Raw genomic sequence first — 57,671 nt, forward strand, 5'->3', positions numbered from 1 at the left:
TCCGTCACCGGCCCGAGGATTCCCAGGATGTAGCCGTCCAGGAACGTGCCACCGGCCAGCACGACGAACAGCCGGATCATGAACCGTCTCTTGAAAGGGTCCACGACTGACTGGGGTGAGATTTGCGTCTCTAGCATGCTTCTCCTTCAGCGTCAGCGACTCTGCAACCGCCAGGGTGTGATGTATCTAACCATAGGTTGTCATACATCTCGCAAATTATTAAGAGGTTCGCGGAAGTTGCATCGATGAATTGTCAATGGCTGCGCCCCGAGGGTGCGCGCATTCGACCTCCCGCTCACCCATGCGTCCCCTGGCGGCAGTCCGGGGCTCGGAGTGTGATTGTATGTGGTGGAGGCGCTCTTTCCCGCTATCCTCGCACGGTCTCGCGCGCAAGCGGGCGCCCTTGGCGCCCACCTCTTGATGGGGAAAGTCGCACTATTGTTTGTTGTCCTACAGCTGGCCGAAGAGTAGGACCACTTGGTTTCAATGAAGCTTTCGGCGACTGGCCAGTCGCCATTGCAAGGCGCTGGCTCCAAATGCGGGGGGAACCTGCACGAGCGCAGCGCATGTAGGACCATGAAGGGGGAGCGCAGCGCCTGTCCGCTGTCAGTCGACAACGGACAGGCGCGATGGTCCGTTCCGGCTTACGCCGAGGGGGCCGAGGGGCCACCGAGCCGAATAGTTGACATAATCTCCGTTATCGGCTAGGCAAGAATTCCTGTCTTTCAGCGTATTTGGTGCCTGACATCTGCGTACTGCGCGGGCGGCGTCCCGTGTGCCGACCAGCGGTCGACGAATCCTCCCCACGTCGCTTTCAGTCCGTCCCGCTGCGACGGTTGTCGGAGGCGCAGGCAATACTTGTGTGCACCATCAGTCACACAGGTAACAGGAGAACAGTCGCATGCGCCATCGCCCTCGGGCCGCCCTGCTCGCGTTGGGTGCGGTCACCGTGTTCGGCCTGACCGGGTGCTCGGCGATCGCCGACGCGGACCCGGGCACCGGTTCACTCGGCGGCGCGCCGGCCGCCCCGGCACCGGTCTTCGATCCGGGACCGGCGCTGGCGAAGCTCGACACCCTCGCGGTCAAGGGCCGCGCCCCGAAGACCGGATACACCCGGGAGCAGTTCGGGCCGTCCTGGTCCGACGACAACGGTGTCGAGGGCGGCCACAACGGGTGCGACACCCGCAACGACATCCTGCGCCGCGACCTGGTGGACCTGACCTACAAGACCAGCACCCGCGACTGTGTGGTCGCGACCGGCACCCTGCACGACACCTACACCGGCACCACCATCGCGTTCGTCCGCGGGCAGGACACCTCCACCGCGGTCCAGATCGACCACGTGGTCGCCCTGTCGGACGCGTGGCAGAAGGGTGCCCAGCAACTCAGCCCGGAGCAACGCCGCGACCTGGCCAACGACCCCCGCAACCTGCAGGCCGTCGACGGACCCACCAACTCGAAGAAGTCCGATTCCGACGCCGCATCCTGGTTGCCGCCGAACAAGACCTACCGATGCACCTACATCTCCCGGCAGATCGACGTCAAAGCCCTCTACCGGCTGTGGGTGACCCAGGCGGAGAAGGACGCGATGAGCCAGGTCCTGCACTTCTGCTGAGCATTACACGCTGTCCGGATCCGGGCACTGCACTCGGTCGTCACCACAGTGTCAGTGGGGACCCGGCGGCCTCGGCGGCCCGGATCCGGGATTCGATGCGTTCCGGGATCTCCCGGTTGGCCAGACCGACGCGGACGGCCGCCGCGATGGCGCGGGTGCGCCCGGCCGCACCGCGGACATCCGAAAGCGGGCTGGCAAGGTTGCGGCGCCGCAGGTCGTACTCGCTGCGATTGGAGCGATTGGTGCCCAGGAGCAGGTGGTGCGGGTTGACGCAACCGGCGAAGTCACACTGATGGCACAGCACCGCATCGTCGGCGCCGGACCACCCCAGCCGCGGAATGATCCCGTATTCGAGTTGGTACGCGAACAGGTGCGCGGGAACCGTGCCGCGGCGGGACGGACCGGGCAGGCTGGCCGCCCGGAAGGACCCATGACCTGTCGATGACACCCCGCCAAGCCATGCATGGGGCGCATAGGTTTTCGGATCGTCGGTAGCGTTTGGCTTCGAATCGGGCGAGGATGCCGGGGTCGGCGAGCCACGAGCGCCACAGCTTCTCGGGGACGCGGATCGGCTGCGGTGCACCGATCAGAGCCAGCTGTTCGAGTCCAGGTGTGGGAGTGGGGGAGGGCATCCCCGGCAGCGGCGGAGGATTGCCGGTGACGGTGGTCATCGCTTCTTCCCTCCGCCGTTCGTGCTGTTACCGGGGAGGATAGGGGGCGGGTCCGACATGGTTGCTCTGTCGTTTGATCGTCAGATCGTGGGCCGAGTGCGCGAGCTGTGCACGGGCCGATCCCTACCGAGAGCAGTGTGCGGCGTGGCCGGGTCTATTCGGTTCGAGTCTGGTGGAGTTCGTCGAGAACCCGGTCCACAGTGGTGGTCGGAATGCGCAGATCCGGACCTTCCGCATCTCGCAGGTAGGCGCGGACGGCGGCGAGCAGGCGGAGTTCACGCTCGAGATCTCCCGTGGTTCGATCGCTCACCCTGCCCTCCTCCTTTTCAGCACCTCGATCACCACGGGTCGAGCATTCCACAACCGACACCCGATTCCGGGTGGTCAGCGAAGCTCGGCGCGGACCTCGACAGTGACGCGGAACCATCGAGCGAAATAGTTGTCGGTGCTCAGGTCCGAGCGTGTGCGAGGTATTCGACGAACTATCCGGTCAGCCCATTCCACGTCCTGCAATCACCTGCCGGTGAATGGGGCCAGCCCACTCACGGCGAAGCAACTGGCGGAGTTGCGCAACATCGACGTACTGGCCCGGTTCGACTCATCCTCGTAGCCGCCGCGGGCGACAGGGGTCAGGTGATCGATCATCGGGGACAACTCCCAGCACGCGAAGTGTCTCTACAAGAAAGAGATTCGATGCTATCGCCAGGCGAGACTGCGGTGCTGTGGCGCTGTAGCGCTACAACGCCACACCGGCACGCGGCTATGTGAGGGCGTGACTTTTCAGGGCTGCGAGGATGTCCTGAACCCGGTCCTTCGCGTCACCGACGAGCATCTGGGTGTTGTCCCGGGAGAACAGGGGATTCTGCAGGCCCGCGTAACCGGTGGCCATGGATCGCTTGAACACGACGACGTCGGTGGACTCCCAGACACGAAGCACCGGCATGCCGGCGATCGGGCTGGACGGGTCTTCGGCGGCGGCTGGGTTCACGGTGTCGTTGGCCCCGGATGACGAGCACGTCGTCCGTCTCGGCGGCGCGGCTCGACAGGACCGGTACATCCTCGTGAGACGACCACGTCATGATGGTCCGTTCTGGCTTACTCCGTGGTGGCAGAGGGGCTACCGGGCCGAATACTGGTAAGCCTGCGTATTCGACGCCTGCTATTCGCGCCCGACCGACCGCTTCTGGATCAGCCGGTGGACGAGCCGCTGTGGACGAGGGCCACCGTCTGGGGGTGTTGGGTGCGGGATCGTCGGCGGTCGGTGACGAACTGTGCGGTGTAGATCGCCGCGACGATCGTCAGGATGGTGGTGGGCAGGATGAGTGCGGCGGTCAGGCTGATCTTGAGTAGCAGTGCGCCGGCGAGTGCGCCGAGCAGCATGGAGGTCACGGCCGCCAGGCGCCGCCGGGTGGCTTCGCTGGACGCTCCGCCCCAGAATTTCCCGGCCTCACTGAACAGTAGTGAGAGAGTGGAGGTGATGACCACGGTGGAGATGTCGGTGACGCCGACCCTGCGGGCGGCGATGGCCTGGAATCCCATCAGCAATCCGATCGCGAAGGTCGCCGAGTGCAGCAGCGTGCCGGCGATCGGGGTGCCGACCAGGAGTCCGGTAACGATGGCCATGCCGGCGGCACAGAGTCCGAATACCGGCGCGACCAGGCGGTCGGGAGCCGCAGACTTCGGGTGCCGGCGGGCGAGCAGGCCCAGCAGCCAGGAACCGGTGACGAAGCCGCCGAGGGCCATCGCCGGGCCGATGAATGAGTGCACGCCTTCTCCGGCGATCGACAGTGCGATGAGGATGACGTTGCCGGTCATGTTGGCTCCGAAGACGCCGTCCATCCCGAGGTAGGTGGCGGCGTCGAGGGCGCCGGTGCCGAAGGAGACCGCTGTCATGGTCCACAGTGCCAGGTTCGGGCGCCGCATCACGCCGGTTCCTGTTCTGCTCGTGTCAGGCCGTCGGAGCGGGGATCGGACCCGACCCGGAACGAGTCGTCCGCCGGGTCACGTCGCACCACCTGCAGGTGTCCCACAGAATCATCGAGTGTCTGAAGCATTTTCAGGTGGAAGCCGGCCTCGCTGAGATCGAACACGGCGGGGGCGGGGACGCCGCGTTCGAGCGAGATCGTCGATGCTTCGTCGGGTGCGGCCGCCCCGGCCTCCATCTGCCCGACGATCCAGCGGGGACGGGCGGTGGCCGCTTCCGGTGTCATACCGAGCGCCAGGTTGAGCGCGAGGTGGGTGTGGACCTGCGGCTGGGCGCGCCCGCCCATCGTGCCGTGCGCCCCGACCAGGTTGCCGTCGTGTCTCACGAGCACCGGCATCAGGGTGTGCGGTGGTCGGCGGCCCGGGCCGAGCTGGTTCGCGGACGCGGGTTCGAGGCTGAACGACGCCCCCCGATTGTGCAGCAGGATCCCCGTTTCCGGGTCCAGGACGCAGGAGCCGAATGCGTGGAATGCGCTCTGGATCAACGAGACCCAGTTTCCCTCGGTGTCGGCGGTGACGATGGCGACGGTGTCGCCGGAACGGCGCGCGTAGGTCCGGGACTGCGAGGCCGCCGCGGGTGCGCGTTCACCGAGCCCGAACTCGGCCAGCGCCTCGATGGCGTCGTCGCCGAGCAGTTCGGCGACCGGGACGGCCGCATCGTCGGGGTCGCCGAGGAGGCGGTCACGGTCGGCGGCGGTCCGGGTGAGGATCCGGGCCACGATCGAGGCGTCCTGCCCGATGGGGTCGGGGATGCGGCCGAGCCGGCGGGCCACGATGTCGAGGGCCGAGAGTCCCTGGAGGAAGAAGGTGCCCTGGCTGTTGCCGCCCGAGCTCAGATACTCGGCGCCGGCGAAGTATGTGGCGCAGGGGTGCTCGATCGACGGCAGGTGCTGGCGAAGGTCGTCGGTGGTGAGGTCGGAACCGAGTCTGCGCAGGGTGTCGATGACGCTGGCGCCGACGGGGCCCCGGTAGAACTCCGTGGTGCCCCGGTCGGCGATCGCGGTCAGGGTGTCGGCCAGCCGCGGCAGATCCATGGTCTGGCCCTCGCTCAGCAGGGTGCCGTCGGGGAAGAAGACGTGGCGGGCGCCGTCGTCCTGGGCGAGGAGTGCTTGTTCGCGGACCAGGTCGCGGTGCACTCCGGGGGCAACGGCGACTCCTGTGGCCGCGGCTGCGGCGGCGGGGCGGAGGGCGTCGCCGAGACTGCGGCGGCCCCACCGGTCGGCGAGGGATTCCCAGGCGCTGAGCGCGCCGGGAACGGTGACGCTCTTGGCGCCGGTGACGGGGACGAATCCGTCCGGGCCGACATAGTCCGCCGGGTCCAGCTCCCTCGCCGACCGGCCGGATCCGTTGACGACCTCGACATGACCGTCCGGTGTGCCGACCATGGCGATGGCGTCGCCGCCGATGCTGCACTGGTTGGGGTAGACGACGGTGAGCATGGCGGCGGCGGCGAGGGCCGCGTCGATGGCGTTGCCGCCGTCGGCGAACGCCTGGTGCGCCGCGGCGGTGGCGTCGGTGTGGGGGGTCGCGGCCGCACCGGCGGCGAGGGGGTCAGACATCGAGTTCTTTTCTTTCTGCTATGGGATGTCGGAGGTCCATCGGCCGACGCCGATGTTGTCGACGATCTCCTGGATGTGTCCGGTCATCGCGGCGCCCGCACCGGCGGCGTCGTGGGCGCGGATGGCCTCGTAGATGCGCCGGTGGGCGGCCACGGATCGTTCGATGCGGGTGGTGGTCTGTAGTGCCGACTGCCGCGACGGTGCCATCCATTCGTTGGTGATGTCCATCAGTCGCGAGAGCATGGGGTTGTGGGTGAGTTGGGCGATGATGACATGGAATTCCACGTCCAGCCGGATCAGCAGCTCGACCGACGGTTCCGGTTGCCGCAGTTCGCGTTCGGCCAGTTCGACCGGGCGGAGCAGGGTGACCAGTTCGCCTTCGAGGGCGCGCCCCGCCGCTCGGGCGGCGATAGGCGGTTCGATCACGGCCCGCAGGTCCATCACCTCGCGGAGCGCCCGGTGCGAGGAGTCCATCACACCGAGCATCCCGGCGTGCAGTTCCGGTCTGACTTGCGCCTCGACGATGGTGCCGCGGCCCGGTTTGCGGCTGATCAACCCCCGCAACTCGAGATCCCGTAACGCTTCGCGCACCGAGGTCCGGGAGATCCCCACGCTCTCGGCGAGTTCCCGCTCGTTCGGCAGTTTCGCGCCGGGTTCGAGCTCACCGTCGGTGATCATGCGAATCAACCGCTCGCTCAACCGCTCCGACAGTGAGCCGCTCGGCATCGCGAGGTTCTCCCAGGACGTCACGTCAGCCTCCCGCTAGTGTGATGGTCCGACCAAGCTACCAATACGGGCAGCCGCGATACCGTCGAGGCGCTCCGCCGCGCGGGGTCAGTCGTCGATCTCGACGGTCACCCAGTTCTCGAAGCTGCTGCCACCGGCCAGGCTCATCACGCCGATGGTGGCACGCCCACCCAGGCCGGCCTCGGGGCCGAAGACCTCCACGAACAGATCCGTCGCACCGGACGACACCTTGTGCACCTCGGTGAAGTCCGGGGTGGAGGTCACGAAACACAACGAGCGGATGATGCCCTTGACCCGGTCGAGTGAGCCGAGCGCAAATCGGATGCCGCCCAGGCAGTTCAACGCGGTCAGGCGCGCGGCCTGATAACCCTCGGCCACGGTGAGGTTCTCGCCCAGCCGGCCCGGGTAGCGCACGGTGCCGTCGGTGGTGTCCGGGGTGTGTCCGCTCAGATACAACACGTTGCCGACGATGTGGTGCGGCTTCATGCTCCCGTACGTGTCGGCGCCGTAGTACCCGCCGGTGCCGTAGTTCGGAATCTCCAACCCGAGTTCTCGGGCCCGGTCTTCGTAGTTCTTCGTCATCGTGCTCATTGTTGCGTCTTTCCGTGGAATGGGCGCCGCGCCGACGGCATTAGTATGATGGTCCAACCAAGTTGTGAAAAGCGTCCCACGTCACATCCCCGACGTCAACCCGCCTGGCCTCTGCGCGGCGTCTGCGCAGATCAGGCAGGTTCCGGACCCATTGAGCCTCTGACCGATGGTGCGTCGAGACGGGCACCGGAGGTGGCGCTGTCGTGGTGCGCTCGGGGCTGCCACGACCCTTCCGGCGACGGGCATCACCGTTCGATGGATGTAAGAACGAACCCTTGACATGTTCCGAAAACTCGGCCTAGCGTTCACCTCTCAGGGATCGAAACGCCGAACGATTCCTTCCAACCAAGCCCCCAGAATCTCAACACCGGGTGCCAGACGTGCATGGTCCGTGCCGTCCAGCCACTGAACCCCGGTTGCTGCTTGGAAGGAATCGCAATGCTGGCTGTAGGCCGCAATTTGACGCCACTCGAGGTCAGTTTCACCGATGATCCGCAGGTCGTGAAGGACGCCGCGACCGAGGACTACACCACCCACGTCGTTCCCCACTCCTGGCGCAGCAGCAAGAAATCGCTGTCGATGTCCTGGTACTCACTGGTCAGCGGCATGTTCTACCTGGTCACCGCCGCCACCCTCGCCGCCGTCGTCGGCACCACGAACACCCTGATCGGCATCGTGCTCGCCTGCGCGGTGTTCGGCCTGTTCGGGTCGATCATTTCCCGCTACGCCACCCGGACCGGGCTCACCGTCGCCCTGATCTCCCAACGCCTCTTCGGCGCCTCCGGCTCCATCGTCGCGCCCCTCATCCTGGCCGCGACCTCGATCTATTACGCGGTCTTCGAAAGCTCGATGATCGCGCACGCATTTCACGCCTACCTCGGGTTCCTCGACATCCGAATCTGGTACGCCATCGCGGTCACGATGAACCTGCCCCTGGTGATGGGCAGCATCCGCCGCTGGATGGACAAATACAACGCCGCCCTGTTGCCGATCTACTGGGCCGGGCTGATCCTCGTCGTCGTCCTCATCGCCCGCGGCAACGACACCACCGGATGGCTCGCCCACGCCCCGAACACCTCACTCGACCTTGCCGCACCGGGCTGGCTCTACGCGTTCTTCGTCTACCTCGGCGTCCTCGTGCTGATGATGTTCACGATGGACTTCGCCCGGTTCGGCAAACCTCAGGACGCCCGCGCCAACGGGGTCGTCGTCTTCGGGCCGGTGTTCTACCTGTTCGTCTACCTCGCCAACGGGCTGATCGGCATCTTCATCGCCTACGCCGCCGGTCTGTCCGGCGAGGTGTCGTCCACCGCCATCGTCGACACCATGGTCGCCCTGCTCGGCGGCTGGGGCCTGCTCCTGGTCTGGGTCACCCAGGCCCGCATCAACACCGCCAACTTCTACGAGGCCTCCACCAACTTCGAGGCCCTGTGGACCCGGCTGTTCCGCACCCGCCTGCCCCGGGTTGCCGCCGTTCTGATCTGCGGTGCCATCACCTACCTGTTCATGCTCACCGATGTGCTCAGCTATCTGCTGGTCGCGCTCGCCTGGCAGGGCGCCTTCATCGCCGCGTGGGTTGCCATCCTGCTCGTCCACATCGCACGCAACCGCCACGGCGACCGCCACGACATGCCCGAATTCCGTCCCGGCCGGCTCGCCAACTTCGGCGCCGGAGCCTGGATCTGGTTCGCCAGCGCCCTCATCGGGATCGTCCTGTACCAGTACAGCGGCAGTATCGGCGCCACCTGGTCGACACCGATCACGTTCGTCCTCGCCGGCGCCGCCTACGCGGCAGCCTTCAGCCTGCAGACACGCAGCGTCCTGCTCCGTCGAGCAGCGGACCCCCGCGACGAGGTCACCGACGTCTGGGAAGCCCGGATCAAGTGCCATGCCTGCGGTCACAGCTACATCGCGATCGAAATGGACCGCGACCCGAGTGTGCCCGGGTCCCCGGCGATCTGCACTGCCTGCGCCGGTCTGAGCCGCACCTACCGCAAGGCCTGCCTCGCCGAGCACACCGCCACATCGAGCACCGCTCCGGCCGCACCGTGACCACCCGAATGCCTCCGCGCACGCACTCGTCGGGCGTTCTCTGCACATTGATGGAAGAAGATCAGCGATGACAATGGACGAAACGGTCCAGGCACCAGTTGCTCCGGGGGACCCGATGGCGCCACGAGCGACCTTGACCGCGCACCCTCGCGGGCTGGTCACCCTGGCGGGCACGGAACTGTGGGAACGATTCAGCTTCTACGGATTGCAGGTCATCCTCGCCTACTACCTGTACTACTCACTCACCGACGGTGGGCTCGGCCTCGATGTCGGTGTGGCCGTCGGTGTCGCCGGGTCCTACGGGGGTGCCGTCTACGTTTCGCAGATGGTCGGTGCCTGGATCGCTGATCGACTGGTCGCCGCTCGTACGGTCGTTCTGTACTCGGCGATGTTGATCATGCTCGGTCACCTGGTCCTGGCGCTGGTGCCGGCGGTCGCCGGGGTGGCGGTGGGGTTGATCTTGATCGTGGCCGGTACCGGTGGGCTGAAGGTCAACGTCACCACCATGGTGGGCATGCTCTACTCGGACGAGGACCCCCGGCGTGATTCCGGCTATTCGCTCTACTACATGGGTATTTCCCTGGGTGCGTTCCTCGGTCCCCTGCTGACCGGAGTGCTGCAGAGTTCGGCCGGTTTCCACATCGCCTTCGGGGCGGCGGCCGTGGGGATGCTGCTCGGTGTGACCCAGTACGTTGCCGGCTACAAGAACCTGCCGGACGCAACGCGCACGGTGCCGAACCCGCTGCCCCGCTCCCGGCGAGCGCCTACCGCCGCGGTGGCGGGCATGGCCATCGCCGCGATCGCGGTCGCCGGCTTCACCGGCGTGCTCAACCTGGACAACATCAGCGCCGTCCTCACCGTCGTCATCGTCGTCGCCAGCCTCGCCTACTTTGCGATGCTCTTGACCTCGCACAAGACCGTGGGCAAAGAACGGCAACGGGTCGTCGCCTACATCCCGATGTTCCTGAGCAGTCTGCTCTTCTGGACCCTGCTGTTTCAGCTGTTCACCACCCTCGCGGTATACATGGACACGCGCGTCGATCTGACCGTGGGCTCGGTGACGATGCCCGCCGCCTTGATCATCACCCTTGAAGGCCTGTTCGCGACCGTGCTCGCACCGCTCTACGCACTCATCTGGACCAAACTCGGTGACCGGCAACCCAGCCCCGGCACGAAGGTGGTCGCGGGGATCGCTCTGCTGGCCGCCGCGATGGCAATCTTCGCCGCTATGGCCGGCACCGGCGGACCGACGAACTCGGTGATCATCGCTCTCGCCGTAATGGTCCTGTTCGCCGCCGGTGAAATCGCCGTCGTCCCCTCGGTACTGTCAGCCACCGCCCAACTGGCCCCTCAGGCACACAAGGCGGAAATGACGGCACTGTACTTCCTCACCATGGCCGGCGGATCGACCCTCGCTGGCCTGCTCGCCCAAACATACAATCCGGCACACGAATTCACCTTCTTCGGAGGAACCGCCCTCCTTGCGGTCCTCGCCGCCGGCGTCCTCTACGGCAGCTATCGAACCCTGATGGCACGAGCACACTGACCGACTTCCTTCCCTGGGTACCTGGTTGGCGGGCCGACGGGTGGTCCCTGTTTGTCCGCTGTCAGTGGAGGTGGCATACGCGAATTGGGGGAATGCCCCCTGCGTTGACGGGAATCGAGACGTTGTCGGTCAGATTCGACGGCAAAGTTGCCAGCACGCCGGACCTGTTCGCGGCAGCGTTTCAAACGCACGTGCCCCAGTTTCGCAAGGCGTGCCGAATGTCAAATTGCCTGACTAAGCGCCAAACCGTATTGTGCCGCATACCTTGTCAATAATGCCAACTGTCCTGTCAGCGGACAGTGGAGGTGCTCGCACCTGTCCGTTCCGGGTTGAGTTGGCATGAGTGACCTCGCGATATGCCAACAATTCTCGGACACGGCCGCGATATCCAGTCCGGATGAAGATGGCATTTCCGTAGAGCTCGACACACTGCAGGGAGGCACTGGATGGCCGCACGCACCAGGTATTCGGCCGCCGAATTGCCACCTTGAACCGGACCGGTGACGCCGTGCCGCACGATGCCAGGTTCAACCGGAAAGCTGCCAACAAAACCCGGACCGGACAGCACCGTTCGCAGGCGGATAGTGCGGGGAGGGCTCCGAGCGGCCAGGTTTACATAAGGTAGATTATCGGCCGAACAAGAATTTCTGTCTGCCAGCGTATTTGGCAGGACGTTCCCGGCGACTTCCAGTGGTAGCGGGCAGCCGCTGGTGCACGAGGTCGACGGTGTTCTCGATGAGCCACGCCGCTCGCATGAGAAGCAGCTCCGGCACCCAGCCGGTGGGGGAGGTCGCCTTCGTGGTCTCTGGTCATTACGCCGATAGTGGAGATCAGCGCTACGGCGCTATCGCTGCCACGAGCTCGTTGGAATCCTTGTCGGCGCCGGTGAGGGTGGCTTCCGGTCAGGGCGGCGATCGTCGCACCGAAGGTGGCCAGCGGAATTGCGGTGGTGCGGAGCAGTGGCAGGAGGTCGGCGTCGGGCACCTCATCTTTGATTACGGAACGGATTACTCGCAAGACCTAATTGTGGGACTGACTGACGCAGTACATCATTCGGTCCAGTTGCGGACTATGAACCGAGACCGGCCGGACCCGCGTGCTGCACGCACGCACGTATCGGATGCGAGCGAGCACGACGCAAGGGTGCGGGGGAATCCGCAAAGTCGCCCAACCAGACCTGTCCATTCGCCTGCAGCGATGCCACTGCGGAACCGTTCGACTACGCGACGGTGTGGCCGGCGACCTCCTTCATCTGTGGTGCGCCGAACGCTGGCGCCCTTGTCGGCGAAACCCGCCGACGCCGCCGAGGTCCACTACCAGTGGGTGGACTGTGTCCACCGGGAACCGGCTGCTCGATCCGTGCCGCGCCGAGGGATCAGTCCGGGGCGTCATCGCCGGTGTCGGTAGGCGTCGTGTCGGCCCGCTCGGCTGCGTTGCCGGGCACATCCTGCGCTTCGTGTTCAGCGGCGACGCGTTCTTCGAGGTCGTCCACCAGTTCGGACAGTTCACGGTCGCGTTCGGTCGGTGCGATCGTCTCGTTGGTTGAGCTCTCGTGTGCGGGGTGCGAATGTTCCTGGTCTGGGTCGGTCCGGGCTTCACGGCCGTCGAACTCTGTCCCCATGTCATCGCCTCCTCTGTGGTTGTCCGCGACTGTACGGCTCCGCACCGGACCCGTCAGCGGCGCTGGTTGTATCGCTGTCACCCCCGATCGTGAACCGCAGGAGGCGCAAGCTCCAATACAGGCGAGAGACGCACTCGGCGATCGGGAAACCCATGCCCGGATCAGTTACCCCGGCGAGCGTGCCGAGCGATGACACGGCAGACCACCTCGAGGTTCGGAGCGCTACTCGGACTGATCGTGCCCCACCACCATGCCTTCCGTCCGAGCCGGGTCGACCTGTTCATCGAGTGCGAGGTCCCGATCTACCGGGTCTGACCACGGCAGAATGCCGGCCGTCGTAGGTCCGGCGCCGCGCAAACATTGACCAGCCAGGAATTCCTTCGGGCAGATTCGATGTTGAAACTACAGACAAGGCGAGAGAACGCCCCGAATGCACTCCTCACGAGGGAGTGCATCTCCACCGATCCGACCGGATCAGCGAGGCATCGGAGCGCGAAGGAGCGGTCATGACGACATTGCGATCAACCCAGAGCCGTGATCCGGAAATCTGTCTGACCCAGTACCTGCCACGCGATGTCACCCGCAGCGTGCTCGGCCACCGGCGCGTCACGATGGTCCTCGATATCGCCGACCACGGGACATGGACGGTCCGTGTCGACGAAGGCGCCGTCACCCACATCCGCGGGGCGGTCCCGCACCCGACCTGCATCGTCCGCACCGATGCAAATACCCTGTGCGATCTGCTCACCGGCCGAGCCAGCGTCGCCGACGCGTTCCTGGCCGGCTCCCTCCAGGTACGCGGCAGCATGACCACTGTCCTGACGATCGGCGGCACCCTCGCACCAGACGCCGCGCTGCCCACTCGGGCCCGCGCCCGCGAAACCTCCGCCTACGGTGTGCACACCGGATACCTCGAAGCCGGCGACCCCGACAACCCGCCGGTCGTTCTGCTGCACGGCCTCGGCGCCAATAACACCTCGATGCTGCCCGTCCTGGCCGCCCTCGCACCCGATCACCGGGTGCTGTGCCCCGACATGCCCGGTTTCGGCTCCTCCGCAACCCCTAGCTGGCAGTACACCCCCGAGATGCTGCATCGGTGGCTACGCGCGTTCCTCGACGCCGTCGATGCCCGCGGCGGTGCGGTGATCGGCCATTCGCTCGGCGGACGCGTCGGCCTGGAACTCGCGCTGCGGGATCCGGATGCGGTGTCCGGATTGGTGCTGTTGTGTCCGGCGATGGCCTTCCGCCGCCGCCGTAGGCTGGCCGCACTCGCCCGAGTCTTTCCGGTGGATCTGGCCCGGCTACCGATCGTCGTGCCGCCCGCACTGCTGCACACCGCCGCCCGCGCCGGTCTGCGAGCCCTGTTCGCGGATCCGGAGTCGGTGCCGCGGCACTGGTACCAGGCGGCCGCCGACGAATGGGAGTTGTCGCTGCGGCATGCAGCCCGGCGGCGGGCGCTGGGATCCGCACTGTTGGGGCTCTACCTCGACGAACCCTTCGGGGCGACCGGACTCTGGGATCGGATCGCGGCCCTACAACCGCCGACATTATTCCTCTGGGGCGACGCCGACAGCCTCGTGCCCGCCGCCTTCGCCCGCCACGTCACCGACACCGTCCCCACCGCCACAACGGCGATCCTGCCGAACTGCGGACACGTCCCCCAGTTCGAACTGCCCGCGACCACCCTCCGCCTGATCCGCGAGCACCTCGCCACTGTGCCCGGAAGCCGCCGGCGGGTCCCGCGGCGATCGCCGCGACCGAGCATCCCGGAACGGCATCGGCGCCGATCAACCGCCGCGAACACCGACCGCACGGCCTGAAATCGCCGGGAACGAACAGACCGCGCGCACCCGGAGCCGTCCGCTGTGCCATGTCGCTATCCGATGTCAGTTGGTGTCGATTCTATCCATCGAGCTGTTGCTCTAGCCTCTGCAACCCGTGTGATGATTTTGGCGAACGATCCCCGTAAAGGTTGCGGTCGAAGGCTTTGCAGGCAGCGGGAGATAACGAAAAACAAGAATGGCACGTGGGTACTTCCTTCGGGTCTCACCTCTGGATCGGCTTGCCCTCGGCCGGAAATGACTGCGGTAGAGCGGTTCTTCGAGGCAGTGTTGGCGCCGCCCCTGTCCGCAACGCGGCGCCTGGTGTCCTTTGGGTGTTGTGAAGGCGGCTTTATGAGGGCTGACGACGCGATCTCTCGCGGCAGGCGAGGCGAACCGTCCGCCTACTCCCAGCAAGCGCTGGTGGTGATGACAAACGGCTGCCCACCAGTTGATGTCGAGTTGAATGCAGAACCTTACAGCGCCAGCATTTTTCGGGCCTGCTCGGTGTCTGCGATTGGACGGCCGATGATGCGCGCCATGTCTGCGACTTTGGCGATGAGGTCAGCGTTGGTGGGCTTGCCGAACCGGTCGTAGTGATGGTCCCCAAGACCGATACTGACGTGGCCTCCGCGCATGATGGCCTGTGCGGCGATCTCCATCGCGTCGCCCCCCATGACGAGTACGGTCCATTCGTCGACGCTGGGTATCAGCTCCAGGTAGGACTCGAGATTGGATGCAGTCGCCGGCGGACCACCCGGCATCGTTTCTCCGGTGAAGCCGAGCTCCCAGAATGTTCGGTCCCCGATCAATCCTGCCTCTTGAAATGCCAGCGCCGTCCGAACGGCGCCTGCTCCCCACACAACCGACATGATCATGGTCTTGGTCTGTTGCAGGCTTGTCAGCAAGTCGTGCAGGTAGTCGACCTTGTTGGTCATCACGACATCGGCGGTCTTGAAGACGCGTCGCTCGGCGTCCCATCGATCAGCGATGAAGGCACCCATATCGACCGGTACCACGTCCACCCGCGTGTCCTGGGAGGCTTGCAGTGCATCCATTTGAGCCACGCGTGCGCTCGCATTGTTCTGAGTGCCGATGAAACCCATCGTCGGGTGAAGCAACAGTGGGGTGCTCGCTTTGATGCCGCGGATGATTTCGGCATTCATCTCTACGCTGTTGGGATGTTCGACACCCATGGCATCGCGGGCGTGCCAGTGCACCATTGAGGCGCCGGCTTCATAGACCGCTTGCGCGTCGGCTATGACCTCCTCCGGGGTGTACGGCAACGCGTCGTTGCCCGATCGCATCGTCTTTTCGTTCAGCCGAGCTTCGATGATCAGCGGCTTCGTAACCTTCATCGGAGTGATCCTTCCGTCGTAAGTCGCAGAGTGTTGTGTGATTCGTAGATGCGGTTGGACCCGCCGATTGCCCTCGACCTGCTGGCTGTCGCTACTCATGTCGGACTGGCTGTTTGCTTCCCGAAAAATTTGCGGCAAAAGGGCTTTCGTGAGGGGCCGATCTGTCCTGCTCGGCGTTCGCGGGCGTCGTTCCCCGATCGCCTGCCCCGGGCCGGGGCGTCGAGTGTCTCCTCGCCGTACTCCTTGCTCGGCGAAGTTGGATCGTCAGTGCTTCTGGGGCGCGCGGGCAGTTGACGACCCGTTGCATGACTCCGAATATTGTGCCATTCCATGTTGCATCCTGCAAGGTATGCAAGATTGTGGGATGAAGGTGATGGGAATGCCGGGTCATCGCCGAGGCGACCGGCAGTGGGCGGACTGAGGCGCGGCGACGTGCCGGCGCAGTAGGTGTCCGGTTCCCATCCTTCGGCTGAATTCGCCTGTGTGCTGAACTGGCCGTCCGTATTTCGCGAATGCCCGCTGCAGTGACGGTTCCGGCAGTGCATGTGCGGGACCTATGGCACCGTCTGCCTTGCGCTGTGCACGATGGCGGCCGGAGGGCCGGTGACCGGCGAGATGCCAGCTGGTATGGCAGTATGTATTCAGATTGGGTTCCTACAGGGGAGGACGACTCTCATGGCCACCGGCCAACAGATCGGCAGCGCGACGCCTAGTGTCGGGCACGCGGACGGCGCCTACGAGCAGATCAAAGCCGCCATCATCACCGGAGCGCTGGCGCCTGGCAGCAAGGTCTCGGAGCCTGAACTGGCCAAACGGCTCGGGGTGAGCCGCACGCCGGTGCACCAGGCGGTCGTCCGGCTCCAGGACGAAGAATGGCTCGAGGTCTCCTCACGCCGCGGACTGACCATCGCTCCGCTAGAAGCCGGGGCGATGCGCGAGATCTATGAGGTCCTCATCGGCTTGGAAGGTATCGCTGTCGCGTCACTGGCCGGTCGCTCTCCCGAGGACCCGATCGACGCGGAACTCGCAGCCGCGAACGCGAAATGCGAGCAAGCGCTCGAACAGCATGACCTGATGATGTGGGCCGAGGCCGACAACGCATTTCACCGGCTTCTCATCGAGTCGAGCGGCAACAGTCGTCTGATCCGCGTGGGAGCCATGCTGGAAGAACATGCCCACCGTGCCCGGCTATTGACCGTGCGCTTTCGTCCGGTGCCGACTCAGTCCAATATCGATCACGCAAACATCGCCTCGTTTATCGGAAAACGGGATCCGGTAAACGCTCGGTCCGAGCTGGAAAATCACCGTAAGCGGGGCATCGACACCTTGGTGCCGATCCTCGAGGCGCTCAACCCGGTTCCAACGGCGAGCTTCGTGCGGCTCGGGAAGTGAGCTACTTGTAGTTCACGCTGTCTGTTTCGACAGCCTCCCGTTGAGAAGTCGTGCCGGTTGCCGGGACACGACACCGGAGCGGATGCGACTTCGCTCGTCGGATTCGGGCCAAACCCGGCACTGCGGCGCGGGATGCGAGACAGTGCCGGGTTTGAGATGACTACTTCCGAAGTGCGACGAGATACGGCCACCAACCTGTGCTGGCGAGCGTCGGGTAACCCGCGTTGGAATGCGGAATCAAGCGGCCGAGGGATGTGCATGGGCAGCGATCTGCCTCGAGAAGCGACGTGACCTCAACACCATGCGAATCATCGCCGGAGTCTCACACCAGGGCCGGGCCGTACTCCAACTGCCGCAGTGCGCCCACAATGGCTTCCACCACTGTGGTCGTGCTGGCTGTACCACCGAGATCCTTGGTCGTGGGTCCGTCGTGAAGCACGGTAGCCACGGCTGTCCGGACTGCGGTCGCGGCGTCGCGGCATCGCTGATCGCCGCTCTTGTCCGCCAGCCAGTCGTAGAGCATGGCGGCCGACAGGATGGTCGCCACTGGGTTGGCGCTGTCGGTTCCTGCGATGTCGGGGGCGGATCCATGGCACGGTTGGAAGACACCGTGGGTTTCGCTGATGTCGCCCGATGGTGCGACACCAAGTCCGCCGACAACGCCGGCTGCGATCTCCGATGCGATGTCACCGAAGACATTCTCGGTGACCACGACGTCGAATCGTTCAGGCTGGGTCACCAGCATGATCGATCCGGCGTCGATGTAGAGACGCTCTGATTCGATGTCCGGATACTGGGCGGCGATGTCGTCGAACACCTTCCGCATGAAGGCGTTCGAGCGCAGGACGTTGGACTTGTCGAGAAGGGTGACGCGTCCGGGGGTGTGCTGGGTCGCGCGTCGTTGGCGAGCCTGCTCGAAGGCAACTTTGAACAGACGCTCGCTGGTGGCTCGGGTGATCGTCAGTCTGTCGCTGGCCTCGGTATCGCTGGCTTCGGCGGCGTCGTGTCGGCCGGCGAACAGTCCTTCGGTGGTTTCCCGGATGACGAGCATGTTGACCTGCTCGGCCTTGATCTTGGTGGGCACCCCGGCAAACAGGATTGCCGGTCGCAGACTGGCGAAAAGTCCGTAGCGTTCGCGGATGTCGATCTGCGGTGTTGCCTCCGTGCCCTCGGAAGTGCGGACATCAGGCAAACCGGCAGCACCGAGCAACACAGCATCGGCCTCTCCGATGGCGTGCATGGTGTGCTCGGAGATGGACTCGCCAGTCGATCGGTAGACCTCGGCGCCCACGTCGTAGTGGTGGTAGGTCATCGCGATGTTCAGCTGGGCATTCACCTCGTCCATGACCACGCGGGTGGCTTCGGTGACTTCAGGGCCGATGCCGTCGCCGGGCAGCAGGGCGATCCGGTAGGCGGGGTGCTCAGGCATGAGATTCCTTTCGATAGTTTATGCATACTAGTTTGCATACTAGAACAATTAACAGTGGTACGCGATGTTGCATGCAAGTAGCTGAGATTCGGCAGGGGTCGTTTCAGGCGTGGAAGGGGGTACTCGGGGGGTTGGCGAGACGTCCTGTGCGGCTACTGCATTTCCGAGAGGTGTTCTCGGGCAGTCGTGTTCGTCAGAGGATGTACGAGATAGGAATGAGCAGCACGAGGGACACCACCGACGCGATGGAGATCGCGACCGTGTAGGTCTTCAGCGTTCCTCGCACGGTTTGTCCGAACAACGTCTGGAACTGCCAGAAGGTATTGCTCGTGAGGTGGACTGCGAAAATGGATCCGCTGCCGGCCGCAAGGGCAATGAGGACGGGATCGATTCCCATCATGGCCGCGACTGGTGCGATCACACCGACCGCCATGATCGCGGAGATGGTCACCGTGCCGATGAGGACATGAATAACGGCGGCCATGAACCACACCGTCAGCAGTGGCAGTGCGTGGCTGGCCGAGAGAAAGCCTCCAAGAACTTCTCCGAGTCCTACCTGTGTGATGGTGCTTGCCAGCGCGCCGGCGGCTCCGGTCAGGATCAGGATCTGACCGCTGTTCCGGAATCCCTCGGTCATCGCTTCTTCGAGTTCGTGATGTCCCAGCGAGTATCGGGTCAGGGCGATCGTGCCGATCAGACTGATGAACAACGCGACAATCGGGTTGGCCAGAAATTCGAGTACTGGCTGCTCGATGCCGGCGATCTCCGCGATTCCACCGGCACTGATCAGCAGCAGTCCTGTAAGGAGGGGGGCGAAGAGGACGGCTAGATGCAGTTCGCGGACGCGCGGGTTCACCGGCGCGGTTCGTGTGGTGTCACCGGCAACGTACGGCTGCGAAGAACCATTGGTTCCAGTCCCGCCGCCGGCGGCATTGACGGCACGACCTTCGGCTGACTGCTGTGGCGGTTCCGGGGATGAGCCCCCGCCGACGCCGACGGCAACGGTCGCGTTCGGCGCAACCTCGTATTGCATTGGGTCCTCGTCTGCCGGAATCTCGTCTTTCGCGGGGTCCCACCATCCCAGACGCAGGAACAGAAGGTTCATGATCCAGGTCGCGATCAGGATCGTCGGAACGGCAACCGCCAGACCGACGAGGATCATTTTCCCGAGCGAGACATGCAGCACGCCGGCGATTGCGACACTTGCGGCTCCGGGCACTACGAGCACCAGGCCGGTCACGCTTCCGATTGCCAACGCTGAGACCATCCGCGGCAGTCCCTTTGCCCCGATCTTGGGCGCAACCTGTCGGACCATCGGCGCCGTGATGACCACCATGACGTCGATGAAGATGCTCTGCATGATGGTCCCGGTGAAGAGCGCAGTGCTGTAGGGCATCGCCCGTGGGCTGCATATTCGCTGCAGCATCGCCACCAGTCGCTCAATCGCACCCACGTGGTTGAGGAGCGCGCCCGTCAGAACACCGAACGCGATCAGGAGTCCGATTTCGGCGAGAATTTCGCCGAATCCACTGGTGATCGCGCTGATCGTGCCTGTCACGCCGAGCCCGGAGGTCAGGCCAAGATACAGGGCCGCGATGAGCAGGCCGACGATCGGGCTCAACCGCGCGCCCACGATGAGAGCGATGGCGCCTAGTACGGCGACCACCGTGTTTATGACAATGAATCCGTTCTGCATCATTCCTCCTGGTTATCGACAAAGGTCGTCGGCACGCGGCCGGCGGCTGTTGTCGACCACCGAGCGACTGGTGATCAGCCGCTCGTAGCTGGCGCGGAGCCTTTGCCCCGGATTAGCGGTCCGGGGCAAAGGCTCCGCGTTCGGGCAACTGGTCATCTCGCCGTCGACAGGGATCGCAGCGGATCCCAGGTCGCTCGACGTCGTCGAACGACTCGATGACTCGTCGTGCTTGGGGAACCGCTTCGTCCGGTGTGACACCCATTCCGAGGCCGAAGCCGGAAGTGCCGGTTGCACGGGTTTCCTCCAGGTGAGCTCTCGCGTTCAGCACTAGGCGGATGGTGACTCTCGCGCCACATGTTGAACCGCTGTGATACGAGACACTAAACCGTTCATCGGTGGTATGCAAGTACGCATGCCAGACTGGAATGCATCGTTAGGGGGGCGGGTTGGACACCGGCGGGAGGGGGTCGCCCTCGAGGCTCTGACCGCAGTCGGGGTGCTCTTGCCGATCTGCGCAACGCCACCGGACCTGGCCGTCTGTTCCGGGTTGATCGGGAATGAGTGAAATCGCGGTATGTCGACAAGACACGGCCGCGGTAATCAGTCCGGATGAAGATGACATTTCCGTAGAGCTCGACACCCTGCAGGAAGGCACTGGATGGCCGCACGCACCCTGTATTCGGCTGCCGAAGTGCCAACTTGGACCGGACAGGTGACGCCGCGCCGCATGATGCCGGGTTCAACCGGAAAACCGCCAACAAAACCCGCACCGGCTACCGGCGCCACGAAAGGCCAGCACCGGTGAATATAGACCGGTCTAGTTTGCATGAGGTACGTTACCGGCTAGGCAAAAAATTCATGTCTGTATTTGGTGCCTGACATCTGCCTACTGCACGGCGGCGTCCCGTGTGGCCGTCCAGCGGTCGACGAATCCTCCCGGCATCGCTTTCAGTCCATCCCCGGGACGCCGGTTGTCGGAGGTGATCGCCATACTGTGCGCACCATCAGTCACACAGGTAACAGGAGAACAGTCGCATGCGCCCACGCCCCCGGACCGCCCTCCTCGCGTTGAGTGCGGTCACCGTCCTCGGTCTGTCGGGGTGCTCGGCCATCGCCGACGCGGACCCGGGCACCGGGGCACTCGGGGGAGCACCGGCCGCCCCGGAACCGGCCTTCGATCCGGGACCGGCGTTGTCGAAGCTCGAGACCCTCGCGGTGAAGGGCCGGGCGCCGAAGACCGGCTACACCCGGGAGCAGTTCGGCCCGTCCTGGTCCGACGACAACGGTGTCGAGGGCGGACACAACGGCTGCGACACCCGCAACGACATCCTCCGCCGCGACCTGGTGGTCCTGACCTACAAGACCAGCACTCGGGACTGTGTGGTGGCGACCGGCACCCTGCACGACACCTGCACCGGCACCACCATCGCGTTCGTCCGCGGGCAGGACACCTCCACCGCCGTCCAGATCGATCACGTCGTCGCGTTGTCGGACGCGTGGCAGAAGGGCGCCCAGCAGCTCAGCCCGCAGCAACGCCGCGACCTGGCCAACGACCCCCGCAACCTGCAGGCCGTCGACGGCCCCACGAATGCGAAGAAGTCCGATTCCGACGCCGCATCCTGGTTGCCGCCGAACAAGACCTACCGGTGCACCTACATCTCCCGGCAGATCGACGTCAAAGCCCTCTACCGATTGTGGGTGACCCAGGCGGAGAAGGACGCGATGAGCCAGGTCCTGCACTCCTGCTGAGCACCGCTGTGCCAGCCGAGATCGGCGTGGACGTGCACCGCCATACGCGATCGGGGGACGCCATCCGTTCGACCCACCGTCCACGGACGTTGCGTACCGATGATTAGGCGTCCCGGCCCCGGGTAAGCACCCGTATACGCACCCCGCGCCGGGCACGGCTCCAACACACACCCTTCCCGCCCGCCGGCCGAGGTACGCGGACGACAGCTCGGCAAGTTGCGGGGTGACGACGATGAAAACCAGCGGCCAGGTGGTAGTGGCCCTCGGGGCGGGCTACCTGCTGGGGCGAGGGACCGCGACGCTCACCAGTTCCCCGGAGGTCGCCAAGCTCTGCGAGACCGTTCGGGGAGAGCTGATGACCTCCGCGAAAGCCGCGGCGATCACTGCGGTCACCTCGCAAATCGATTCGCTGACCAGCCGGCTCCACTCCGGCGGTGAGAGCCCGGCAGGGCACGCGGGCACTGGAGCCGGCGCACTGGGCAGGTCCGGCGATATCCGCCGGTTGCACCTCGTCGAGCCGGACGAGGGCGAGACCAAGGACCGTGAGGGGGAGGGGCCCGCAGAGAACGAACAGGGCCGCACAGACGGAAACCGAGCGGGTAAGGGAAAAGGGGAGCCGGTCAAGGAGACGGACGAGGCCGACGAGAGCCCCGCGACCGAGCAGCCCGTGCGGGAACAACGGCCGAGACACCGACCTCGACGAAACCGGAGCACAAGCACCGCCAAGGAAATCCGGCAGTGGGCTGTTCAGCACGGGTACGAGATCTCCTCCCGCGGACGCATCCCCGCGGACATCGAGCACGCTTTCGTCGACGCCCACTGACAACCGGAGCGGTGGCCAGGCCGTCCACGCACAGCCGCGTCACCTGCGAGACTCGACCCGAACCCGAGTTCGGCGCTGCCTCCTGTCCTACTCCTGATGCCGCCGGGTCCTGCCCACCACTGTCCGCGGGCACAGACGGTGTCCACCGCATCCGTTCGTGCGCCCGACCATGATGAACGGCAGGTGCGCCCCGACGCCGGGGTGACGCCCTGGGAACTTGGTGTCGAGGTCGGGAAGTGGCACTGGGCGGGAGAATCCGCCAAGCACGATCTGGCACCGCCGCCGATCGGCTCATCTCCAATCCCGAACTGCGCGGCCCGCTCCCGGACACCAGCACTGTCTCCGGACACCTGGACATGTCCATGGTCCCAAGGCCCCCGGGTCAGCCCGCCGCCGCGGCCGAGTCAGAGTGAGGCGGCGAGGACCCTGCCTCGGGCCTCGACGTATCTCCACAGCAGCGCGGTCGTCGTGGCGTCCGGGTGCGCCAGCTCGGGTAGGTCCTTGGCCCCCACGATCTGATCATCCACGGCCGCGACCTTGCGCAAGCACTCATCGATCATCTCGGGGGTCAACGGGACGGCGTCGAGGCGTGCAGTGAGGTAGCCGATCGAGTCTTCCAACCGAAGGTCCGAGGTGGGTGCGCCGGTGCACCGTGTGGCGGCACGTTGCGTCCAGTCGTCGAGTTCTGCGACAGTGGCAGGGTTTTCGACGGCGACGCGTACCGCCCGGTTGACGGCTTTCGGGTCGGTGATGTCACCGTCGAGGAAGCCTCCCCGTTGCAGAATCTGCTCCAGGTGATGGTTGGCGAGACCGTCGAATCTGCTCCACCTCCAGATCACACTGCTCATGACCCTCATGCGCGGGTCATCCCCCTGCGCCATGTCCGCCCTCCCCGTTGATGAAACATGCAGATCGGTATGTTTCCATATTTGCGGGCAAACGGGTCACCCAGGCGGCGGCTGCGGGTGTCAGATCTCCGCGGCGCGAACGGCGATGAGCCGCCGACTGGCAGTGCGGCGTTCGCGGCCGATGGCGAGGAGGTGCTCGAAGAGCTGATCGTCGGGCAGTTCGGCCGCGGCTTGGGCCATCGATTGCGCGGCCTCGTGGTAGCCGCGCCGGTAGGCGCGGGTAACCACAGCTTTGGCGTAATAGCCGAGAGAGACCGGATCAGCTCCCGCGGTGGCGACGTCGGTGAGGGCACGGGCGATACGGATGCCGTGGTGGCCGGCGAGTTCGCCGTCGCGCTCGAGGGCGGTGGCAACCATGGCGGCGCCGTGAGGTGCTCCCTCTCGCACGAGTGCGGCGATGACACCATAGAGCTCGGCGTGGAGGGGGCGGTGGAAGTCAGTGATTTCGACAATGGCGACCGCCCGTGCGGCGATGTCGGCCGGTGCCCAGAGCAAGGCGCAGAGACACAGGCCTTCGATATCCTCGCGGAGGTCGGCGTCCACGTCGTCGGGGCGGAGCACGTCGACAGCTTCCTCGGCGATTGCATGGTCGCTGGTGCTCACCTTCGTCGCCTCCTCCGGGCGTGGGTGGTGGACAGGCTGCAGATCGGTGGGGTGTGACGCGGTCGGGCGTCGTGGAATCAACTACTCAGCGGCCCGGTTTCGCGCGGCGTGACGGCGGTGGCGGGACACCACTGGGTGACCTGGAGGGAGCCGAGATTGTTTCCGGTGGGGACAGTGAAGGTGCATGCTGCCAGCCAGGAGCCGCGGGAGGTGCGCGCCCACGCATGCAGCACGCCGGGAACCTGGATGTCGAGGTTGAGTCCTTCGGCGCGGACCCGGAGCGGAAGATCGTGGGCGAGGCGGCCACCGTCGTGGGCGATCGCCGTGGCCAGATCGACCATCACCGGCTGGGGTGGGGTGATCGTGCGCCACGGCTTGGGGTCGTAGGTGGGGCGCCAGTGCCCGAACTTTTCATCGAACATACATTCGATTATCGGTCATGATGGCACATCGGCGCCAACGGCCGGGGCAGGGGAGACTCCGCTGGTGGTGCCGGTCAACGCGCGGTAAGGGCTGATCGATCGTGAGTGGCGCAATCCTGGCCGCAGACGATCGCGTCCTGGTCCTGGTCCTGGTCCTGGTCCTGGGCAGTGCCAAGCGCCGGACTCGATGCCCGGCGGCCCTGCCCCCCGGATGAGGCCGGCGGGCCCGGTGCTCAGCGGAGTCAGGCATCAGAGACGGGGCACGAGCCCGGTGCCGAGCGGGTTCCGCTCCTCAGGTGCGTCCACCGGGCGGCCCCGAATCGGTGTGGGCCGATGTCCTCTGCCGTCTCTTCGAAGTCGGTGGGTGGCCTGGGATCGCAGCGAACCGCGACCGGGTCGCCCACGGGTCTTCCGGCCGGGATTGTCGCCGTCCTCTGTCGACCTTGTGGTGGGACGTGCGCATGATTGTGCCCCGGCATCGGGGGGATGACGCCGGGGCACGGGGGGGTGTCCAGCAGAACAAAATTGGGGGGATGCGCTGCTGGAGCAGCACTCATCCTAACGGTGTCTCGGACATGCTCACGCGTGGGGTGACCGTCTCCGCTATCGCCGCGTGCCCGTCAGCATGATTCCGGGCGGCGGGCCCCTGGCGTCGTCAGGAGGACCCCTGGTGCCACCACTCGGCGGCGCTGGATTCGATTTCGTGGGCGCGTGTGGGCCACGTGGGATCGGCGGTCAGCGATCGGATGGTTGCTGCCATTTGTATTGCGCTGCCGTCGATGTCAAGTCTGGTCAGGAGGCGGGCGATGCCGGTCTGGTTCTCCGGCCAGCGGCCGCCGGTGGTTTCGACAAGCACCGCGACGAGGGTGGCGCACTCGTGGTCGGTGATCGGGGGAGGGGTCCGGGTCATTCCGCGCAGTCCGCGGCTGCCCCGGGTGAGCCATCGGTCGCCAGCTTCTCGCTGGATCCGTCGCCAATACACGGGGCCACGGTTGCTGAGGAGGGAATGCACCGTCGGACGGTAGCAACCCATGGTCGATCAGCCGTGTGCGGCGGTGCCAGCCGCCGCAGGGGGCGCCCGGCACCATCGCGCTCGGGGGCACCGACGTCGGGTTTCCGCGACCGTGTCGGAGGGTCGGTCTACTGTGACGTGTGCGACGAGCAGCAGGTCGCCACTCACTGCCCAGACCGGTGATCCGTTCACGGTCCTGATCTGCGGAGTTCCGCGGATTGGTAGGCGGGTGGCGCCTGTTTCTCGCTGAAATCTCATGGCCTGCGCGGATGATGTACGCCCTCTTTCGTCCCGGTCGACAAGCGCGCAAGCAGTGACCATGGCCGAGCCGTGATCGCCGATGTCTGGTTCGGGCGAGGTCGCCGGCTGCCCCAGGTTCTCGATCATGCCGTGGGAGACCTGCTCGGGGTGTCAGAGGAAAGCCGCCGACGCCTTCCCCGGTGTCAGCGGCTCCTCACCCGCCCGGGAACGCTACGCAGTGCAGGTCTTACCCGGTCACGGGGTGACAGTGACGGTGACGCCATATCGCCTCTCGGCAAGTGGTCGCTCGCGGCGACTGTTCTGGTGTGGTACCCGGGGTATGCGCGCCACCGTCAGCCTTCTCAACAGCGGACCCTCCATCGGTATTCCGACGCGAGTACGTCCACGGCTGAGGCGCCCGGGCCGGCACCGGGCCGGACCCGTGGTCAGTGGGCATCGCCGGTGGTGATCGGCTTCACCAGGTCTTTGCCGTTGTTGCGGACGTTGTTCACGGCCGTGGACACGGGGTAGGTGTCCAGGCTCCCCGGTGCCGGGGGTGCCATCAGGGATCGGGCGTAATCGACGTCGGTGTTGGTCGGGTCGAGCCAGTCCGCCCAATTCGCTTCGGCCACGCTCATCGGCATCCGGTCGTGGATGTGCCCGACGTCGTCGGTGGAATTGGTGGTGATCACCGAGAAAGTGACCAGCCAGGCGTCCGGATCGTCGTCGGGGACGTCGGGGTTGCGCCAGAAGTCGAAGATCCCGGCCAACGGCAGAATGTCACCGCCGGCGGGGTGAATGTAGTACGGCTGCTTGAGCGGTTTCCCGGATTTGCCGACCTCCTCGGTCGGGAACCACTCGTAGAACCCGGACACCGGAACGATCGCCCGCCGGGACTTGAAGGACTGCCGATAGGCCGGCTTTTCGTGCACCGTCTCGGCGCGGGCGTTGATCATCCGGGAGCCGATCTTCGGATCCTTCGCCCAGAACGGTGTCAAACCCCACTTGAGGTTGCGGAGCTGCCGCTGCGGCTGCTTATCGTCGGTGTCCTTCGGTACGCGGGCGATCACCACCGGCGAGGTTTTCGTGGGTGCGACGTTGTAGTCCGGCGGAACCTCGGGGTCGGCCCGGTCGGGGTCGATCTCGAAGGTCTCGAGCAACGACCCCCGGCTCGTCGTCGAGGCGTAGCGACCACACATACCGATAGCGTGCCACGACGCACCGACGTCGCGGGTGAGGTCGCATCAGTGGGCGGCGCGGAAGGCCTGCTCGATCTCGGCGGGGATACGGCCCCGGGAGGACAGTTCGTAGCCCTGCTCGAGCGCCCAGGCGCGGATCTTCTTCGTTTCCTCCCGCGACCGCTTCCCGGCAGTGGCGGTGCCCGGCCGGTCCGAGCGGTGTTTGCGGCCGCCGACCCGGGTGGAGTGCGCGATGTAGTAGTCGAAGGTCTCGCGGAGTTCCTTCGCGTGTTCGTCCTTCAGGTCGATCACGTACTCGATGCCGTCGACCGCGTAGCTGATGCTCTCGCCGTCTTCGCCGAAGGCGGTGCCGTCGATGTCGTCGACCATCTCCACTACGACCTTGCGTGCCACGGATTTCACTCCTCGCGTTCTTGGGTACGGACCAGACGACAGTACTGGGGGGCACCCCACGAAATGCGGGGCTCAGCGCGGACCGTGGACGTTCAGGCGACGACGAGAACGGCGCCCCACCCCACCGCGGATCGTCGTTGCAGGACGGAAACGACTTCCGTGCAACCACTCTCATGGCACACCCGGAGTCGGGCCGTCGAAGATGGCCGGTCCCGAGATGAGAATGAGCGCCTCTGGGTGGCTGTGGCCCTGCCATGGATTGGCGAGGCCACAGCCACCCGAAGCTGTGGTGCCGGCCGTGTCCGGGCCGGGGGTTATTCGGCGTTCTGGTCGGCGTGCTCGAGGATCAGGTACTGCGCGGAGATCTGCTGATCGACGTCCTTCTTGTTGTCGGTGCCGCTGGCTTCGCCGACGTAGCGGCCGTTGGCGACCATGCAATAGTCCTGGGTGCCGTTGACGGTGTCCTTGGTGGCGCATTTGGCGTCGGGCAGACCCGGTGGGGTGGGCGCGGCGGTGAACCCTTCGGCGAGCAGGTCGTTGTAGAACTCGGTGAGGATCGTCTCGGCGCCGGCCTCGTCTTTCGCCCGGTAGGCGGTGGTCTTGTAGACGGCGTTGTGGTCGGATCCGGCGTCGGTGAGCACCTTGTACGTCAGCGGCGGGTTGGTGGAGCGATGCGCCATGCCGCGGGGCCCGTAGGCGGCCATGTCGTCGCCGAGTTGGGCTTGGGCGTCGTCTTCGGGGATCGCGTAGATCAGGACCTTGTCCTGGTCGATCATCGGCAGCTCCGCGGACTGGCCACCGTTCTGCGCACGGGTCGGGGTGGCCGGGAACCGGTCGATCAGCGGTTCCTGCAGTTGCAGGGCCGTCGCGACGGCCTTCGCGGTCCAGTCCTTGTCGGCGGCGGGGGCTTTCGCCCAGGTGTAGAGCAGGTAGTCGCCGTGCGGGGTGAACGCATTCACCGACACCTCGGGTCCGGCATTGAAGTTCGTCTGTCCGGTCGAGACCAGGGTGTGGGGCAGGATGTCGATGCTTTCGGCGGTCTCGAGGCCGGTGCCGTCGTCGACGGTGAGCAGATTCTGGTGGATGTCGCGGGCGGTGGCGGCGGCGTCGTCGGGGTTGTTGAACCGCATCACCGCCTGGACGACGGACCGGGACGGGTCGGTGGTTTTCGTGGTGGGGGTGGTCGCGGTCGAGACGTAGCCGTAGAGCATCTGGTGGTTGTGGGCGATGTCCCCGGCGGCGTCGCTGAGGACGACACCGAGGTTCTTGCCGCTGCGCATCACCATCGTGGGCATCTTCACCGACGTCAGTTCCGGGTCGATTTCGAAGGGGACGACGGTGAACTCGGCGAGCCGCTGCCCGTCGACGTCGAGGATGGTCTCCTGGGTGGCCCGCCCGAACTCCGGGGCCGGGCTGGTCGGGTAGCTGCCGGTGTCGAGGGCGGCGGGATCGACACTCGCGGTCGCGGCCTGGTCTCCGCCGGATTTGCCGACCGGTTCGGCGGTGGTGTCGGTGCCGGTGCAGCCGGCCAACAGCACCGCGGCGGCGAGCACGGCCGCCGCCGGCATCCACGTGGTGGTCCTCATGCTCATGTCGGTCCCTTCCCTGTTCCGCCCCCGCGAGTGTCGGCGTCGCCGGGCGGGAGCGTGTGGTCGTGGTAGTTGGAGGCCGCGACCGCCTGGAAGGTTCCCACACCGCTGCGGTGGCCTCCGTCACACCCACCGGTGATGGGGGGTGGTCGGCTGGCGGTGCAGGCCCCGGGCCGGTCGCGCTAGGGTTCGACGGCGCCCACCACCCGGGCGCACACAGGACCACGGCGGAAAGGGGAGAGGGGCGTGGACACCGCAGCCCAGACCGGGCAACCGGCCACTGTTGCCTCCCCGGCCGCCGAGACGCCGCCGCGTGAGCGCGCCGAGGTGCTGCTCTCCTCGATCACCGGCAAGATCCTGCGCCCCTTCGGGTACGACGCGATCAGCGATCTCGCCGAGCAGCGGGCCCGAACCGTGGAGCAGACCCGGTCGGTGGTCGTGGTCGGCGAGGTCAAACGGGGGAAGAGTTCGTTGGTCAATGCGCTGGTGGGGTGGCGCGGCGCCTCCCCGGTGGGGGTGGACGTGACGACGTCGACGACGATCAGCTTCGGGGAGGCGACCGCCGAGCACCCCGGGGGGACGGCGCAGATCCTGTTCCCCGGCCGCACCGAGCAGATCCGGCATGCCGAGTTGGCGGACTGGGTCTCGTGCGAGGGCGCCTATGTCACCGACAGCCGGGTCGCGGAACTGCCCACCCGCGCGATCGTCCCGGTCGCCGGTAGCCGCCTCGGGAATGTCACCGTGATCGACACCCCCGGCGTCGGCGGGCTGGATCCGTCCTACGCGGTCCTGGCGGAAGCGTCGGCGTCGCAGGCCTGCGTGCTGGTGATCGTGTGCGATGCCACCACCCCGCTGACGGCACCGGAGATGGTGTTCATCGACAAGACCGGGTCCGCGGTGGAATCGCTGATCGTGGTGGTCACCAAGACCGACAAGAACATCCGCCGCTGGCGGCCGATCGTCGACGAAAACCGGGAACTATTGCTGCGGCACCTGGGCCGGCCGGTCCCGGTGCTGGGGGTGTCGAGTCTGCGGGCGGTGATCGCCGCCGAGATGGCACCCGGCCCGGGGCGCGACCACGCGGAGGCAAGATCGGGGATCGCCGAGCTGCGCGAGCTGATCGGCGCGAAACTCGCCATCGCCGAACACCTTCCGGCGATCACCGGGCTGCGGACCGCGGTCGAGGGGCTGCGCACGTTGGCGACGGACATGCACACCCAAATCTCGGCGATCACCCGCAGCGGTGAGGTCATCCCGGATCTGACCGCGCAGCTGACCGAACTGCAGGGACTGAAAGACCACTCGACGCAGTGGGAGCAATACCTGCAGCGGGATCTGACGTTGATCCGCCAGCACGCCACCGACGACCTCGACCGCCGCCTCGACGGGATCCGGCAGAAGTGGACCACCCGGATCAACAAGAACGGGATGGCGGTGTTGCGGCGGAACCCGCAGCATTTCACCGCCGAGATGGAACGCGACTTCCAGGCGGCGATGGCCGGATCGGTCAACCTGTTCCTCGAGCAGCTCTACACCCAGATCGTGCACCCGCGATTCGCCTCCGAGGTCATCTGGCACGAGATCTCCGAGCAGGTCCTCGCGACGTTGTCGAACCGCACCCTGGAAACCCACCAGGTCGCCGGGAAACGGCAGGGCCTGCTCGACCCGTCGATGATCACCATGGGCGTGATGGGCTCGTCGATGCTCGGCGGCCTGATCGGGGTCTCGGCGATGATGGGCGTCGGGGCGGTCGTCGGCGTCGCCTGGGTCGGCTTCAACCTCGGGTTCAAGGCGATGCGCGCCGGGAAGACGAACCTGCTGTCCTGGTTGCGGGAGACGATCGCGACCACCAAGACCACCACCGCCCGGATGCTCGAATCCACCCTCGCGCTTGCCCGCCCGGAGATCGTGATCCGCTACCGCGAACACGTCAAAGCCTCGATCGAGATCCTGCAGGGGCAGATCAAAGACGCCGAGGACACCGCCCGGGCGGACAAGGCCACCCGGGAGAAGAAACTGACCCGCCTGCAGAACAACCTGCGGGTGGTCGAGAACAACATCACCCGCGCCGAAGCCCTGATCGCCGAACTGTCCACCCACCCCACACCCGCCGCCGACCAGGAAGGCGGGGATCCCCGGTGACCGCCACCCCCACCGCACCGGCCGTCGATCCGGTGCGCGCCGGCCTGGACCGGGCATTGCACGCGCTCGCCGCCCTGGCCCCCGACCTGGCCGCCCATGCCAACCGGATCGGGCAGATCCTCTGGTCCCCGCCGCGGATCGTGATCGTCGGCCGCCTCAAGGCCGGGAAATCAACCCTGGTCAACGCCTTGATCGGGGCGCCGGTCGCCGAAACCGCCGCCCTCGAGGCCACCAGCATCGTCGCCGTCTACCAGGACGGCGCCCCCTCCCGCGCCGAGGTGGTCCTGCTGGACGGCTCCCGCCGGCCGCTGCACCTGTCCCGCGGCCACACCACCGACCTCGGGGTCGACCCCGAGCAGGTCGCCTACCTGCACCGGTGGCTGCCCTCGGCGGCGATCCGCGACTTCACCCTGGTCGACACCCCCGGCCTGGCCACCCTGACCGCCGAGAACGAGGCCCGCACCCGCCGGGTCCTCATCGACGGGTACGAGCAGACCCGCACCGCCTCCGTCGACGCCGACGCCGCGGTGTTCCTGTTCGACTCCGCCCCCCGCGCCGACGAGATCTCCTTCCTCAAACAACTCGGCTTCACCCCACTGAACACCCTCGGCGTCCTCTCCCGCGCCGACGGATTTGGGGAAGGCGCACTGGGGCAACGCAATCCGCTCGAGCACGCGATCGCCCACGCCCGGGTCCTGGCGGACCGGCTCGCCGACACCGTCATGACGGTGATGCCGATCGCCGGGCTGCTCGCCGAAACCGCCCACACCGGGGCGCTCACCGAGGCCGACGCCCGCGCACTGGCGTCGCTGACCGGATACGGGCCGCTCGAGGTGCTCGACCTCCTCGACACCGACACCCCCACCGTGGTGCCCGCGGCGGTGCGTGATCGGCTCCTCGATCTGCTCGGCGAATACGGCATCGCCGCGGGCCGCGACGTCGCCGCCCACGGGGCCGCCACCCTCAACGACTGGCTGACCGCGCACTCGGGGATCCCCCAGCTGCGGGGGGTGCTCGCGGAGCATCTGGGCCGGTTCGCCGCCGTGCACCGGGCCAGCCGGATCATCCGCGAACTCGACCAACTCGCGTTCACCCACCCCGCCCGGGACCAGATCCGCGGCGTCGTGGACCAGCTGCGCCGCGACCCCGCCCTGAACACCGTGGTGCTGTTCGAACACCTCAAGGCCATGCTCGAGGCCGATCCCCGCTCCCCGGTCACCACCGAACTGCGCCGGCTCCTCGAACACCCCACCCCGGCCGGGCAGCTCGGCCTCCCCGCCGGTGTGGGCCCGGACCAGGTGCGGGCGACCGCGCAGCAGAAGCTGAGCTGGGCGCACACCCAGGCGCTGTCGACGCTGACCGCGGCCGAGGACGCCGCCCTGATCGTGCTGCAACACGCCTACGCCGCCCTCGCCGCCACCTGAGACCCAACCCCAGGGCTGGCCGGGTCGGTGGGGGTGTGTGCGCGTCGGCGGGAACCTTTCGCCCGCGGCCCGCATCCAACCATCACCCGCCGAGAACGCTCTGTGGAAGGACCGACCCGTGATGTTCCACCGACCGCCGCAGCCACCGCCGCCACGCCGGCGTGACATGATGCCCGGGCGCGACCGCGCCGCACCGGCCGCCGCGCGCATTCAGTGGGGTTCGAGCACGAGGGGGATCAATGTCTAGGCCGGACTGGCTGCTGGGGATCGACTTCGGCACCTCCAACACCGCCGCCGCACACACCGGCGCGGTCAGCGGCGCGGTGGAAGCGCTGCAGCTCAGCCACAACCGCACCACCATGTCCTCGGCGGTGTTCGTCGAAACCCCCCACCAGATCGCGGTCGGCGACGTCGCCACCAACCGCGCCGAAACCAACCCCGCCGCCTACCTGCCCTCCCCGAAACGGGTGATCGGGCAGGGCGTGGTCACCGTCAACGGCTACACGATCCCCTCGTCGGTGCCGGTCGCCGCGGTCCTCGACTCGGTGATGGCCCGGGCCCGCGCCGCGCACGCCGGGCAGGCCCCCGCCCAGCTGGTGCTCACCCACCCCGAGGCATGGTCCCCCCGCGAGATCCAGGTACTCCTCGACGCCGCCGCCCAACTCGGGCTCGACCCCTCCCAGGTCACCACGGTCTCCGAACCGCGGGCGGCGGCGCACTACTATTCGCGGTCGAACACCCTGCCCCCGGGCGCGAAGATCGCGGTCTTCGACTTCGGCGGCGGCACCCTCGACATCGCCGTGCTGGCCGCCAACGACCACGGCACCTTCGACGTGGTGGCCGCGCGCGGCGACAACGGCCTCGGCGGGAAGAACTTCGACGCCTACATTCGCCGGTGGGTCGATGAACAACTCGACGCCCGCAACCCCGAACTCGGTGACTACCTGCGGTCGGCGCCGATCGATATCCGGCACGCCCTCGACGATTCGATCCGCCGCGCCAAGGAACTGCTCTCGGAGGCACCGTCGGCGACCATCACCGTCGCCGGCGGCGGGCACACCGAAAAGTTCCAGATCACCCGGGAGGAGTTCGAGGAACTCATCACCCCGGCCTTGGAGAAGGCGGTCACCCTCACCCGCGCCACCCTCGCCGACGCCCACGTCACCGACCCCACCGGGCTGCACGCGCTGTATCTGACCGGAGGGTCCTCCCGGATCCCGATCGTCCAAGACCACCTCAAGGCACTCGGGCCGATCGCCACCCTCGACGACCCGAAGACCGTCGTCGCGCAGGGCGCCATCGCGGCCGCCGCCCCGATCGTCCGCGGCCTCACCACCACCACCGCCGGCGATACTGGGGCTCGGTACACCCACTCCACCCCGCCGACATCTGCCCCCGAACGCCCCGGCGGGCCGGGCGCGACCGCACCCCTCCCGGACCGGCCGACCCCGGCATGGCACCCCACCCCCACCCCCGCACCGGCGGCGGACACGGGTGCGGGCCGCAAGAAGTGGGCGGTGATCGGCGCCGCGGCCGCCGCCGCGGTCATCGCCGCCGGGGTGATCGGGGCGATCACCCTCACCGGCGACGACCACAGCGCCGCCGATCAGCCGGCCACCACCGACACCGCCGCGGCCGGGGACACCGACGACGCGGAACAGGTCGGCGCCTCCGGCACCGGAAACACGCAGGTTCCCACCACGAAAGACGCTGTGCTGGCCGCGCTTCCGGCGTCGCTGCGGTCAGATCTGGAGAACTGCAAGACCAGCGGCGAAACCGAGAACGGTGGACTGGAAATGCAATGCACCCTGAAAGAGGGCGCCGCGCTCACCGCCGGCATCTCCGACCAGGACTACCAGTCGATCATTCTCAGCGTCGACGCCGCCGAGGCGAAGAAACGGGTCCTCGGGATCCGGCAGGGCTTCCAGAACGACACCACCTCGACCGACAACGAGATCGTGGAGAACATCCCGCGGACCGCGGCCGCCCACATCGACGGTCCGGGCTACGCCGGCACCTACTCGATCTGGTACGCCAACGGCTCGACCGGGGTGATGGCCAGCTTCAGTGACGTCCAGGGCCTCGACGGCGCGAAGACGTTCCTCTCCCACGCCGGACGGACCACCCACCCCCCCCCCCCCCACACAACCTCTCTGCCCCCCCCCCATTTTTGGGGCGGGCGCAGCGGTCTGTGCACGGCACTTCCGGGCTCGGTCGCGACGGGCCGAAAAGTTTTTTCGTGCGCCCGGGAACCTTTCGGGGCACTCACCGCATCCAACTCTCGACAACACCGGGAACACCACTTCCCGGCCGGAAACCCTTCGACGGACAAGGATTCGAGATGAGCAACCCCCGCGCCGCCCAGGACACCCAGACCACCACCACCGGCGCCGAGACCGCCTCGCCCAGCCCCAACCTGACCGGGGACCCGCGCGAGGCCACCTACACCACCGCCCCCACCGCGGGCGGCCAGCAGCCGACCGCCGCAGCCGACCCGGGCCCCGCCGGCACCGCAACCGCGCCGGGCCCCACCACCGACGTCGGGGCCGCCGCCGCCGGCGACACCGACCCGACCGCCGGCGCCGGCGGGGAGTACTACTCGCCGCGGGACGTCGACGGCGACGGAGATGTCGACCTGATCCACACCCGCATCGAGGGCATCGACACCATCACCCACATCGACGAAGACGGCTCCATCACCCTCGTCGAACAGGACACCGACGGCAACGGCACCTACGAAACCGGCATCGCCCCCACCGCCACCGGGATCCGCCTCGCCGAGGACCTCGACGACGACGGAACCGTCGACCTCGCCACCCACCTCGACCCCGCCACCGGCGCACCGGTCCGCCAGGACGTCATCGAGGACGGCCGGATCACCGACACCCGGCTCGACACCACCGCCGACGGCAACCCGGACGTGCACCTGATCGACAGCAACGGCGACGGCCGCTTCGACACCGCCCTCCTCGACACCGACCTCGACGGCGTCACCAACGACACCCTGGTCGACACCAACGGTGACGGCACCTTCGACCTGCGCACCGCCGACACCGACGACGACGGCACCCAGGAATCCTTCGACACCGCCACCGACGGGCACCTCGGATCGATCGAGCAGTTCGAAGCCCTCATCCCCGCCGAGGACCACTACCACGAGCAGGCCGGAACCTACCCGGCCGAGACGCCGGCCGACCCGAGCGCCACCGACCTGGCCTGACCCACACCCACCGGGCGCGGAGGGCGTCGGCGCCCACCCGCCTGCCGCCGGGGCGACTGGGTGCAGGACACCCGCCGCCCACGATTCATGTTGCGGCATTCATGTTGCGGCCGAACCACACCGGGAGAGCACCGAATGGACGACATCGCCGCGGATCTGGCTGCAGCAGCCTGGTCCGCCGCCCCACCCGACGACGACGCCTACCTCGGCGACCCGGGCCCGATCGACGAGATCATCGACGCGATCTGCGCACCGGTCGACGACGACCCGTTCGCCGTCATCGCCGACGGGCCGGGACCGGTGGATCTGTCCGCCATCGACCTGAGCGCACTCGACCCGGATCCCACCGAACCCCCGACGCTCTCCCCGCCGCAGGACGCGCCCGCACCGGCCGCCGAACAGTTCAGCATCACCCCAAACTCCCCGGTCGACGGCACCGGCGGGGACGGCGTGTACGGGGACCCGGTGGAATGGTCGGTGAACTGGTTCTTCCAACAGGTCGACGGCTACTGCGGGCCATCAAGCGCCGCGCAGGTGATCGCCCAATACACCGGCGTCGTCATCGACGACCCCCAACAGCTGGTGGACCGGGCCCTTGAACTCGGACTCATGCAGGACGGCGACCCCGCGCAGGGCATGACCTTGCCGAACCTCGAGATCCTCCTCGAAGACCAAGGGGTGCCCTGCACCGTGCAGGACGGCACGATCGACGACCTGAAAACCACGCTCGAGGCCGGCCACGGGGTGATCGCCATGGTCGACTCCGGGGAGATCCGGAACCCGGACCAAGAAGCTGGGGAAGACGACACGGCCGACCACTTCCTTATCGTCGCCGGCATCGACGACACCCGCGGCGTGGTGATCCTCTCCGACCCCGGCGCCCCGGACGGCAACCAACTCGAGGTGCCCATCGACCAGTTCGAGGACGCCTGGGCGGACTCGGGCCACAAAATGCTGGTCGCCGACGCCCCGGATCCCGACCTGGCCGACCACCCGCACCCGGTGGCGGCGTCGGTGGCCGCACCCGATCGCCGGTGGGCGATGATCGACCTGTCGCGGTAGCCGCTACCAGCCGACCGCACCTGGGGCGTGCACACTGGAGAGGCCACACCGACCACGGTGACGGTGATCGGAACGATGCCGGCGATCGGCGGGAACCTTTCGCCGCACCGGTGCATCCAACCAGGGTGGGTGTCGGTGGCGGCGCCGACCTACGCGAGGAAACGAGGTGAGAGCAGCAGTGGACGACGACTCCGTCCTTGCCGCACTGGGGGTATCGGGTGCGCTGCCACCCGTGCCCGACGAGGTGTGGGCCCGCGCCCTCGAGGTCGCCCTCGACCCCACCACCGCACCCGTCGACGCCGACCTCGTCCCCGACATGGACGACGTCCCGGTCGTGCCCGAGGACGACGAGATCATCCTGCTCGACGACGACGACGGCGACGACGGCGACGAGGCCGACGAGGACGACCTCGACACCGACGCTGACACCCTCCCCGGCCTGGACCTCCAACCCGACGCCAACGAGGACACGGATGTGCACCTACCCGCCGGGCAGGATCTCGACCTCGGCGACGACAGCGTCGACCCGTCCACCCTCGGCGCCGACGACGATCCCGGCATCGACCTCGGTGGGCACCACGACCTCGACCCGCTCTGACCAACCAGCACACCCCACCACCCCGGGCCCCGGTCTGGGACCGCATTCCTGGCTCGGGCGGCTGTATGTGACGGCGGGTACGATTCCCTCGGCGCCCGGGGGCGGCAACGACAGTGATCACGGCACGGGGGGACCAGACATGGACGACGCGGACCTGATCGCCGCCTGCCGCGCCGGCGATCACCACGCCTTTACCGAACTCGTCGGCCGCTACCGCACCAACGCCTGGCACGTGTGCCTGCAGATCACCGGCAACACCCACGACGCCGAAGACGCCCTGCAGGACACCCTCACCGCCGCCTGGCAGAACCTCCCCAAATTCCGCGGCGACGCCCGCTTCAACACCTGGCTGCACCGCATCGCCGCCAACGCCGCCCTCGCCGTCGTCCGACGCCGCAAGAACACCGACAGCCTCGACGACACCGACGGCGACTACGGCATCGTGCTCGAAGACCCCGCCCCCCGATTCGACGAGCAGATCACCACCGTCGACGCGGTCCGCCGCGCCCTGGCCCAACTCCCCGAAGACTTCCGCGTCGCCATCGTGCTCGCCGAATTCGCCTCCCTGCCCTACGCCGACATCGCCGAACACCAAGGCGTCACCGTCGCGACCGTCAAAACCCGGATCCACCGCGCCCGCAAACAACTGGCCACACTCCTCACCCCCGCGATCGACCCGTAAGCCGCCCGGGGGAGCCTGTCGTATGGGTTCGGATCGAATGCGCCCCCGCGGTCGTGTCCCCGGCGTGCGGGAGGATGGGCGGGTGAGCGATTCTCCACTGCTGCCCGACGACTACCGCGACTTCCTCGACCACCTCAAAACCCAGGTCCGCCAAGCCCGGATCCGCGCCACCCGGGTGGTCAACACCGAGTTGCTGCTGCTGTACTGGGACCTCGGCCGCGCCATCCTGGACCGCCAGGCCGCCGAGGGGTGGGGAAGCAAGGTCATCGACCGACTCGCCGCCGACCTGCGCACGGAGTTCCCCGAGATGCGCGGATTCTCCCGCAGCAACCTGCACTACATGCGGAAAATCGCCTCGGCATGGCCCCGGAGCGCATTCGTCCAACAAGCTGTTGGACAAATCCCGTGGGGACATGTGACCGTGCTCATCGACCGCCTCGACGACCAGGACTCCCGCGACTGGTACGCCGCCGCCGCGTTCGAGCGGGGCTGGTCCCGCAACGTCCTCACCCATCAGATCCGGAACCGACTCGACCAGCGGATCGGGGCAGCACCCTCGAACTTCACCGACCACCTGCCCACCGGTGACTCCGACCTGGCGCAGCAACTGGTCCGCGACCCGTACGTCTTCGACTTCCTGGACCTGACCGATAGGGTCGCCGAGCGTGAGCTCGAGGCGGCGCTGATGGCCCGGTTGGAGCGGCTGCTGCTCGAACTCGGGCACGGCTTCGCGTTCGTCGGCCGGCAATACCACTTCGACGTCGACGGTGACGACTTCTACATCGACCTGCTGTTCTTCAACTGGATCCAGGCCCGCTTCGTCGTCGTCGAGCTGAAGGTCGGCCGGTTCGAACCCGAGTACGTCGGCAAGCTCGGCTTCTACGTCTCCTGGATCGACGACAACCTGCGCGACCACCACAAGCACGCACCGACCATCGGGATCCTGCTGTGCGCCGGACGAAACGACAACGTCGTCCGCTACTCCCTGGCCGGAACCACCGCACCGTTGGCGGTCGCCGACTACACCTACGACACCCTGCCCGCACCCGTTCGGGAACTCGTCCCCACCGACGACGAACTCGCCTCCGCAGTGGGGGAGACCCTCACCCACCTGGCGGAGACCCCGACCACGCCCGCCGACCCCGATCAGTGACCCCTGGCCTCGGTCAACCCCGCGCCGATCGAAATCAATTATCCCGCAAAATATCTGCGGCGCCCAATGGCTGATCGGTGAGAAGTGTAACGGGTGTCATGCTCTGCCCATTGTCGCCGAACAGCCAACGGCCAGCGGCGGCGAGCGGCGCCCGTGCGATCGATCAGACGCCCGCGCCGCGCCGACGGTCCCAACCCCTCGGCTACCGGGGCACCACAATCTCGCCGCGACAGACCCACCCGGCTCACGATGACCGCGGCAGCGCACAACGCGGTCGATGCCGTGGGGTGCCGGATCGCCGTCCCCGGGAGTATTGGAACAATGGCCGGTGATGAGCGAGACGAACATGGGCCGCGTGCCGGTGGGGGATCCGATCCCGCTCCGGTTCGATCCGACCACGAAACAACGACTCGAGGAGTACGCCGCCGGCATCGGGCCCCGCCGTTTCGGGGCGTTGGTGCGGGTGGCCGCCCGGCGCCTTCTCGCCGACCCCGACCGGGTGCCGGCGGCCCTGACCGCGGCCCGGCGGGCGTCCGCCGAGGTCCGCCGCATCCCCTGGGCGGAGCGACCTCTGAACCTCGACCCCGCCACCCGCACACGCCTGAACGACCTCGCCCGCGAGTTGCACACCGACCGCAGCACGATCGTCCGCGTCGCTGTGCACCGCTTCCTCACCGCGGCGGGACGATTCCGCCACCCGGTGCTCCGCGAAGACGCCCGCACCGACCTGACGACTCGCACCCGCGTGTACCTCAACCGCTCCACCCTCGACCGACTCGAGCGGCTCATCAGCCGCCACGGCGACGCCCCCACCGCCGCCGCGATCCGGGTCGCGGTGCGTCGACTCCTCGACGAACCGGGCGATCTCGCCGCCGACCTGACCACGATCGGCGCCGCCCGCGACCTGAAACCGGAGACCTTCGGCGCGCGCTCGAACGTGAACTTCGACGACGACCTGCGCGACCAACTCGACAACCTCGCCGAACGGCTCGACTCGAACCGCGCCGAACTCATGCGCCTGGCCGCCCGCCAGCTTCTGGCGAACCCGCGGGACCTCGATCAGGCGGTGACCGAGGAGATCTACCGCGGGGACGCCAACCGGGCCACCCTCCTCGCCCGCGACACCCGCCGTCGGCAGGCCGCGGCCGCCGATCAACTCGCTCAGATGCCTCTTCGGGCGCCGAGTCCGCAGGGGAACCCGTTCGGGAAACGGCACGTTTTCATGCTCGACGAGGACACCAAACGCCGGCTGGAGGAGCTGGCGGACGAGTACGGTCCCCGCCGGGTCTCCGCGCTGCTTCGGGTGGGGATCCGCAGACTCATCGGGTCCCCGTGCGCCGAGGCCGATCTCGCGCAGGCCCGCCGGGTCGCCGCCCAGGCGCGGACGCTGCCGCACGACCCGGTCACCCTGAGACTGGACTCCCAGGCGGCGGCCCGCTTCCTGGCCCTCGCCGCCCGCTACGAGGCGTCGCCGCGGGACCTGGTCGCGGTCGCGGTGCACCGCTTCCTCACCGCCCCCGGGCACTACAAGGCGGAGCTGATCGACGAGGCCGGCGCATCCCGGCTCGATGAGAGGATCACGGTGTCGCTCCGCCCCTCCGCCCTGCGCGACATCGAGCGGCTCGCCGACCGCCACGGCACGCGGTTGAGCTCGGCGTTGGTGCGTGTCGCGGTGCGCCGGCTCCTCGAGAACCCCGGCGACCTCACGGGCGACCTGGAGACCGTTGCGCCGGTGCACGACGTGCGTCCCGCACCGCGGACGGCCCAGGTCGGCGTCGCCCTCGACGACGAACTCCTCGTCCACCTCGACGCCCTCGCCGACCGGCTCGGCTCGGACCGTCAGGAACTGGTGTACCTGGCGGCCAAGCGCATTCTCCGCTTCCATCACAACATCGAAAACCGGATGCTCGACGAGATGTTCCGCGCCCCGATCAGCCGGAAACACTTGCTGGCCAAACATGCCCGCCGCGAGAAGACTCGTCGGTCAGACCGCGGCAGCGGCACCTGAGCTGCGAGAGTGGGCGGTGGGTCGGGCCCGCATCACCGGAGGATCCCATGTCTCGGTTTCTGCGCTTCGCCCTCGTCGCGTCCACGGCAGCTGCCGCTCTGGTCCCTGACCCTGATCGCGGCTCCCGCACACGCCGCAACACCACCACCTTCCTGCCCTCCATCGCACTGTGTCCCATCCGGGTGTACGCCGCCCCGAACACGGCGTACACCCCGGTGCACCCGATAGGGCCAGAGTCGGCTGCTTCTGCGCCGTACAACCGGCATGTGAGCTGCGGAAATGCTTCGCGGGTCCTTGGGTGATACACCGTATCCGGCCCTCCTGCCATGTGTCGACCGTCACGTAATTCCGACTTATATGAGTGTCAGCGGCGTGACGGGGTTCAGCTACCCGTTATGTTCCGTAGCAGACCGGAGGGCTGACTCGCGTAATTCCTGTCACCCACTCGTCGGGTTGACCCGCATGGGGTGTGTCGACCCTCCGGTCTGCGTTCGCGGAGTGACTGGAGAGAGGCGTGACCCCAAGCTGCTGTGAGAGGTGCTTGAAGTCGGATTGTCCTCCGCGGATTCCCAACCCAGGCAGAGAAGGGAACCGTCTTCCATGATCGTCATCGGCATCGATCCCCACAAGTCCAGCCACACCGCGACCGCGGTCGACCCGGCCACCAACACCGATCTCGGCTCGATCCGCATCGACGCCACCCTCACCGGCTACAAGACGCTGATCGCCTGGGCCAAGGCCTGGCCCACGCGCAAGTGGGCGATCGAGAACGCCGAGGGACTCGGCCATCACCTCGCGCAGTGGCTGCTCGTTCTCGGAGAAGTCGTGCTCGACGTTCCGACCACCGCCACCGCCCGCGTGCGGGAACTCTCCCGCGGCGGCCGACGCAAGAACGACCGCATCGACGCCGCCGCAGCGGCCTGTGTCGCCGCGCTGCAGGGCGATGCCCGCCCGGTGGACCCGGAGGGGCCCGCCGATGTCCTGGCCTTGCTCGACGAACGCCGAACGAACTTGTCTAACAGTCGAACCCGTCTCGTCAACCAGCTGCATGCGTTGTTGCGGCAGTTGCTCGTGGGCGGTGCTCCGACCTCGCTGACCGCGGCTGCGGCCACCGCCTTGTTGCGAGGCTTCCGCGTCCGCAGCGAGGTGGAGCGGGCCCGGGTCGGCCTGTGCCGAGACTTGATCGCCGACATCCGGCGCCTCGACAGCCAGCTCGCGGCGAACGAGAAGCAGATGGCCCAAACGCTCGACGAGCACGGCACCCGTCTGCGGGAGGTGGACGGGATCGGTGCGGTGACCGCCGCCCGGCTGATCGGTCGCACGGGACGGGCCAGCCGGTTCCCGACAGCCGCGGCCTACGCGAATTACAACGGATCCGCGCCGGTGCAGATCGCCAGCGCCGACACCGATCGCCACCGCCTCTCCCGGTACGGGGACCGGCAGCTCAACAGTGCGCTCTACACCGTCGCGGTGGTTCAGATCCGAATGCCCGCCAGCGCCGGCCGCGGCTACTACGACAAGAAGATCGCCGAGGGCAAGAAGCCGGCAGCGGCGAGGCGCGCCCTCAAACGTCACCTGTCCGATCATGTCTGGCGCATCATGCTCGCCGACGAGAAACGTCGATGCCGACTAAACGAAGCGGATCCCACAAGGGCGGCTTGACAAATAGAGAGGCACCCCATGCTCGGGCGTGCTGAGTTGAGGGTAACCCGCGCGGACGGGGTGCCGGATCAAGTTGCGCTGGCGGTGCGGTGTCCGGGTCTTTTGCGGGGTCGGTAGGACGGTCCGTCCATCAGGGTTTGGTGGCTGGTGTTGATGAGTCGGTCGAGAAGGGACTCGGCGACGACCGGGTTCGGGAACAGCGGGTACCAGTCCTTCGGGGCGCGGTTGCTCGTCAGGATCAGGGGCTTGCCGGCGATCGCACGATCGGAAACCAGATCGTAGAGGTCGTCGGATTGGGTGGTGGTGTGCTCACGCATCGCGAAATCATCGATGATCAACACCAGCGGCCGGGTGTATTCCCGCATCCGCTGACCGATGGTGCGGTCGGCATGGCCACCGGCCAGGTCGGCGAGCATGCGGGAGCACTTGACGAACCGCACGTCCCCACCACGGCGGGCGACGTGATGACCGAGTGCTTGTGCCACATGGGTTTTGCCGACACCGACAGTTATCGCCGGTTTGAGCTGAGAATGACTTTGTTTGCGCTGGTCATGACGTTTCTGCGATTGATGCTGTGTGGTTGGTGGCGGTCCCTTGGCGGGTGAGTTGGCGGCGCAGGTCGAGGTTCTCGCCGTGGGCCTGTTCGAGGGCGTCTCGCAGGGCCCGGACTTCGGTGCGGTGCTGTTTCTTCAGCTCGATGATCTGCTGGCTGAGTGTGTGGATGAGGTTGTTATCCGAATCCGGCGCGGTGGTGTCGGGGTCGACCGGTCGGGGGTTGGCGCGCAGCCGTTCGATGCGGGGTCGAAGTTCGGCATGGTTGTAGAGGAAGGCGTGGGAGACGCCGGCTTCGCGTTGGACTGCTTGGAAGGTGACGCGTTCGCCGCGTTTGAGCAGACGCCGGATGGCCTGCTCGGCATCGGCGGTCTTGCGGGTGGATTTGGACTTGGCAGCGGCGACCAAGGCAGCTGTGCGGTCTGCATGTGTGGTGGTCACGGTCGTGTCCTCCGTGTGATGGGGATGAGGGTGAGTGGGACGGGGCCGGTCGTGGCGGCGTGAGATCCACCGCCTTGGATGGCGCGGCCGGGGTCTGTCGGCAGTGCTTCCAGCAGCTTGGTCAGTGCCGCCTTCTCGGCGCGGCGGTGTGTGAGCCAGACGTTGTCGTCGGGCATGGGGCTGCCATGTCGGATTTCGAATTCGGCTGTGGTGCGGTCGATCAGGGTGGTTGTGTTGTCGAGTTGGCGCTCGAGGACGGTCCGGTGGGTGGCGTCGGTGGCGAACACCGAGCACGTGAGGCAGGCGTTGCCCTTGTCGCAGGATTGGAGCGGTGGCAGTAGACACCAGCCGTTGGGCAGGAATCGGTCGGCTCGGTCGAACAGGTGCATGCTGTCGTGGTCGTCGCGGGAGAACTGGATCCGGGTTCCGTCGGCTTTCAGTTTCACCGTCGCGAGGAACGCTTGTTCGGCGTGCTGTTCACGGGCGGCGATGTAGTGCATGGACATCGTCGGGGTGGCATGGCCTGCGTAGCGTTGCAGAACGTGGATCGGCAGACCGAGCTCGGCCAGCCGGGTCAATCGGGTGTGGCGGAATCGGTGGGTGTGGCTGAGTCTGATCACGCGGCCTTGGCTGTCGGTGAACTGCACCAAGTCGCTGAACTCACGCAGCATCCAGTTGTAGGTGCCTTGGGGATAGGGTTTGCCGCCGGTGCGGTTGCCGACGCGCTGGACGAACAGAAACCGCGGCTCGTGGTCGGGGAATTTGTCCCGGACCCAGCGTTGCTGCTCACCGATGACCTCGGTCACTTCCCGGTCGACCAGGATGGTGTCTGGTGCGATATCGATCTTCGATTGCGCATAGTGGAATCGTGCGATCTTCTCAGTGCCGGGCGCGGTGACTGTGGTCGCAGGTGGCGCGGTCAGACAGTCGAAGGCGCAGGTGCGGATTTCGCTGGCGCGACGGCCGGTGAGGATCTGCATCAGAATCATCCGCATGGCTTGTGGATCGTCGAATCCGTTGGCCTGCAATTGTGTTCCATCGCCGCGGGTGATGATCATCTGCTGTTCGCGGGGCAAGCCGAGCAGCGGCAACGCCGCCAGGATCTGGCCCATGGCGTGGTCGTCGACGTAATGGTCGTCGTTGAACTCGCGCGTGCGCTTGATGCGGGCGACCTGCCGGAACCAGCTGGCGGCGTGCGCCTCGGTGACCCGTGACCACGGCTCGGCGCCGAGCAGCCGGTGGGCTTCGTCGCGGTTGTCGGCGACGAACGCGAACAGCTCACCGACCGCTCGCAGGTCGTCGTTGATCTGACGTGGATGCACCGGTCTGTCGGCGAATCGGCGGTCGTTGCTGCGCAGCAGCCGGTTGGCGGGGTCGGCATCCCAACGCCGGAATGCCGCCGCCTGCGCGGCGGCGTTGGCGGGGTCGCCGAGGATCTGCAGTGGGTCGTCGACAGTGCTCAGCCACCGGTCGAACCTGGTCAGGCATTTGACTCGTTCCTGGCTGACCGTCGACCACCGTAGGGTGCCGGCCTCGAGTGCGGTCCCCAGATACCATTTCGCTGCCTCTCGCAGCCAGCGATGACGGATCTGGCCGGGCGAACAGCCGTAGTTGGCCTGCGGTTCCCGCCCGGTCAACGGTATCCGCGGATCGCAGCGCGGGTGCCATTCGTCGAGATCCCACCAGTGCCCGTCATGACAGCGCGCCAGCAGCGCCAGCCGAGCGAACCGGAACATCACCCGCAGCCGGGCGATGCTGCCATGGGGCGGCAGCCGCCCCCATCGGGTCGCATAGAACCATCGCTGCAACGCCGCGGCCTGATCCCAGTCCATCGCCCGGATCGACGGTGGGAACGGATGCTGTTCGCGGATCGCTCGTCGGAGGATGTTGGCCATCTGATTGGTGGCCAGGACGGAGGAGCGGGTGCCGTCCAAGGCCTGCCAGTGCGCCATCCAGGCCAGCTCGGCAGCAATCGTCTCCGGCAGGCCGTGCAGCTTGATCCGGGCCTTGGCGTTCTCGGTGATCTTTTCCCAGTTGTCGATAGCGGGTCCGATGATCGGTCCGCGCCATTGCGGCGGCAGCTCCTGCAGGAGCTGCCAGATCGGGTCGGTGTCGTTGGCCGGGCGCAGATAGGGTGGCCGCTGTCCATTCATTCGGTCACCTGCCAGTCGGCCGCATATGATCGCCAGTTCGCCGCCGCCCGCAACGCCTCGTCCTCGCGAACCCAGCCGTAAAGGTCCAAAGTCGTTTGGACATGAGCGTGACCGAGCCGCCGCGACACCACCCACTCCGGTGTCCCCGCCAGCAACAACGCGGTCGCATGGCTGTGCCGGAACCAGTGCGGAGACCAACCCTCGGCACCGATACCCCTTCGCCGCAACGCCTTCGTCTTGTCCCGCACCGTCCCTTCCCGTAGCGGCGACAACAACGGCGGCCGGCTCAGATTCACCAGCAACGGCGACTCGACCCCCAGCGGCAGGCCCAGCTCGGTTGCTCGGCAGGCGATGTGGGTCAAGTAGTCCGCGAACAACCGCTCCAAGTCTGCGCCGACATAGACCCGACGCGGGCGCATCATCTTCACCCGCGCCCCGTTCGCGTTGTCGTCTCGCGGCACGATCTCGACGAACGGTGTCCCGCCGCGACCCATCACGAAGTCACTGATCCGCAGACCCAAAGCCTCACCCAGCCGCATGCCGGTCTCAGCCAGCAGCGCGAACAGAAATCGGTCCCGCAGATTCCCGACCCATTCACCAGTGGCAGAATCGAACACGGCGCATCCGTTCAGGATCGCCTGGATCTGCCGAGGCAACAGCAGAGGTGGCCGACCAGTGCGGCGGTGACCGCGGCGCACCCGCACCAGCGACGACGGTCGCGGTGCCGCCCGAGCATCCAGATGCGCCAGCAGCCCCCGCGCCGGCATCCGCCGCGGTGCCCCGCGCATCAACCTTCCCGCGACCGGAACCCCGAAAACCGCTTCCTGCCAACGATAGAACGACATCACCGCCGCCAGCCGCGCCTCCAACGTCGAAGCCCCCGGTGCCTGCTCCTGCGGGACCAGGCTGTGCTCAACCATCCGGCCGTTGCGCAACCACGACAGGAACCCCGTCACCGCAGGGACACCGACGTCCCGCCACTTCCCGACCTCGTCCCGCTGCTCCAGGAACGTCCACCACTGAGCCAACGCCGTCGCATAGCCGCGCACCGTATTCGGCGACCACAGAGTCCGGTGAAACTCCAACCACTCCTCGACCGGATCAACCGTCCGATACGACGCATCGACCACCGTCCACGTCCGGCTCCCACCAGGCGGTCGCACCGCCAGCCCGTATGCCACAAGCACCGCTCCCCATCGTTGTTGCACTCCCTCTGATAACCGAGAAACAACGATCACAAAGCAAGATCAACAAACAACGTCGAAGACGTTTAATGAGAGTCGACGAACTCCCGTTGATAACGACAGGTCCGTAGAGAATGACCGACTCGCCGGCGTCGAGCCAGCGCAGGGCGGCCAGGTCCCGCAGCATCGCCGCCGGGAGTTTCGGGTTGGCGGTGAAATCGAAGTCCTCGAAGGTGGCTTGTTGCTCGAATCTTGCCCGCCGCAGCCGGCGGGCCAGCGCCGCGGTTTCCCGGCGGGCGATTTCGTCCTCACGCAGTACTTGGAGGAATTCGAGGTGTCCGAGTTGCCCGTTCCGGGTCTGGGCGAGCCGGGCGTCGAGGGTGTCGAGCATCCCGGTCAACTTCAACGTCTTCAACGCGGCCCGCAGGCTGGGGTCGTGAATAGTCATGACGATTCCTAGGGTGTGATGGAAATGGTTGGCGTGCAGAAGGTGTCGATTCACCGGTCAAGTTTCACGCGGTGCGTTCGGTGTCGAAGGCGTCGGGTCCGCGCAGGAGTGCCGGTGCCGGCGCGGCGGCCGGTGCCGGCCGTCCGTCGTGTTCGGTGCCGGCGGCGAGGATGCCCTTGACGGTGCGGTAGCTGGGGTCCCCGACCTCGAGGGCGCGGGCGCACGCCGCGTCCAGGCGAGCGTCGTCGTAGCGGTCCCGCAGCCGGACGATGCCCTGAATCGCCCGCAGCCGGTGCAGCGCGTTGACCTGCGATAACTCGGCGACGACCGCGACCGCGCCGAGACCGATCTGCTCGGCCTGCGCCCGACACCAGGACACCGTCTGCAGCGTGTAGGCGATCTTGTGCGGCGGGTAGTGCTCGGGGTTCGTCGACCGCCCCGACAGGTGCAGCACGTGGGTGGCGACCACCTGCTCGGTGTGGAAGATCTGCACCACGTCGCCGCTGGTACGCACCAGCACCTGCTGACCGATCAACCGCCAGGGCACCGAATACAGGGCCTTACCGGCCTTGACGTGACAGTCCGGGGCGACCTTGCCGACCTGGTAGTGGACCGGGTCGAATGGTCGCGGTGGAAGTGGTGCGAGACGGTGCTTTTCGACGGCATCGAACACCGCTGTCGGCTGCGCTCCGTCGAGACCACGATGGTTATGGCGACCGTAGACGTCGGCGCACCAGGCCAGGGCGGCGTCCTGCATCTGCGCCAGCGAGGTGAACTCCCGGCCCTTGAAGTACGAATCGCGGATATAGGGCATCGGGCGCTCGATCCGCGGTTTGTCCTTTGGTTTTCCGGCACGAGCGGGGTCGATCAGCAGCCCGTAGAACAGGGCGAGTTCGGCATAGGCGCGGTTGATCTTCGGGTCATACAGATCCGGCCGGTCCACCCCCGTTTTGAGGTTGTCGCAGACGATCCGGGCCGGCGTGCCGCCGAAGAACTCGAACGCGGCCACGTGCGAGGCGCACCACGAGGACTGGTCCATCCGCAGCACCGGCTGGACGAACAGCATCCGGGAGCAGGACAGGATCATCGCGAACGCCCAGACCGCCACCCGTCGGTCGGTGGCCGGGTTGCGCCACATGCCGAGCTTGCCGTAGTCGACCTGGGCCTCGTCACCGGGTGGGACCGCACCGCGGGGCACGGTCACCTTCGACTCCGCCACCTTCTCGGCGAATTGCGCTGCCACATAACGTCGTACCGTCGATTCCGATACCGCAACGCCGTGGTCGTCGCGTAGGCGTTGCGCGATCGTCGCGACCGTCACCGACGCGGTCAGCTGCGCGTCGATCCAGTCGTGGTGCGCGGCGATCGCCGGCCACGTCACCGCCCGCGCCGCCGGGTCGCCGACCTCCGGGAACCACCCGGCGATCAGCTCCCACCAAAGCGCCTCGTCGAACTTGCCGCCCTTGCCAGGCTCCAGCCCGGCCGCCAACGCGGGAGCCAGGTATTTCCGGATGGTCTTGCGGTCGATTCCCAGGGCCGTCGAGATCTGCACCTGAGACCGGCCGGCGTGCCAATGCCGGAACAACTCCATCAGATCGGTCATCGTCCACGTTCTCCTTGCCACCGTCAGGCCCCTTCCCGGGCCCGTTGTCGGTGGCCCAGTCAGGAGCGAACCTGCAGCAGCGCCGGAACCCCGGCCGACACGCCCCGAGGGTGGGGAATTACGTGACGGCCGGGTGGGGAATTACGTGACGGACAAACCCCTCAACCTGGGGAATTACATGACCGCTGACAGCCATGTTCTCCCATCCGGCCGGCAGGTGGTGAAACTGTGTGTGCCGACACCGCTGCCTACATTCGGGGGTGTCGACTGCCTGTCGCTCACGAGAAGATGAAGCGAGGAAACGATGAAATACGCAGGTTCTACAGGTAACCCTGCATATTCGGTTGGTGCGTATGCGATCTATTCGGGTGACGGCTGTCAGGGACGAGTTTCATCTGTCAGCTGGCGCCATGGGCGCAGGGCGTTTGCGTGCGCTCGGACACCACCTGGAACGGTGCCAGCTCGTCCATATCCGCGTCATTCATGACCGATTCCACACCCGTGGTCGCGAGGTATCGGACGCCTACACGGTTCACGTACGGATACCAGCACGGACCGGTACTTCGATACACCACGCCCTCCGGAACGTCCTTCCAACTGCTCCAGGTGCCGTGATGCACGGTAGTCATTCCCGTCTCTCTCATCTGAGGTCCTTGCGGCCTTTCTGGCCCACGGTTGCGCCGATTCAACGGCGCGGTGTCAATGGACATGCGAAAGTCCGGGTGGGTGGACATGAGAAGTGGTCCCCGCCGGTCGCGCGTGATATTCCGGTAACGACCCGCCGGAGCCAAGCGAATGGGTGTAGTTCGCACCGAGGCGGATTCGCGGGCGAGGTGAAGAGATCGAAGATGGCGAGTTCACCGCGTTCGGCATCGGCGATCGCCAGGGTGACATCGGTGTTCCGCAGAATGAATCTGAGAAATTTTCAGCATGCTTGCTTGTCGTAACCGTCCGGTGAACCGGTGCCGTCCCACGCGATAGCGGCGGCAATAGCGCGCAACCGTGCGGTGTGCATCGAACGAGGGTGACCGTTCTCGTCGTGACCGTGACCGAAGTAGCACCAACCGTGGTCGTAGATGACGTGTCCGCGCCGCCCCAGCACTACACGCCAGTTGTACGCCATACGCATTACGTCGACGCAATGCTCATCGTCCAAGTCTTTGACGTGGAATCCACCGTCGATCGGTGTCATCCCGTCGATAATGTCGTTCACGGTGTTCATGCTAAGCGCGGGACAATGCCGACGCGAACAGGACGAGTGGGTGATCAGTTCGGAATCTGCACTGTCCACATCGATTGGATCTGAGCTGATGGGGGACGTCTCGTGTCCGCGGCCCGGGCCGCGGACAGCATTGCTATCGAGGCTATCGCTGCTCGCAACGCTATCTGAGTAGCCGGGTGCGGTCGGGCAGCAGGCGCAACTCCGACGAACACCTGTTGACTTCAGCGCTGTGTCAAGAGTGCTTCGATGAGCGCGGTGGCTGATGCGGTCTTCGCCGCGGTTTTCGTGGTCGCGTCGGCGGTGGCGGTGTGGCCGGCGAGGTGCACGGTGGCGGTGAATCGGGGTGCGTGCGCGGGTCCGTCGGTGCGGAATTCCCACTCGGGAGGGGGCTGATTGTTGTTCTGGGCCAGGCTCATCAGCCAGGCGGTCGGGTTGGAAAGGGCCTTGGATTTCTTCGCCCCGTCTAGATTCAGTGCGGCCGGCGTGGTCTTCCGATGCGGTTCGACGGACTCGGCGGGCCCGGAATCCTCCGGCGCCGGTGGGGGAGTCGATGGCTCCGGAGGTGGTGGCGTGGTGGGCCATTCGGGTTCGGTGTCGGGGTGGTCGGTGCCGGTCAGTTGCGCGCGTAGCGCCGCCCAGAGGGCGGCCTGTTCGGCGGGCTTCTTCGCCGCGGCGGTGGTCCAGGGTCCGCGGATGCTGCGGTGGGTGGCGCGGGCGGCGAACAGTGGGTGGTGGTCGGCGCCGTTGCGCCGGGTCTCGAGGTCGGTGGGGGGTTGGTCGGGGTGGGTTTGCCGCCACACCGACACCACGCTCGGGCCCATCTCCGGATGGGTGTCGGCGAGGGTGTCCAGGATTCGGAGTTGGATCGGGCGCCAGGTGGGGTCGTCGGCGTCGATCAGGACCGCGACGTCCGGGGCGGTCAGCAGGTCGGCGTCGACGCGGCGGGCGAGTTCGGCGGCGATCTCGTCGCGACGTGGTGCGGTTGCTGCGGTTTTGAGGACCTTGTGGAAGGTGCGGGCATCGAGGGCGGTGAGATCGCGGGCCGCCTCTTGGGCGACGATGCGGTGGTCGGCGTGTTTGAAGTGGTTCTTCTTCGCCTCCCGAGCGGCGCGGGTGCGCCGGTTCAGGTCGGCGCCGAGGGCGGCCAGCTGATTCGGGGTGTAGGGGGTGGGGGTGTGGTCGAGGTGGGCGAGGATGATCCGCTGGTTGATCAGGTCGGCGACCCGCCGCAGCGGGGAGGTGACGTGGGTGTAGGCGCTGAGCCGAAGGCCGTAGTGGCCGTGCACGGTCGGGTCGTAGGTCGCGGCCCGCAGCGTCGACAGCAGCCGCCCGCGGAGTTTCGCGAACAGGTCCGGGTCCCCGGCCGCGGCGGCGATCTCGGTCATCAGCTCGTCCGTGCTGCCGGCGACCGGGTTGGGTCGGTGGTTGCGGAACAAGATCGGCAACCCCTGCTCCACACACCACAGGGCGACGGCCTCGTTGGTGGCGATCATCAGCTCCTGGACGATGACGTAGGCGACGGTCCGCAGTTCCGCGGCGATCGCCACGATGGCCCCGTCCTCATTGGCCGCCCATCCGCGGGTGAGGTCGTAGAACGCCAGCGCCCCGCCGTCACGGCGGGCGCCGAGCAAGACTTGCGCGGCGGCATCCGCCGCGGCCATTTGGGCGTGCAAGGGATGGGCCGGGTCGGTCAGGATGCCGGGCACCTGGGCGTGATCGACGGCCGCGCATCGTCCGGAGGGGATCTGTCCGCGGCCGACGGCGGTGTCGATCAGCCGGCCGTCGGGGGTGAGGGTGCCGGTGACCCGCAGACTGGTCCGCGCTGCGTCGGTGGTCAGGGTGGCGGCCTGTTCGGCGGTGTCGCCGAGCATCGGGACGGTGCGGCCCGGCAGGTATCGGGTCTCGGCCCGCAGGAACGCCTGCTCGTCGGCGACCGACCCCAGGTCCACGACGTCGGCGACACCGGCGATATGAACTTCGACCGCCCACCCGTGGCCGCCGGGAAGAGGGGTGACGGCGAAGGCGTCGTCGCGGTCCCGCGCAGTCGCGGAGTCGATCATCAGCAGCGTCGACAGGTCGGTGGTGGTCGGTGATGCCATGGTCGCTTGCCCCCTTGGTTTCACTACAGTCTTCGACGATAACCGGCTCCGGACGCTGCGGGTCGCCGACACACGACGCGCTGGCCAACCCCCAGGCAGGTGGCGTTTCTCGTGCGAGGTCCCCAGGGACTGGTGTGCGGTCAGCATTGCGGGGGTGTCACTACCCCGGCCGACGATGTGGACGGTCGTGGCGGTGATTCTCGCGGGGCAGCACGAGCGGTCACGATGAGGACGCCGAGCCCGTCATCCGGCCGAACACGACGATGCCCGCAATCCAGGTCCCCGGTCTCGTGGGATGTCCTGCTCGACGTCGACGTCTCCGAGCCCACGGACATGATCGTCTGAGGTTGTGCCCGCACACGGTCACACACCCAGCCCCGCGGGCCTGCGATTCGGCTCGGTGCGTCGGCACACAGCCGGGGGCCGAAGGGGGATGTGGTCCCCACAAGGGGCGTTCCGGGGTGCACTGGAACTACACCTACGGCTCTGTACCCACCGAAGGCGACCCGTCGGTGGACGCGTATGCCACGGGCAGCTGGGATGACGTGCGGCGGGCGTATCGGCGGGGTGTGCTCGCAGGCGACGAGTGGGCCCTGTTCGAGGGCACCCGCACCGCACGTCAGCCGCAGCGCGCTACGGTCCGGCGGTGAGCGTGGCCGGAGGACCACTGTGCGAAACAGTTTCTCGGCAACTGGCGCACCTGGGCCACCTCGGGCCGCCGCTGCACCCGGACGGTGGCCGGAGCACCCTCGACCTGCACGCGAATGATCGCAGTCGGGGCACCACGAGCGGCAACGGCGAGACGGGATCCGGTTTCCTCTGGGCGTCCGCCGGTAACTGGCGGCCAACGACCCGTTGCCGAGTGGTGGGGTCGCGGCGCGCAGCCACGCCCACGGTGGCCGGGGTGTGTGGACATCGCGCAGTGTCGGTGACGACCTCTACGCTGACGGTTGCACGATGGCAGGTGGTAGCGGCGAAGGACGCGGACTCTGTGTCCCCGGTCGTCGTGGACGGTTGCCACCGGTGTCGGATTAGTTGAGGACGGGAGATCGACATTCATTCGCACAGCCAGGAGTTTTATCTTGCGGAGATGACTCGTGCCACTGAGGAGGCTCGCACGCTGAACCGCGTGCAGTGGGCGTTCATTGCCGCCGCCGGTGCCTGTGCGGTGCTGCATCTCGTGTTTGACGCGTGGTGGTGGTTTCTGGCGATGGTCTTCGCGGCGGGAGCGGTTGTCGTGGCGATTTTTCAACTCTGGGTGGTGCGAAAGGGGTTGAAGGCGTCCCGCGCGTTTCGTGCCGTCGGTTCGGACGGACCCGCAAAAACGTGAGGGCTGAAGTCGGCCTTGTCAGATGTGGTGAAGGAGATCGGGCAGGGATGAGGTGATGGTGGCGTGTGCTATCCACATCCTCCCCGGAGCGGGGTCGCCGGGTGTGCCAGGTCTTCGACCGCCGGGCGGCTGCAGGTGAATCCGATCCGGCCGAGAATGCGTGTGCATTCCCGGCCCGGCCCGGCCCGGCGTGTGCAGAGCTTCGCGAGTTCGCCGTACGCGGCCTTGCCCGGCAATTCGGTGAGCTCGGATGCAAACGACTGCCAGACGGCCTTGGTCCCCACGTATGCGTCCGGGGAGCCGGAGCAGTACCAATCCGGGTCGGCGCCCCCCTTCGCCCCAGCCGCGGCGGTCGCACTCGGTGATGGTGGTCCTGAGGACCTGTTCGCCGTCGGGCGTTCGACCCATTCCTGGGTGCGGCGGATCGGAAGCTGCCAGCACACATCGGGACGTCCCGGGTCGGCGCCCCGCTGGTTCCCCACCATGAGGAGATGCGGACGTACGGGCGCGGCGAGGGGGATCGGTCAGGTCGCGTCGCTGGGGTCGGCGCCGGTCACGGCCCGGGCGGTGGCGGCAACGGCGGGATCCGTGCCGGTGATCGTGCCGCGTGTCTTCCCGGAGAGAAGTTCGAGGACGTCGAGTGAGGGGCTGGCGACGGCAGCGGTTCCGAGGGTCGGACTGCCCTTCGTGCGCCAGCCGAGGCCGAGCAGCAGGTTGCGGAGCTCGCGGGTCCATTCCTCGGCCGGGATGCCGCTCCCGACGACGGCGAGTGCCAGCCAGCCCGCCTGGCGGTCGAACTCGGTTCTGCTCACCGGTAGTCGGGAGAGGATGTGTTGCCACAGCGCCAGTGGTTGGTTACCGCTCCGGCGGGCGAGCGCGGTCGGCGCCAGCCGGCCCTTGCGCACACGCACCAGGCCAAGCGCTCGCGCGCTGTCGCGGAGCTGCGCGACCGGCCAGGTGAGGTCTTCGCGGTTCGCCTTGCCGATCCACCACCCGGTGACGCCGGTCCGCTCGGCGAGTTGCTCGACCAGCGCCGGTGGAAGGTAGCCGGCGCTGGTCAGCCGCACCCCGTCGCCGATCAGGTCGAGGAGGACCAGGTACGGCTCGATCAGGCGTGCGGCGTCTGCCTCGGTCACCTCGAATCCGGCGGGCGACGCCGACCGTTCCAGCAGCTGCGTGAGTGCCCGGTTGCCGGCCCGCTCCAGTTGCTCACACAGCGCGGCCAGCTCCCCGGCCACCCGGAGCGGCGCGGCCACCGCCGCCGCGAGAGCGGTGTTGGCCTCGTCGACGTCGAACAGGTCGGGGTGCCAGTCGAGCGGCAGCCAGTCGCGGGCGTGGCCGGCGTCCTCGAACGGGGCCGGGACGGACCCCGGGTCGCATCCGCCGCGCACCCACGCCGCCAGCTCCGTGTAACCCCCGATCCCACCGCAATCCTCGGGCGGGCAGGCCATCCGGCCACCGGTGCAGCGCACCTCGGCGGGCGGCTGGTCGAGGACCGCTTCCACCGCGAGCACGTGGTCCCAGCCGTCACCGAAGTCGTACTGGTACCAGAGGCGGTCACCGGTACCGGTCAGCACCTGATCGAGCCGGACGCCGTCTTCGAGCACGCCGTCCTCGCCCTCCTCGACGTCGAACGGTGTGACGAAGTACGGCGACCGGGGATCGCTGCCCGTGCGGAACCGGTGCAGGTGGCCGTCGAACCACCCCATCGCCGCCTGGATCACCACGTGCAGCCGGTCGAGGGCGAGGTCGCCGGGCAGCTCGAGCCGCCGCCACACCGGCGGTTTGGCACCGGCCAGGTCGAGCCGGACCCGAAAGCCGCGGATGCGGGTCGGGGCAGCACCGACCATGGGCTCGGGGGTTCGCAGCGCATTCTCGATCAACGCCATCGAACGATCCGCCCCGATCGCGCCCAAGAACGACTGTTGCTGCTGCGGGGACAACTCGGCCATGAGCTGCTCGGCGAGCCGTCGTACGTCGTCTGAGGTCGGCACGACACCAGTCAACCATCGACGAGAACCGGCATGCCCCGCCGCTCCACGAACCAGCACCCGCCGCCGCGATACTCGGTGTGCAGGCTCGTCCTGTCCCGATCGGCACCGCGCCGATCCAGGACTCGAGCAGGCACGTCTTCCGCACCCTGCGGTGAGGAATCTGAAGTGGCAGGTCGGGCTTCGTTGAAGCTGCTGCGGGGCCGGACTTCGCCAGTGGATGTTGCTTGATTTCGCGTGAGTATCCGTGGTGGAGAATTCCCACGGCGAGACGGGTGACCAGTCGGTGGCGCCGATATGCTGGATGCCGCCGAACGGTATCCACGGACCTTCACCTGGCCCGACATGTGCGGATGTGTGCAGACGCGGGAGCCTGTCGATCGGTGAAGCAGAATGGGGTGCCATGGACGATGCGGAGTTGGTCGAGCAGGTGCGGCGGCGATGGGAGCAGGGTGTCCCGCCGAAGGTGATCGCACGTGCGCTGGGTGTGCGGCCGTCGGTGGTGACGCCGGTGGTGCGACGAATCGCCGCCGAGGCCGACGTGTCCCGAGGCTTGGGGCGGGTGCTGGGGTGCTGGGTCAATTGTGGCTGGAGTGTCGGGCTGGGCCTCGACGGGCATCCGGAGTGGGCGGAACTGGACGCTCCCGCCGGTGAGGCCGAAGGCTTCGCGCAGGTGCTGGTGGCACGAGAGGGACGGCGTGGTCGGGCGACGCTGCGAGGCTACCTGGCCGATGTGCACTGCCTGGGGGTGAAGAACGCCCGTGATCCCGAAACCATGGATGCGGGCAGGATCCCCACCGCTATCCGCACGTACTACGCGGCGTTCGACCGTCCGGCGGTGGAGATTCCGATCGAACTCGGCCGCGAACTGATCCTGGGGGCGGCGGCGTATGCGCGCGGACTCGGTTTCGAGCCCGCCAGCGCCTTCGATGAGGATGCCGCCGCGTTTCTGGGTGAGTGGGACGGGCCGGGTCGGATCGAGTTCGGTAGGGACGGTCAGCCGTTCTACCTCAACGGGCCCTACGACAATCCGGCTGCCGTCATTGCGACCCTCGAGCGGTCCGTGGGTGCGGGGAACTTCCACGTCTCGGTGGCCGTGGGACCGATGTGACCGCCACGAACACACCTGATACCAAGGGGAACGCCCGGCTCCACGGGCCGTGAGCCGAGCCTCAGCCCACGCCGGCACGTGAACCGCACCGCCACGACCAACCGGACATCACAGGCGGACCGGCATCGGTATTCGGTTGGATCATGGTGGACAAGCGGGTCGATGTTCGTTGTCGGCTGCACCGCGGGCAGTGTCCCCTACGGTTGTTTCGAGGACGAGCCGGACGGCGACGCATTCGACGTTGCGACCGGATCCGTTCGGCTGACCTGGCACGCGGCCCCGGCCGGACGGCCGATCCGGCCCGGCCCGGTCGACTCGACCCCGGTCCTCCATGTGTGCTATCGATCGCCGGCACCCACTTTTCGAGTGTAGCGGTGCCGAACGTGCATGCCGAGAACGGATTCGGTTGTGGTGGCGTGTCTCTCGGACCTGACTCCAGATCCAAACCGGTCGCGAATGGCTACTACGGGGCAGTCGGCCCACCGCGTGTCGAGCTGATCGTCAACGCACTGGCCGAGCATGCCGATCTGCCAGAGGCAACGCGGAATCTCGGAACGGTGGCGGATTC

45 protein-coding genes and 5 pseudogenes are annotated in these 57,671 nt (G+C 67.1%); 21 read left to right on the top strand and 29 right to left on the bottom strand.

Annotated features, from left to right (window positions below; translation table 11 throughout):
• Positions 1-901: 901 nt before the first annotated feature.
• The gene (locus ACFU5V_RS31465; protein ID WP_378703800.1) at positions 902-1,615 is read left to right on the top strand and encodes an HNH endonuclease family protein; all 714 of its coding nucleotides are present in this window, start codon (positions 902-904) and stop codon (positions 1,613-1,615) included.
• Between the two features lie 40 nt (positions 1,616-1,655).
• On the opposite strand, the pseudogene ACFU5V_RS31470 reads toward ACFU5V_RS31465, so the two are convergent.
• The 7 genes and pseudogenes from ACFU5V_RS31470 to ACFU5V_RS31500 form a co-directional block, all read right to left on the bottom strand.
• Positions 1,656-2,286: pseudogene (locus tag ACFU5V_RS31470) on the bottom strand (hypothetical protein).
• Positions 2,287-2,440: 154 nt separating this feature from the next.
• Positions 2,441-2,596: a hypothetical protein gene (locus ACFU5V_RS31475; RefSeq protein ID WP_378703802.1), complete on the bottom strand. Its 156-nt coding sequence runs from the start codon at positions 2,594-2,596 to the stop codon at positions 2,441-2,443.
• Positions 2,597-3,046: 450 nt separating this feature from the next.
• Positions 3,047-3,311 (bottom strand): annotated as a pseudogene (locus ACFU5V_RS31480) (NAD(P)(+) transhydrogenase (Re/Si-specific) subunit beta); the annotation flags it as partial.
• Positions 3,312-3,474: 163 nt separating this feature from the next.
• Positions 3,475-4,209, bottom strand: coding sequence for a YoaK family protein (locus tag ACFU5V_RS31485; RefSeq protein WP_378704017.1), 735 nt, complete (start codon positions 4,207-4,209; stop codon positions 3,475-3,477).
• Positions 4,209-5,828, bottom strand: coding sequence for a gamma-glutamyltransferase family protein (locus ACFU5V_RS31490; protein ID WP_378703803.1), 1,620 nt, complete (start codon positions 5,826-5,828; stop codon positions 4,209-4,211). Before ACFU5V_RS31490 ends, ACFU5V_RS31485 begins: the two co-directional genes overlap by 1 nt.
• Before the next feature lie 18 nt (positions 5,829-5,846).
• On the bottom strand, positions 5,847-6,578 hold the full coding sequence (locus tag ACFU5V_RS31495; protein ID WP_378703805.1) for a FadR/GntR family transcriptional regulator: 732 nt from the start codon (positions 6,576-6,578) through the stop codon (positions 5,847-5,849).
• An 84-nt stretch (positions 6,579-6,662) separates the two neighbouring features.
• Positions 6,663-7,157 carry a RidA family protein gene (locus ACFU5V_RS31500; protein ID WP_378703807.1) on the bottom strand — a complete coding sequence of 165 codons (495 nt, stop codon included), beginning with the start codon at positions 7,155-7,157 and terminating at the stop codon, positions 6,663-6,665.
• A 447-nt stretch (positions 7,158-7,604) separates the two neighbouring features.
• Here ACFU5V_RS31500 and ACFU5V_RS31505 point away from each other — a divergent pair, with 447 nt between their 5' ends.
• Together ACFU5V_RS31505 and ACFU5V_RS31510 are read left to right on the top strand one after the other, a co-directional pair.
• Positions 7,605-9,218 (top strand): purine-cytosine permease family protein, encoded by a 1,614-nt coding sequence (locus tag ACFU5V_RS31505; protein WP_378703809.1) that lies wholly within the window; start codon positions 7,605-7,607, stop codon positions 9,216-9,218.
• Between the two features lie 133 nt (positions 9,219-9,351).
• The gene (locus ACFU5V_RS31510; protein ID WP_378703811.1) at positions 9,352-10,764 is read left to right on the top strand and encodes a peptide MFS transporter; all 1,413 of its coding nucleotides are present in this window, start codon (positions 9,352-9,354) and stop codon (positions 10,762-10,764) included.
• Positions 10,765-12,139: 1,375 nt separating this feature from the next.
• On the opposite strand, the gene ACFU5V_RS31515 is transcribed toward ACFU5V_RS31510, so the two are convergent.
• Entirely contained in the window at positions 12,140-12,385 is a 246-nt protein-coding gene (locus ACFU5V_RS31515; RefSeq protein WP_378703813.1) for a hypothetical protein, read from the bottom strand.
• 189 nt (positions 12,386-12,574) lie between these two features.
• On the opposite strand from ACFU5V_RS31515, the gene ACFU5V_RS31520 reads away from it, so the two are divergent.
• Both ACFU5V_RS31520 and ACFU5V_RS31525 read left to right on the top strand, forming a co-directional pair.
• Positions 12,575-12,700 carry a hypothetical protein gene (locus ACFU5V_RS31520; protein WP_378703814.1) on the top strand — a complete coding sequence of 42 codons (126 nt, stop codon included), beginning with the start codon at positions 12,575-12,577 and terminating at the stop codon, positions 12,698-12,700.
• 191 nt (positions 12,701-12,891) lie between these two features.
• Entirely contained in the window at positions 12,892-14,205 is a 1,314-nt protein-coding gene (locus ACFU5V_RS31525; protein ID WP_378703815.1) for an alpha/beta fold hydrolase, read from the top strand.
• A gap of 476 nt (positions 14,206-14,681) precedes the next feature.
• On the opposite strand, the gene ACFU5V_RS31530 is transcribed toward ACFU5V_RS31525, so the two are convergent.
• Positions 14,682-15,563, bottom strand: coding sequence for a 3-keto-5-aminohexanoate cleavage protein (locus ACFU5V_RS31530; protein WP_378703816.1), 882 nt, complete (start codon positions 15,561-15,563; stop codon positions 14,682-14,684).
• A 675-nt stretch (positions 15,564-16,238) separates the two neighbouring features.
• Here ACFU5V_RS31530 and ACFU5V_RS31535 point away from each other — a divergent pair.
• Positions 16,239-16,955, top strand: coding sequence for a GntR family transcriptional regulator (locus ACFU5V_RS31535; RefSeq protein WP_378703818.1), 717 nt, complete (start codon positions 16,239-16,241; stop codon positions 16,953-16,955).
• Positions 16,956-17,277: 322 nt separating this feature from the next.
• Here ACFU5V_RS31535 and ACFU5V_RS31540 read toward each other — a convergent pair whose 3' ends face one another.
• Together ACFU5V_RS31540 and ACFU5V_RS31545 are read right to left on the bottom strand one after the other, a co-directional pair.
• The gene (locus ACFU5V_RS31540) at positions 17,278-18,384 is read right to left on the bottom strand and encodes an isocitrate/isopropylmalate dehydrogenase family protein (protein ID WP_378703820.1); all 1,107 of its coding nucleotides are present in this window, start codon (positions 18,382-18,384) and stop codon (positions 17,278-17,280) included.
• A 193-nt stretch (positions 18,385-18,577) separates the two neighbouring features.
• Positions 18,578-20,080: a GntP family permease gene (locus ACFU5V_RS31545; RefSeq protein WP_378703822.1), complete on the bottom strand. Its 1,503-nt coding sequence runs from the start codon at positions 20,078-20,080 to the stop codon at positions 18,578-18,580.
• Positions 20,081-21,115: 1,035 nt separating this feature from the next.
• On the opposite strand from ACFU5V_RS31545, the gene ACFU5V_RS31550 reads away from it, so the two are divergent.
• Together ACFU5V_RS31550 and ACFU5V_RS31555 are read left to right on the top strand one after the other, a co-directional pair.
• Entirely contained in the window at positions 21,116-21,829 is a 714-nt protein-coding gene (locus ACFU5V_RS31550; RefSeq protein WP_378703824.1) for an HNH endonuclease family protein, read from the top strand.
• A gap of 232 nt (positions 21,830-22,061) precedes the next feature.
• Positions 22,062-22,652 carry a histone-like nucleoid-structuring protein Lsr2 gene (locus ACFU5V_RS31555; RefSeq protein ID WP_378703825.1) on the top strand — a complete coding sequence of 197 codons (591 nt, stop codon included), beginning with the start codon at positions 22,062-22,064 and terminating at the stop codon, positions 22,650-22,652.
• 404 nt (positions 22,653-23,056) lie between these two features.
• On the opposite strand, the gene ACFU5V_RS31560 is transcribed toward ACFU5V_RS31555, so the two are convergent.
• The 7 genes from ACFU5V_RS31560 to ACFU5V_RS31590 all read right to left on the bottom strand — a co-directional run bounded on the left by ACFU5V_RS31560 (position 23,057) and on the right by ACFU5V_RS31590 (position 29,021).
• The gene (locus ACFU5V_RS31560; protein ID WP_378703826.1) at positions 23,057-23,500 is read right to left on the bottom strand and encodes a hypothetical protein; all 444 of its coding nucleotides are present in this window, start codon (positions 23,498-23,500) and stop codon (positions 23,057-23,059) included.
• Between the two features lie 120 nt (positions 23,501-23,620).
• Entirely contained in the window at positions 23,621-24,163 is a 543-nt protein-coding gene (locus ACFU5V_RS31565) for a DnaB-like helicase N-terminal domain-containing protein (protein ID WP_378703827.1), read from the bottom strand.
• Between the two features lie 77 nt (positions 24,164-24,240).
• Positions 24,241-24,585 carry a hypothetical protein gene (locus ACFU5V_RS31570; protein WP_378703828.1) on the bottom strand — a complete coding sequence of 115 codons (345 nt, stop codon included), beginning with the start codon at positions 24,583-24,585 and terminating at the stop codon, positions 24,241-24,243.
• A gap of 655 nt (positions 24,586-25,240) precedes the next feature.
• The gene (locus tag ACFU5V_RS31575) at positions 25,241-25,597 is read right to left on the bottom strand and encodes a hypothetical protein (protein WP_378703830.1); all 357 of its coding nucleotides are present in this window, start codon (positions 25,595-25,597) and stop codon (positions 25,241-25,243) included.
• Between the two features lie 686 nt (positions 25,598-26,283).
• The gene (locus ACFU5V_RS31580; RefSeq protein WP_378703832.1) at positions 26,284-27,036 is read right to left on the bottom strand and encodes an SOS response-associated peptidase; all 753 of its coding nucleotides are present in this window, start codon (positions 27,034-27,036) and stop codon (positions 26,284-26,286) included.
• A gap of 45 nt (positions 27,037-27,081) precedes the next feature.
• Positions 27,082-27,429, bottom strand: coding sequence for an Lsr2 family protein (locus ACFU5V_RS31585; protein ID WP_378703833.1), 348 nt, complete (start codon positions 27,427-27,429; stop codon positions 27,082-27,084).
• Positions 27,430-27,743: 314 nt separating this feature from the next.
• Complete coding sequence (locus ACFU5V_RS31590; RefSeq protein ID WP_378703835.1) at positions 27,744-29,021, bottom strand: hypothetical protein; 1,278 nt, start codon at positions 29,019-29,021, stop codon at positions 27,744-27,746.
• 243 nt (positions 29,022-29,264) lie between these two features.
• Here ACFU5V_RS31590 and ACFU5V_RS31595 point away from each other — a divergent pair, with 243 nt between their 5' ends.
• From ACFU5V_RS31595 to ACFU5V_RS31640, 10 genes are all read left to right on the top strand, one after another.
• Positions 29,265-31,160, top strand: a complete 1,896-nt coding sequence (locus ACFU5V_RS31595) for a dynamin family protein (protein ID WP_378703836.1) — start codon at positions 29,265-29,267, stop codon at positions 31,158-31,160.
• Complete coding sequence (locus tag ACFU5V_RS31600; RefSeq protein ID WP_378703838.1) at positions 31,157-32,584, top strand: GTPase; 1,428 nt, start codon at positions 31,157-31,159, stop codon at positions 32,582-32,584. The genes ACFU5V_RS31595 and ACFU5V_RS31600 overlap by 4 nt, the downstream gene beginning before the upstream one ends.
• A gap of 239 nt (positions 32,585-32,823) precedes the next feature.
• Positions 32,824-34,929, top strand: coding sequence for an Hsp70 family protein (locus tag ACFU5V_RS31605; RefSeq protein WP_378703840.1), 2,106 nt, complete (start codon positions 32,824-32,826; stop codon positions 34,927-34,929).
• Positions 34,926-35,804, top strand: coding sequence for a hypothetical protein (locus tag ACFU5V_RS31610; RefSeq protein WP_378703842.1), 879 nt, complete (start codon positions 34,926-34,928; stop codon positions 35,802-35,804). Before ACFU5V_RS31605 ends, ACFU5V_RS31610 begins: the two co-directional genes overlap by 4 nt.
• A 135-nt stretch (positions 35,805-35,939) precedes the next feature.
• A complete protein-coding gene (locus ACFU5V_RS31615) occupies positions 35,940-36,866 on the top strand; it encodes a C39 family peptidase (protein WP_378703844.1) in 927 nt (308 codons plus the stop codon).
• Between the two features lie 166 nt (positions 36,867-37,032).
• Positions 37,033-37,464: a hypothetical protein gene (locus ACFU5V_RS31620; RefSeq protein ID WP_378703846.1), complete on the top strand. Its 432-nt coding sequence runs from the start codon at positions 37,033-37,035 to the stop codon at positions 37,462-37,464.
• A gap of 139 nt (positions 37,465-37,603) precedes the next feature.
• A complete protein-coding gene (locus ACFU5V_RS31625) occupies positions 37,604-38,146 on the top strand; it encodes an RNA polymerase sigma factor (protein ID WP_219453662.1) in 543 nt (180 codons plus the stop codon).
• 82 nt (positions 38,147-38,228) lie between these two features.
• The gene (locus ACFU5V_RS31630; protein WP_219453660.1) at positions 38,229-39,299 is read left to right on the top strand and encodes a YhcG family protein; all 1,071 of its coding nucleotides are present in this window, start codon (positions 38,229-38,231) and stop codon (positions 39,297-39,299) included.
• A 331-nt stretch (positions 39,300-39,630) separates the two neighbouring features.
• Positions 39,631-41,307, top strand: coding sequence for a ribbon-helix-helix protein, CopG family (locus ACFU5V_RS31635; protein WP_378703847.1), 1,677 nt, complete (start codon positions 39,631-39,633; stop codon positions 41,305-41,307).
• A 600-nt stretch (positions 41,308-41,907) separates the two neighbouring features.
• The gene (locus ACFU5V_RS31640; protein WP_124396474.1) at positions 41,908-42,969 is read left to right on the top strand and encodes an IS110 family transposase; all 1,062 of its coding nucleotides are present in this window, start codon (positions 41,908-41,910) and stop codon (positions 42,967-42,969) included.
• A gap of 68 nt (positions 42,970-43,037) precedes the next feature.
• On the opposite strand, the pseudogene ACFU5V_RS31645 reads toward ACFU5V_RS31640, so the two are convergent.
• The 9 genes and pseudogenes from ACFU5V_RS31645 to ACFU5V_RS31685 all read right to left on the bottom strand — a co-directional run.
• Positions 43,038-43,475, bottom strand: a pseudogene (locus ACFU5V_RS31645) (ATP-binding protein); the annotation flags it as partial.
• 43 nt (positions 43,476-43,518) lie between these two features.
• Positions 43,519-43,962 carry a DUF6262 family protein gene (locus ACFU5V_RS31650; protein WP_378703850.1) on the bottom strand — a complete coding sequence of 148 codons (444 nt, stop codon included), beginning with the start codon at positions 43,960-43,962 and terminating at the stop codon, positions 43,519-43,521.
• Complete coding sequence (locus ACFU5V_RS31655) at positions 43,959-46,115, bottom strand: tyrosine-type recombinase/integrase (protein WP_378704019.1); 2,157 nt, start codon at positions 46,113-46,115, stop codon at positions 43,959-43,961. Before ACFU5V_RS31655 ends, ACFU5V_RS31650 begins: the two co-directional genes overlap by 4 nt.
• A complete protein-coding gene (locus ACFU5V_RS31660) occupies positions 46,112-47,296 on the bottom strand; it encodes a tyrosine-type recombinase/integrase (protein WP_378703852.1) in 1,185 nt (394 codons plus the stop codon). The genes ACFU5V_RS31655 and ACFU5V_RS31660 overlap by 4 nt, the downstream gene beginning before the upstream one ends.
• 121 nt (positions 47,297-47,417) lie before the next feature.
• Positions 47,418-47,747, bottom strand: a pseudogene (locus ACFU5V_RS31665) (ATP-binding protein); the annotation flags it as partial.
• A 64-nt stretch (positions 47,748-47,811) separates the two neighbouring features.
• Positions 47,812-49,350 (bottom strand): IS21 family transposase, encoded by a 1,539-nt coding sequence (gene istA, locus ACFU5V_RS31670; RefSeq protein ID WP_378703854.1) that lies wholly within the window; start codon positions 49,348-49,350, stop codon positions 47,812-47,814.
• 398 nt (positions 49,351-49,748) lie between these two features.
• Entirely contained in the window at positions 49,749-49,979 is a 231-nt protein-coding gene (locus ACFU5V_RS31675) for a hypothetical protein (protein WP_378703856.1), read from the bottom strand.
• A 296-nt stretch (positions 49,980-50,275) separates the two neighbouring features.
• Complete coding sequence (locus ACFU5V_RS31680) at positions 50,276-50,563, bottom strand: hypothetical protein (protein ID WP_378703858.1); 288 nt, start codon at positions 50,561-50,563, stop codon at positions 50,276-50,278.
• A 230-nt stretch (positions 50,564-50,793) separates the two neighbouring features.
• Complete coding sequence (locus ACFU5V_RS31685; protein ID WP_378703860.1) at positions 50,794-52,671, bottom strand: RNB domain-containing ribonuclease; 1,878 nt, start codon at positions 52,669-52,671, stop codon at positions 50,794-50,796.
• 461 nt (positions 52,672-53,132) lie between these two features.
• Here ACFU5V_RS31685 and ACFU5V_RS31690 point away from each other — a divergent pair, with 461 nt between their 5' ends.
• Positions 53,133-53,321, top strand: coding sequence for a hypothetical protein (locus ACFU5V_RS31690; protein ID WP_378703862.1), 189 nt, complete (start codon positions 53,133-53,135; stop codon positions 53,319-53,321).
• A 479-nt stretch (positions 53,322-53,800) separates the two neighbouring features.
• Positions 53,801-54,001 carry a hypothetical protein gene (locus ACFU5V_RS31695; RefSeq protein WP_378703864.1) on the top strand — a complete coding sequence of 67 codons (201 nt, stop codon included), beginning with the start codon at positions 53,801-53,803 and terminating at the stop codon, positions 53,999-54,001.
• Between the two features lie 68 nt (positions 54,002-54,069).
• Here ACFU5V_RS31695 and ACFU5V_RS31700 read toward each other — a convergent pair.
• Both ACFU5V_RS31700 and ACFU5V_RS31705 read right to left on the bottom strand, forming a co-directional pair.
• Positions 54,070-54,453, bottom strand: a pseudogene (locus ACFU5V_RS31700) (hypothetical protein); the annotation flags it as partial.
• A 72-nt stretch (positions 54,454-54,525) separates the two neighbouring features.
• A complete protein-coding gene (locus ACFU5V_RS31705; RefSeq protein ID WP_378703866.1) occupies positions 54,526-55,995 on the bottom strand; it encodes a plasmid pRiA4b ORF-3 family protein in 1,470 nt (489 codons plus the stop codon).
• A 400-nt stretch (positions 55,996-56,395) separates the two neighbouring features.
• Here ACFU5V_RS31705 and ACFU5V_RS31710 point away from each other — a divergent pair, with 400 nt between their 5' ends.
• Entirely contained in the window at positions 56,396-57,103 is a 708-nt protein-coding gene (locus ACFU5V_RS31710) for a hypothetical protein (RefSeq protein ID WP_378703868.1), read from the top strand.
• Positions 57,104-57,671 lie beyond the last annotated feature (568 nt).

The organism is Rhodococcus sp. NPDC057529 (assembly GCF_042802055.1).
Classification (GTDB): Bacteria; Actinomycetota; Actinomycetes; order Mycobacteriales; family Mycobacteriaceae; genus Rhodococcus_F.

Coding starts and splice junctions, on each gene's coding strand:
- ACFU5V_RS31465 (WP_378703800.1), top strand. CDS start 902: ATGCGCCATCGCCCTCGGGCCGCCCTGCTCGCGTTGGGTGCGGTCACC.
- ACFU5V_RS31485 (WP_378704017.1), bottom strand. CDS start 4,209: ATGCGGCGCCCGAACCTGGCACTGTGGACCATGACAGCGGTCTCCTTC.
- ACFU5V_RS31490 (WP_378703803.1), bottom strand. CDS start 5,828: ATGTCTGACCCCCTCGCCGCCGGTGCGGCCGCGACCCCCCACACCGAC.
- ACFU5V_RS31500 (WP_378703807.1), bottom strand. CDS start 7,157: ATGACGAAGAACTACGAAGACCGGGCCCGAGAACTCGGGTTGGAGATT.
- ACFU5V_RS31505 (WP_378703809.1), top strand. CDS start 7,605: ATGCTGGCTGTAGGCCGCAATTTGACGCCACTCGAGGTCAGTTTCACC.
- ACFU5V_RS31515 (WP_378703813.1), bottom strand. CDS start 12,385: ATGGGGACAGAGTTCGACGGCCGTGAAGCCCGGACCGACCCAGACCAG.
- ACFU5V_RS31520 (WP_378703814.1), top strand. CDS start 12,575: ATGACACGGCAGACCACCTCGAGGTTCGGAGCGCTACTCGGACTGATC.
- ACFU5V_RS31525 (WP_378703815.1), top strand. CDS start 12,892: ATGACGACATTGCGATCAACCCAGAGCCGTGATCCGGAAATCTGTCTG.
- ACFU5V_RS31530 (WP_378703816.1), bottom strand. CDS start 15,563: ATGAAGGTTACGAAGCCGCTGATCATCGAAGCTCGGCTGAACGAAAAG.
- ACFU5V_RS31535 (WP_378703818.1), top strand. CDS start 16,239: ATGGCCACCGGCCAACAGATCGGCAGCGCGACGCCTAGTGTCGGGCAC.
- ACFU5V_RS31540 (WP_378703820.1), bottom strand. CDS start 18,384: ATGCCTGAGCACCCCGCCTACCGGATCGCCCTGCTGCCCGGCGACGGC.
- ACFU5V_RS31545 (WP_378703822.1), bottom strand. CDS start 20,080: ATGCAGAACGGATTCATTGTCATAAACACGGTGGTCGCCGTACTAGGC.
- ACFU5V_RS31550 (WP_378703824.1), top strand. CDS start 21,116: ATGCGCCCACGCCCCCGGACCGCCCTCCTCGCGTTGAGTGCGGTCACC.
- ACFU5V_RS31555 (WP_378703825.1), top strand. CDS start 22,062: ATGAAAACCAGCGGCCAGGTGGTAGTGGCCCTCGGGGCGGGCTACCTG.
- ACFU5V_RS31560 (WP_378703826.1), bottom strand. CDS start 23,500: ATGAGCAGTGTGATCTGGAGGTGGAGCAGATTCGACGGTCTCGCCAAC.
- ACFU5V_RS31570 (WP_378703828.1), bottom strand. CDS start 24,585: ATGTTCGATGAAAAGTTCGGGCACTGGCGCCCCACCTACGACCCCAAG.
- ACFU5V_RS31580 (WP_378703832.1), bottom strand. CDS start 27,036: ATGTGTGGTCGCTACGCCTCGACGACGAGCCGGGGGTCGTTGCTCGAG.
- ACFU5V_RS31590 (WP_378703835.1), bottom strand. CDS start 29,021: ATGAGCATGAGGACCACCACGTGGATGCCGGCGGCGGCCGTGCTCGCC.
- ACFU5V_RS31605 (WP_378703840.1), top strand. CDS start 32,824: ATGTCTAGGCCGGACTGGCTGCTGGGGATCGACTTCGGCACCTCCAAC.
- ACFU5V_RS31610 (WP_378703842.1), top strand. CDS start 34,926: ATGAGCAACCCCCGCGCCGCCCAGGACACCCAGACCACCACCACCGGC.
- ACFU5V_RS31615 (WP_378703844.1), top strand. CDS start 35,940: ATGGACGACATCGCCGCGGATCTGGCTGCAGCAGCCTGGTCCGCCGCC.
- ACFU5V_RS31625 (WP_219453662.1), top strand. CDS start 37,604: ATGGACGACGCGGACCTGATCGCCGCCTGCCGCGCCGGCGATCACCAC.
- ACFU5V_RS31635 (WP_378703847.1), top strand. CDS start 39,631: ATGAGCGAGACGAACATGGGCCGCGTGCCGGTGGGGGATCCGATCCCG.
- ACFU5V_RS31640 (WP_124396474.1), top strand. CDS start 41,908: ATGATCGTCATCGGCATCGATCCCCACAAGTCCAGCCACACCGCGACC.
- ACFU5V_RS31655 (WP_378704019.1), bottom strand. CDS start 46,115: ATGAATGGACAGCGGCCACCCTATCTGCGCCCGGCCAACGACACCGAC.
- istA (WP_378703854.1), bottom strand. CDS start 49,350: ATGACCGATCTGATGGAGTTGTTCCGGCATTGGCACGCCGGCCGGTCT.
- ACFU5V_RS31675 (WP_378703856.1), bottom strand. CDS start 49,979: ATGACTACCGTGCATCACGGCACCTGGAGCAGTTGGAAGGACGTTCCG.
- ACFU5V_RS31685 (WP_378703860.1), bottom strand. CDS start 52,671: ATGGCATCACCGACCACCACCGACCTGTCGACGCTGCTGATGATCGAC.
- ACFU5V_RS31710 (WP_378703868.1), top strand. CDS start 56,396: ATGGACGATGCGGAGTTGGTCGAGCAGGTGCGGCGGCGATGGGAGCAG.